Origin of the sequence: Robiginitalea myxolifaciens (assembly GCF_900115205.1) — a bacterium.
Taxonomy (GTDB): domain Bacteria; phylum Bacteroidota; class Bacteroidia; order Flavobacteriales; family Flavobacteriaceae; genus Robiginitalea; species Robiginitalea myxolifaciens.
Map to the genome: position 1 here is coordinate 691,925 of NZ_FOYQ01000001.1, position 57,671 is coordinate 749,595.

Consider the following 57,671-nt stretch of genomic DNA (forward strand, 5'->3'; position numbering starts at 1 on the left):
TCGCCATCATTGTTGCGTTTCTTGTAGGTGCCGACCACCAGGAAGTTCACCCCGGAAATCTTGATATAGGTGCCGACCACTTCTTCCCCGGCATCGTAAAGGTCGCTGACGACCCCTTCCCCGATAATCGCGATCTTGCGCTTGTCCTGGATGTCGTTATGGTTAATAAACCGGCCACTGGTAATCTGCATCGGGTCCTGATTGATGATTTCAGGATAATCCCCGTAAATATTATAGGCCCCGGTCTTGATCCCGCGGATTACGTTACTACCCCCGCGAAAACCTCCCAATTGGTTTCTTGGGGAAATAAAGCGCAACTCGGGAAAATTGTTTTCCAGCAGGGCCCGGTCCTCAATTTTAAAGCTGAAATCCCGGTCTTTCGGCAGGCCTTCATAGGCTTTGGTAGTGCGGCGGGTCCAGATAAACATGGTATTGGTGGCTATGTCTCCAAAATCGGCTTTGATCCCATTTTCCAGGCCTTTGCCCGCAGCCAGCAGGATTATCAGGATGAGTATTCCCCAGAAAACACCAAATGCCGTCAACAAGGTGCGGAACCAATTGCTGGTGAGCACTTCCAATATTTCTTTCCAACGATCGCGGTTAAACATAGCTCCTTGTTTTATTCGTCCCTGAGGGCATTAATCACTTGTATATTCGCCGCACGCCATGCGGGAAAGAATCCTGCCACAGTTCCGGCAAAAATCAATACCAGTACAGTTGCCACAGCAACATTGAGGTTAACCGATGGATTCATGATATAATCGACTTCTACATACGGGCCTACCAACTCCAGCAAGAGCATACTGAAGAACAGCCCCAAAAACCCGGAGATAGCCGTAACAAAAATGGCCTCGTGGAGGATCATTCCCACAATAGACCAGGGCTTGGCCCCAAGTGCCTTTCGCACCCCTATTTCTCGCGTCCTTTCCTTGACCACAATGAGCATGATATTGCTCACCCCTACAACCCCGGCGATTATTGTACAGATTCCGACAAACCAGAAGAAGAACTTGATATTCCCGGTAAGGCTGTAGTAGCGTTTGGCCTCTTCCATGGCGCTCCAGACCTGAATAGCACCCGTATCGTCCGGTGCTACGGTATGGGCTTGCTGCAAATACTGCCGCAGTTCGTCTTTGAAAGCTACGGCTTGAGCAACGGCCTGGTCAAAATTTTCTGCAGGGGGAAGGGTATACGCCAGGTTGTTTACGCGGTCTCCGCCATTGAATACCTTTTGTGCCGTACTAAGGGGAATATACAAGGTCTCTTCCTCCCGTTCGCGCAATTCTTTATATACTCCGATAATCTTAAAGGGGATCCCGGAAAACTCGATGTATTCCCCCAGAGGGCTTTCCAAATGGCCGAAAACGTCTTTCCGAATTTTATTTCCAATAACCACAACCTTGGCGGTTCCTTCGTGGTCCAAGAGGTTAATAAAGCGCCCATCGACCATTTTGGCGTTTTCGATAAACTGGAAATCGCCCTGCACCCCATGGATACCGTAAACCAAAGCCTCATTCCCGTAGTTTACGTTTACGTTGCGCACAAAAATCCGGGGGGATTCGTTTTCGATTTTTTCGGCATTGGCCTTGCTCCAGAAATCAAAATTGTCGTTGCGCAGCTGAATGCGGCGTCCGGGGTTCATCCCCTTGAATTCCTTGGTGGTCATTCCGGGCCAAACCCAGACCGAGGTAGAGGCGTCCTGCTCAAATTCGTGGGCAATACCGTTCTGCATGCCCTGCCCGAATCCCAGCAAAATAACAAGTATGAATATACCGGAGGCTACTGACAGCCCCGTAAGGAAAGTGCGGAGTTTGTTTTTTCGAAGGGTATCGAAAATCTCCTGCCATCGCTCGATATCGAACATGGGTTGGGTTTTTTGATTGATGAATGGCCAGGGATAGATCCTCTGTTACGAGGGTGATACACCAATGGCCTACTTATCAGACGATCAAAAAGAGGGATTGTTACAGTTTTGCCCCGAAAAATTCAGGCGCGCATTTTTCGGTAAACCACAAAGATCAGGACACCAACCACAACATATGGGATGGCCATCAGATAAACGATGCCGTCGTTTATTCCCTCGGCAATACCGGTATCGTCATTGCTTTCGAGTACCGCGCGACACATGGCGCACTGCGCCTGGCTGTATAATGGCAGGAGCATCACAAGGAGCAACCCGGCAATTCGCATTGGGGATGTTGGGCGGTATGAGCGGCTTCGGTTAGACATAGTAGGGGGATATCATCAGGTAAACCACGACTCCGGTAATCGCTACGTAAAGCCAAACCGGAAAAGTTATTCGCGCCCATTTACGATGTCCGGCAAAATCCTCCAGATAGGCCTTGGCATAGGTACGTAGGACCAGGGGAATCACAATTATGGAGAGGGCAATATGCGAAATCAGGATAAAGAAGTATACGATGCGCATGGCCCCTTCCCCACCATAAGGAGTGGAATCTGAGGTCATGTGATAAGCTACATACATGATCAGGAAGAGCAACGACAGGGCAATACAAGTGGTCGTCAGGCGGCTGTGCAGCACCCGGTTGCCATTCTTAATAGCCCAAAGCGCAATGATTAGCAGCACCGCCGTTAGCCCATTGATCCCGGCATAGATCGGAGGAAGAAAGGACAAGGGCTCCACCCCGGGCAATCGCACCGAAAAGAGCAAGGCCACTACCAGTGGAATTACAATGGAAATAATTGTAATCCAAAGATTGAAACGTTTTTCCTTTTTTGCACGTAGCTCGTCCATACCTGCTATTCCTTAAGTAATTTTCGAATATCCTCTTTGAGGATAGTGATCTGTTGTGTCTCGGTTTGCAGTTCCCCTTCTTCGGCAGTAGGTTGGTCTTCAGGGATAGAACCCCGGTAATAAACAATCGGATTTCCGTGGGCGTCCTTTCGACTACGGATAAACCCTTCCTTATCAATTAGGGCAAATAAGCCCGAATGCTCAAATCCGCCGGGGACTTCCGGCATCTCGGCAGCAAAAATATTGAAGCCCGCATTGGCCAGCTCGTAAATCTCCTCCCGGTCTCCTGTAAGCAGGTTCCAATCAAGGTCGGTGATTCCGTATTTTTCGCCGTATTGCTTTAATCGGGACGGCGTATCGTAATTTGGGTTGATAGTAATCGAAGCTATCCCAAAATCCTGCCGTGCTCCGAATTCCTCCTGCAGGGACACCAAATTTCGGGTCATGGTCGGGCAAATGGTCGGACAGGTCGTAAAAAAGAATTCCACTACAAAAACCTTTCCCCTGTAATCGGCTTCGGTTACCAACAGGCTATCCTGATTCCGCAGGGTAAAATCCGGCACTTTGCGACGCTCCCCATTCAGGGATATGTATTCCACAGGAGGGCCGCTTATCCTATCCTGGGCAACTACCTCACCATCGGCAATCCTACGGGAGATTTCTACGTAGGCAAATACCCCAAAGAGCAGGACAATTACACCTACCCCGATATAACCGTATTTACGCACACCAGCCATACTTACTCGGCGGATTCTTTGTACTTATTATTCTTTTTCAAGGCCCTTCTATATTCGGCAAGGATAATCTTGACGTCGTCCTTCATTTTGTTATTTAAATCAGCAACGGAGGTGGCATCAAAGCCGTATTTGGTTTGCCCGTCTTCGTCCTCGTCCCGGCCGCGCAACATGCGCTCTTTATCCAGGATAAAGACATAAGGGGAACTCAAATCCTCCCCGAGCTCCAGGTCGGTCTCAAGGGACTGAAAGAGCGACTTGATGTCTTCGGGTTCGCCATAGGCAAACTTCCACCCACTGGTATCGGTAAAGCCGGATAGCTCTTCCACCAAGGAAGCCACTTGCACTTCTGAGTTCTTGGGGACAATCATGATTACCTGGAAGTCCTTGAACTCGTAGTACGGCTTGTAAATCTTCTGATTCAGGTTAAAGGCAACACCCTTCTTATTCTCAATGTCGGTGCCAAGAAACCCGAGGATACTGATATTCCCTTCCAGTTTTTCTGACCCTTCAAAAGCGGATAATTCCTGAACCGGACCGGAGAGTGCCGGTAAAATCCCAAAGCGGGTAACCCCAGTGGCAAAAAAGAGGTATACCACCAACGGCAACACAAAAAGCACAACGAGTACAACGGTTTTTTTCATAGCTCTTACCGGGGTACAAAAATAAAAAAAGACGGTGGAGTCACCGTCTTTCAAATCGTTTAAATCCCGTTAAAAATTCCAGGTGACGAATCCGTCTTTAAAGACGTTGTAGATATAATCCGCCTCGAAAAGCAAAATCAGGATCAGATAGCTCACGAGGAATATTGGCGTCCATACAACGGCTCGGCGCAGATTGGATTTCTCATCGCGCATGTGCATGAAATCCCAGGTAATATAATAGGCCTTGACCAGGGTCAGGATTATGAAAATCCAATTGAGCAATTTCATCCCTATGAAATAAGTCCCGACCAGAAAATCAGGTTTGGTGATCCCCAGGGCAACTTCGATGGCCGTAACAATGGAAAGAAATATCAGCACGCCCCAGATTTTGGTAACGTTGGACTTGAATTTTACCAGTCCTCTGAATATTTCCAATTTGTGTTCGTGTCCCATGTTTTTATTCTTTATTAATCGAACAGATGCTTTTTACTAATTCGCTGCTGGCTAGACCAGGTAGAAGAAGGTAAATACAAATACCCACACCAAGTCTACAAAGTGCCAGTACAACCCAACTTTTTCCACCATTTCATAGTGCCCCCGGCGTTCGTAGGTACCCAGGATTACGTTGAAGAATATGATGATATTGAATACAACTCCCGAGAAAACGTGGAAGCCGTGGAATCCGGTGATAAAGAAAAAGAAGTCTGCGAACAAACGACTCCCGTATTCGTTCCGGATTAAGTTGGCCCCCTCTACTACGAGCTTGGCATCCTTGATACGCTCGAGGGATTGCTTGCGATCCAACAAGGTCTTTTCTCCATTTTCATTTATGGTCTCCGTACGGATCAGGATATTTGGATTGGAACGGAATCCTTCCACTACCTCGTTTACCGTGTATGTGGTCAGTGACCCTTCTTCCCGGAACCAAATTCCATTTTTTCTTTCATGTTCTGCTCGCTCATCCGGAATAGTCGCCGCAAATTCTGCTAAGGCAGCGCGCTCTCCGGTATCTGCATTGACAAATTGCAAGATACGACCCCCGCGGGTTTCGACGGCACCGTAATCACCACGGATAAAAGTTGCCCATTCCCAAGCCTGAGATCCTACGAAAATAGCCCCTCCGATGATGGTCAGAAATAGATAGATAATAACCTTGTTCTTCATCATCCGGTGTCCGGCATCAACCGCCAGTACCATCGTTACAGAAGACATAATCAGGACAAAAGTCATGAAGGCCACGTAGTACATCGGGAAATTCCCATGGAAAAAGGGTACGTGTGTAAATACTTCATCGGCTATAGGCCACGTCTCAATGAACTTGAACCGAGAAAATCCATAAGCACATAAAAAACCAGAAAAAGTCAGGGCATCCGATACGATAAAAAACCACATCATCAGTTTACCATAACTGGCACCGAGGGGTCGGTTACCGCCTCCCCATACACTTCCTTCCGTTTCGGTTGTTACCGCAGTATCCATAAAGTCGTTTTGGGTATTAAGAGAATTTTAGCAAAAATACATTTTTTTATCTGTTCCCAAAGGAAGATTCCGCACTTATATACTAACGATAAAAGGCGAAAAACAGTACGAGATACAACCATAGAAAATCAAGGAAATGCCAGAAGGTACTTCCCATTTCAATTCCGGTCATGTTTCCCGGTCCGTACGCCCCTTTGTGCTGTTGGTAAATCACCACTCCAAGGCTGATAAGGCCAACGGCCACGTGCAGCAAGTGGACCATGGCAATGAGATACACATAAGACAGTGTAATACTGCTTGTTGGCCCGGTAAAATAGTAGCCAGAAGCGATCATGGCAGAAAAGCCTTTAAACTGAAAAGCGACAAAGGCGAGTCCGAGGGCCAGGGTCAGGTAGAGCCAACCCCTGGTTTTGCCCTGAGCATCCTGCTTTGCACTGCGCACAGCCATCCAGTAGGTCAGGCTACTGATAATCAAAATGGTCGTACTGATCCAGAAGGCCTGAGGTAACTCAAAATCGGTAAGCCAATCTTCGCGCCGACTACTGACGATATAAGCACTGGTCCATCCGGCGAAGGTCATAAGCAGGGAGGCGATTCCGAACCAGAGCATCATTTTCCGGGCTCTGCTTTGTTTGCTTTCTTTCAATTGCGTCATTGCATAATAAATTTATCTAGGACATATATTATCTGGATCAGGCTAATGTAGGTAACACTGGAGAGCATCAGGCTGCGTGCCGATTTGCGATCCCGGCGCTCGTAAAGCCGGAGGGCAAACCACAGCATTACCAATCCCATCAGGAAAATCAGAACGGCCGCCGGTACCGAAAGGACCAGGCTACCGGTAATCCCAAAAACCGGAATTATGGAAATCACCAGCATCCACAAGGTGTACATAATGATTTGTACCGCGGTTCCGGTATCGCGCTTTCCTGTGGGTAACATTTTAAATCCCCCGCGCTTGTAGTCTTCATGCAACATCCAACCCAGCGCCCAGAAATGCGGGAATTGCCAGAAAAACTGGATCATGAAGAGGGTTCCGGGTTCAATGCCAAATTCACCCGTGGCGGCAACCCAACCCAACATAAATGGGATCGCACCCGGAAATGCCCCAACAAATACAGACAAAGGGGTAACGGTTTTTAAGGGCGTGTACACACAGACATAGAGAAAAATGGACAGCGCCCCAAAAAATGCCGTTTTGGGATTGAGCAAAAACAACAGGAACACCCCAACAAGGGTCATCACAATCGCTATGGTGAGGGCCAGCGCCACGCTCATTCGCCCCGAGGGAATCGGACGATTTTTGGTACGGTGCATCTTGGCATCGAGATGGCGTTCGATGATTTGGTTGTAAGCATTTGAGGCCCCAACCATACAAAAGCCACCAACAGATAACAGCGCCAGTGCTCCTATCTCGGGCGAATCAGCCCCCAGGAAATATCCGGCAATCGCAGAAAAAACCACACTCAGGGCGAGCCTGACTTTGGTGATCTCGCGAAAATCCGCAAGGCGAGAATGCCCGGTACCGGAAGTTGCCATTCCTGTAACTTGATCCATTGAATCCCTTTGTGATAAGGGCTGCAAAGATACGCACCAAACGCGGTCTTTCCAACGGATGGAAACCCTGTTTTTCAGGCATCAACATCCCCTTATTGCCCCAGCACAAAATTTATAGGGACTGCAAAGCGGACGGGTACAGGAATCCCCCTTACTTTCCCGGGTATCATCTGAGGCAAGCGGTTAATGATGCGAGATGCCTCCTTTTCGAGAACAGGCGCCGGTCCCCGGAGTTTTAACCCCCCGATTTCCCCCGTTTTAGAAATCACAAATTCCACATACACACGTCCCTGTTGTCCGGTGACCACAGCTGCATCGGGATAGCGGAAATTCCGCTTAATATGCTTCTTAAGCCCAGCCTGAAAACAGGCGAACCGTTCCTCTGAAGACACCTTTTCACAGCCCGGAAAAACCGGCAACTCCTGTACGTTTAACATGGTATAATACTGTTCTTCCTTAGGGGCCTCGGGGGTTATCCTGGGCCCGGGAGGAGCAGGTGGGGTCAAGGATAAACTAATGGGTATGTCCTCTTTCTCAATAGCCGGTGCCTCGGTTTTATCGACCACGATGCGTTGCAGGGGTTTGCGAACCGGTTCCGGGGTGGCCAGGGCCATGATTTTCGGGGGCTCTTCCTGTTGTTCCTGCAAGTAAAATACCTGTTCTTCGAGTAACTCCAATGGAGGAGGCGCCGGGTCTTCCTTCAGGGGGAAGATCCACTCCAACGCAATATAGGATACCGTCATGGCAAGTATCAATCCTATCTGAAATCGGATCGGACCATTTTTGGGAAGGTTCGCCCTTGCCTTCAACAGGTAGGACGGGATTCTCTTTGGAACAGTTTCTTCCTCCTTGTTGTGGTTTTTGTTCTCATTGTAGTCAGCTTCATTTTTCATCGTATTTCGGGTTTAAAGTTTACCCTGAAACCAGCACAAAAAATGTTCCTTACAGCGCTGAAAAGCCCGAATTTACGGTGTAAATGAGTGAAGTAGCCATTTGAGTGAGGGAAAGAAAATCCAAAGGCAAAGGCCAAAAAAAATCCCCGGCGAATGCAGGGGATTTTTTATGCTATGAATCGTTGTCGATTCTGAATCTTGTTATTGCAGCTTAAACATGATCGGGATACTGAAGGGTACACGTACCGCACGCCCTCGTTGTTTTCCTGGAGTCATTTTAGGCAGCTTTTCGATGATGCGACGTGCTTCGGCTTCGAGGTTCTTGTCCGGGCCTCGCATACGAATGTTTCCGATACTGCCGTCTTTCTGAATGGTGAACATCACCGCAACACGTCCCTGGATTCCCATTTCCTGAGCAATTTCCGGGTAGTGGAAGTTCTTACGGATGTGCTTCTGCATCATTTCGTTGAAGCAGGCCCGCTTATCGCTGGCGCCTTCGCAACCAGGGAAAATTGGCACGTCTTCAATTACAGAGAATGGTACGTCGATATCCTCTTCTACTTCCTCAACTTCAATATCGTCGATTTCGATAATTTCTTCTTCCTGGCTGGTCTCGGTAGACTCGATAACGGTCTCCTCAACATCTTCCTCATCTTCTACAACCTCGATCACTTCCGGTGCAGCAGGTGGCGGTGGAGGTGGAGGCGTTTTGATCTGCTCGGTCATCGGCACCTCTTCGTCCAGCAATTCTTCTACGTCCATGGAAATGTCGTAGTTAGCGGCATCATCATAGGTTTTCCATTCCAGGGCCAGGTATACCAGTCCCATTACCAGGGCCAGGCCAAGCACAAAATAAAGGCCGCTGTTCTTTCTCAAGTCAGCTTTAGCACTCTTCTTCAATTCCATGATTTCATTACTTTAATGTTTGCTAATTTAACCAAAGTTTTGCTAAAAATGCAATAGATACTTCCAAATTCAAAGCAGGAGTTCGTGAAAGCCCCTTTTGAGTGAGGCAAGTCCCGCAAACAGGCCCAGCCCGTTTGCCACCAGGTCTCCCCATTGGGCACTTCTGCCGGCAGGCAACACCAGTTGCAATCCTTCTATGGCCAAACCAAAGAGTAACAGGCCAAAAACTGCCCGGCGAACCCAGCGTCCGCGACTTGGATCTTCAAGGGTGTTCTCCTTTATCGTCAGGCCGGCGAGGATCATTGCACCAAAATAAAAAACGAAATGGGCCGCCTTGTCCATGTAGGGGATGTCCATGCCAACCTCAGAGAAGTCGTCTACGGGCATCAGGCAGGCTACAACAATACCTGCCAGCCAAAGGATAAGCCCAAGGGTAAAGATTCCGGGCTTAGGCCCCGATGAGTTCCTTGTACTGCGCATCGGAAAGCAGGTCGTCTGCCTGAGAAGGGTCGCTCATCTTGATTCGGATCATCCACCCGGCACCATAAGGATCTGTGTTTACGGTTTCAGGCTCCTGCTCCAGATCTTCATTAAAAGCAATGATTTCCCCACTTACGGGCAAAAACAAATCGGAAACGGTTTTAACGGCTTCCACCGTGCCAAAAACCTCCTCGGCGTCCAGGGTTTCATCCAGGGTCTCCACCTCAACATAGACAATATCGCCCAGCTCGCTCTGCGCGAAATCGGTAATGCCTACAGTTGCAGTGTCCCCTTCAATCCGGACCCATTCGTGGTCCTTGGTATACTTCAGATCAGACGGAATATTCATGTGTTGCTAAATTAGTCGTACGAGCAAATGTAGCGTATTCCTATGGTTTGACCCAAGCCCTAGTTACCGAAGTTATAGCGCAGGGTAAATCCGGCGTTGATGGTCGTTTGCGGGAAGGCCGTAGAGACCGCAAACTCAGAGAAATTGTGGTCGTAGAAGAAGAGGGCATTGAGGTTCTTGGTAAGCGCATAATCGGCTGTAAACTTCAGGGATAGCAGGTTTTGTCCTGAGGTAATCTGGTTGTTGTCCAGATCCAGGTTCCGGATAATGGTAATGTTGTCCCTGAGGCTCAGGTCGGCCTTCAGGTTGAGATCTCCTTTAAGGCGTTGGCGCTCACCACCGATACGGGTTACAAAGGTTACATCCGGGATACGGTATCCCAGACCAATAGTGTATTCCTTCCCGGTAATTTCCGTAAGCAGGTTGTTGTCAAAGCTCAACGAGAGGGCCCGATCCGTGCGTACCTCAGCGCGAACGCTTAAGGAATTTTGCATCTCAAAATCTACCAAAAGCAGTGGATTGAACGCATCGGCCAGAACCACATTATTGATGATATTTTCAGGCATCAGGTCGCCGGTTTCCGCTTCTATCGGCCGGGTATTCGGGTTGCCGTCATTAACCAGTTGATAGCGCTCCAGGTTGGTCTGGAAACTATTGATCGTATAGGCCGAGCGATACCCGTGGGAAAGCGAGAAACGCTTGAATTTCTTTTTGAACCACTTATTCTTCATAAGCCCGGTATACTTGATGTTCCAGTTGGGAATCGGGATTTCCCGGAAGGCATCCAGGTTTACCCGGTTAACATCCTGCCCGGTGTAGGCGGCAAAGAATGCTGGTAGGAGAACGTCCTGACTGGTTTTACCGTAACGCAGGGGGAAGCCGTCTGCATCCAGGCCTTCGTCGGATCCGCCGCGATCGGCAAGGATACGATTGGCAATTACCAGGCGGTTCTCTTTAAACTTTTCAAAGATGGCCGAGCTCTCCTCATCGCTTCGTGAGAACGCGGTACCCAGCATCATGGTGGAAATGCTGAAATTCCCAAAATTGTTCGGAGCCTGAGGTTCGTAGACCCCATTGTTGATCTCGAAATTCTCCTGCAGGCTTTCCACAAAGGTCCGGTCTGCAATCAGATCAATGGTCAACTCCGGTACCGGCTGCGCCGTTGCCGTTATGTTGAGCACCTTATTGGTACGCCGGATAAATTGCTCGTTGAATTCATTGAAATCGGTAAGCCATCCATTGCGGGCAGCGAGGAAACGCACATCGGCCTGGCTTCCGAATACAAAACCTACCGTTGGACGTGTGGTTCCGATAAATCCGATAGATGGGGTATAACCGGGCAATACTGTTCCGTTATTCTCACTGTAATTCACATTGATCCGCTTCACCATGGTGAGCACGTCGACCAGGGCGGTGCCAAAGCCTTTCTTTTTCCCCTTCGAAGCAGCATCCGGACCACCTTTATCCGAGCGTGGAGCGGCAATCCCTGAGGTGGGTTTACCCGCTTTTTTCCCCAGGCCGAGTTTATCGTAGAACCGCTGCATGGTCAGCGATGCCGTGAGGGTATGTGTATTGGAGTTCTGCACGGTATTGATCGACGGTAACTGCAATTCGGCCTCCGGGATACCCGGGTTCTGTGCCTTGGCCACAGCGAGGTTCAGGGCGTCTCCCCCGCGTTGCCATTCAAAGTTACTCGTGTAGGTATACTGGGCATTGATAAAGTCCAGGATAGGAATCTTGCTGAGCGGAATTTCATAATTCACCGTCATCTGCTGTGCATGGCGATTGGGCTCTCCGATATCGAAAAATCCATCCCAGACATTGCGATCCTCGAGGATCGTCGAAAACGGGTTCCCCAATTCTTCGTAATAGTTCCGGATAATGTTGTTATTGGAACCATTCAGCTGGATCCTCAGGGATTGGGTAAGGGCGTAGTTCAGGTTGTACTGCCAGTTGAACAGATAATTTCGCTGTTGCAGCACCGGCAATTCCAGACGATCCACCCCAGGTTCCAGAACATCGCGGAAGCGCTGCTGGTTAAACTGGCGGTTAATATCGGCTTGCAGGGAAAGACTGGTTGGCAGCAAGTTAAAATTCATGTCCTTGAGCCACTGCAAGTACTTCCCGGTAAAGAGCGAGTCTTTTTTGGCGAAAGGCGCCAGGGGAGCCGGTTTGAAATTGTGGTTGTACAGGAAGCCAGCCTGAACATTCTGGTCCCGTAATGCTGCTATCTCGAAATCCCTGTGGTCGGTTTCGTTGTAGGAATAATTGAAGGTAAAGTTCTCAACGTCAAAGAAATTCTCTTCCGCTTCCTCACCGCGGTTCTTACGGACCCCAATAAAGTTGATACTTGTCCGCTTGGTATAGTCTTCGGCCTGTTCCCTGATTTCTTCAGCCTCCTGAGGCGTATTTGCAGCGTCGATGCGATCCTGGAGATTCAAATCATCGTATACTGGATCAAATTCCGGGGTAATGAGCTGTTCTGAAATTCCGTAGTTAAACGGAATCTGCAGGTTCCATTTCGATGGGAATAATTGCCCCAACTCTACATTGGTAACCACATCGTAGGAAATTGCATCTTCCCGGGCCCGCTCATTAGGCATCTGATCAATAGCCCCGAAGCCGGAAGTACTGGTAGCCCCGGTTGCCGAAACGTTTGCAAAATCGGCCATATTGGCGTCGATAGCCGCTACAGCAGCCCAACCCCCTTTATTGTCGAGTCCTGCCAGGCGCAATTCGTTGAACCAGACCTCCCCGCGCAGTGGAATATTGTCGATGTTCTTGATCCCGATCATAACACTGCGAATACTCCCCAGGGAGGGATTTCCGCGTATTCCAATCCGGATCCGGCCCAGGTCCCTCGGCGCAAATTCGTCGACCACCACAACCTGACCATCCACTACTTCATAAAACGTGATTTCCCCCAGGGACTGATCGGCTATCCCCTGCGACTTGACCCTTTTCAGGTCGTCCAGGGCAACGTCTAATTCATTGACCGCCGGCCAGATTTCCGTATCCGAAGAAGCTCCGAAATCCGTAAACTGCAGGGGCACTTCGATCTGATAGAAGTTCTCAGAAAAGTCGGTACCCAGGCGCAGGAACCCAACCAGGGATTGTCCATCCAGGTATGGATCCGACTCGGCCACTTTTTCGGCGTGCATAAACATCTTGAGCCTTTCGTACTGCCGCATGTCGATGTTTACATTTTTAAAGACCCCCCGACTGTCTTCAGGCTCCAGGTTTTCGACAAGGAAGGAGAGCGATTGCTCATTGGAGCGGACGATAGTATTGTTGTTGTTCAACTGCTCGCGGAATACCCCGGGAGGCAGGACATAAGGAATAGGCAAACGGGCATTGTTTTCCTGGATATTGACGGCGTTTACATCAAGGCTGGTCCCGTCGTCTTCCGGGTTGTCGTTATCGGTCTGTAGGGTCCGGGTATAGGTTCGCCAATCTCCCCGAACCAAATCCAGGGTAGCAAATCGAAGCACTACAGGATCCGAAAAACCGGTCATGTACATCCGCATAAAGCTCACCGAACGGAAATCGGTTATTCCCCCTATCGCATTGGTGAAATCGGAGAGTGGAATTTTGTACTGAATCCAGCGCCGATTGAGCTGCGATCCGTTGGGCAGATCCGGGGTTACCCCCTCCTTGATATCCGTAACATAGCGATCATCCACGGAGATTCCCGGACGGATCGGAATGCGATATTCATAATAGCTGTTTACCGTGTTCATGGTAAGGTCACGGTCAATATCCTCCACATCGGGCAGGGTGGTGTTCCCGCGATCGGTGTTGGTCACCTGCACGGGGGAATTCCCCTGGGCATTGTTGAAATCCAGGTAACGTTCCAGAATATTCCCTTCCCGATTCAGGTAATAGACATAGTTGTCCAGGGCAGGGTCTCCGTCAGGTCCGTTATAACCCTGAGCGGCCTCTTCGGCATCGTCCAGACCGTCGTATCCGATATCTTGTAGGCCACGGTTAGCTTCTATAGCATCAAAGGCGTAAACCAGAGCCTGGGTGGCGGGTACTTTACCCCAAACTGTGGAGGTGGTAAGGTCATTGGAATTCTGACCGGGTAGTCCATTTTCGTATTGCTTACGGCCATCGTCGAGGATATCCTCACTGATATTCCCCAGGTTGATTACCAATTCTCCTGGTCCGGTGGCGTCCCCATCGACAAAGGGGTCCAGCACCCAGAATTGTATAAATTCCACGTTGGCCTGCTCAAAGTTTGTACTGGATAGCGACCGCATGATCCCTCCCCACTTCTCATTGGCCGTTTCGCCTGCAAAGTTTGGGTTGGCATTATAAGGCCCCTTCAGATTGGGATAATACACCATATCGAAGGTATTCTGAACCGTAGTTTGTCCCTGGGCAATGTCTACCTGGGGGAAGATCTCATCGATAAATACGCGGCGGGTGGCATTGGAGGAAATATCATTGTCGCTGATTCCTGCCGGGCGCTGGTTGGTATAAAATATCGGATCGATCGTATACCAGGCCATCTTGGCACGCTCATAACCGGTTTCCAGGTCGTCTTCCCCTTCGTCCAGGAATTCCAGCGGGGTACTGGCCAGGCTCCACCCCAGGGAAGAGCGGATATCGATCAGGGCCTGCGCCCCTTCAAAGTCGTCCAGGTAACTGGTGGTTTCCCCCAGGAAATCTGCATTCTTGGGAGCACCGGGACTCAGAAAAGCTACCTCCCCACGAACCGATACGTTAGAGGGCACATCCGTATCGATGTTGGGTAACATGTTCGCCAGGCGGGTAAGAAACGGGACTTCTGTGGAGAAGTTGGTATTCAGGCCAAAGATGGTATTGTTAACCGGCTCTACCCCGAAGTTTGCTTTCTGGGTAAGCGGTCGTTCGTTCAGGTTTAATAAGGTGGCCCCTACTACGAACTTTTCATTGATCTGGTGTTCCACATTTACACCGGAGAAGCGACGGGTCTGCTGTCCGAAAACCGCATTGTTTTCCACCGAAATATTGATGGGGGTATTGGAATTCTGTAAGCTGGGGTCGAGAATCTGAACCGTACCGGCAGCATAGTTCACCGTGTAATCCACGTTCTCCAGCAGCGTCCTTCCTCCTGCAGTTACCCGTACCGAGCCCTGGGGCGGGTTAAACGCCCCGATCGGAATACCATTGTTGCCTTCAGTCTTGTAACGTCCTTTAATCCGGAAGCGGTTTTTTTCAGCATCCTCCAGGGAAGCGGCCTTAGTCTGGGTATAGAGGTTTCGGAATACGAATTTTTGCTGGTTGGGATTATAGCCTTGATCGTTATCCACGTCATAATTCCCCCCGCCGAGCAATTCAAAAAGGTATTCCCCAAAGGGCTCCACCTTGGTGAAGATGATTTGTCCATTTTGGGGATTCACGGTTATCCCGGGGACGAAGTCAAAAAATCCGTCTCCTCCTGGCTGCACGTCGTTATACACATTGAGGCGGTCCAGGTTAAACACATCGATCAGGATACGCTCTTCCAGGGGTTTCGGGGTGGTAGGCCATCCGTCATTGGGGTCTACTGGAGTAATGTAGTTTCTGGGGGTCGGATCGTTATAAAGGATGTTCAGCCTGAAATCTTCCTCACTCAATTGAAAAGCACCTGTGGCATAGATATTTTTCATCATCAGGTCCCAGATCGGATCCCCGACATTGGTGATATTACTCTTGAGAAGTTTGAGCACCAGGGTATTGTTATTTACCTCAACTTCGACGCCGGGACTTATCGTGGTGGCATCGAGTCCACCATTGGCAAACTCCCCGACCTGGAATACCTCACCGGCAAAAGTGTATTGAAAGGCTACAGCCAGAACTTCGTCCGTACTCAGGCGCTGGTTCAGGGAAATGTACCCCAGTTGTGAATTGAAGGTATAATCCCGATTCTGATCCAGTTTCCGGGCATTTTCCAAAATCGCATAATCAAATCCTTCATTGGCGACATAGCCTCCGGGTATCTGAAATCCATCATTGACCGTCGCAATATCCCGAACGGCATCGGTGAGCACCCCGCCATTGCCAATCAGGGCAGGATCGTAGTCGTTGGCGGCATTTCGGGGTAGCAGGGGGTTTGAGGCTGCTGTATTGAAAAACCCACCAGGCGCTCCTCCATTCTGCCCAATACGGGTTTGCTCCAGAACGGCTTCCCCCAAATCCTGGATTCCCACAACATTCCGGACGTTGGTGGTTTGCTGGCTTCGGTTCGTTACCCAGACCTCCAAACGAGTTATCTGGACCTGGCTGCGGATATAGGGGTAGTCGGCAAGAGCATCGTCGTACTGGTCCCGGAAAAATTGCGCGAGGAAAAAGTGCCGGTCCTCATCGTAATCGATCGGGGTAAGCTCAAAATCCTCAACGGTGCCTCCACCTTGAGCCACAACAGTGTTGTTTTGAGAACGCTGTTCAGAGAATACAGCGGTAACCGTAGTTCGGCCGAACTGCAACTGGGTTTTCACCCCGAAAAGGCTCTGTGCCCCGGTAATCAGGGAGCTGTTCAGGGGCATGTTTACATTACCCACCTCGATCTTGCGAATGATATCGTCTTCAGTAGGCGTGTAATCCAGCTTAATCAGGTTCTGGAAATCAAAGGTAGCCTCGGTGTCGTATTGGGCAGTAACTTGCAGGCGTTCTCCTACCTGCCCCAACATACTCAGGGAGATTCGTTGATCGAAATCAAAGGCCAGGTTGGTCCGGTTACGCGGGGAAAGGGCCGGGTTGTCGTTCTTCTGCCAAATAATTCCAAGGTCCATGGCCACCGAACCCTGGGGGATTACCTCAATGGTATTTCCTCCAAAGATGGATTCGAAGAAGCCGCTATTGACATAGAAGTTCGGGAGCAGGTTTTTACGCGCTTCCTCACTTCCCGCTTTTTGGCCGGTAAATGCGTCAATTTTTTCCTTGAAATAGGACTTCATTCCGGATTTACGCACCATTTCGTAGTACTGATCCGGGGTTAAAATAATGGGATAAGAGATGTCGTAATCGCCGACCTTTTCGGAATAGATGTAGCGGTCGAGCTCAGGGTCGTAGGTGTACCTGGAGACTATGCTCTCCGGGTTTTCCAGTCGAATCCGGCCTAGCGCAACTCCGGTTTGTACGGAATCTGTCGTTGGAATAGTATCCTGGGAATAGCCTGCCCCCAGGCCCCCCAGCAATGAAACGATCAGAAAAACAAACGGTCGGCAGTCGCGAAAATAGAATGCTGACGCCCCTTTTTTCAAATTGGTTATAAGTTTTTAAGCGCGTGTTTGAGTATGCCCTCTACGCTTAGCGAAGGATCCTGGGCGACCACCGCGTCTACCACCTTTTCGGACTGCTTTCGGGCGAAGCCAAGAACCTCTAAAGCAGATAACGCTTCATCCTTAGTTGTATTGTCTGTTCGAGGGGAAACTTCCTCCAGATCATAAACTTTCAAAACCTTGTCCTTAAGGTCCAGGATCACACGTTGCGCTGTCTTGGCACCTATTCCCTTGACAGCCTGTATACTGGGGACGTCGCCCGAGGCAATAGCATCCCGAATTTGGGCCGGGGTCATGGAAGATAACATGGTACGCGCAGTAGAGGCACCTACCCCGGAAACCGAAAGTAAGAGGCGAAAAATCTCTCGCTCTCCCGGGGTGTAAAATCCGAATAGGGTGTGTGCGTCTTCCCGTACCTGGAGATGTGTGTAAATTTTGAGGGCTTCCTGGTCGGGGATGGCAGCATACGTATTCAGGGAAATATTCACGAAGTAGCCTACCCCGCCGCATTCAATAACAATGTGGGTTGGGTTCTTTTCAATGAGCCTGCCGCTGAGGTGTTCGATCATGGTATTTAGGTAGTACTTTGCTTGGCTTTACGGCGTTTTTCGCGTTCCTGGGCATCGATTACAGCCACCGCCGTCATATTCACAATTTCCTCTACGCTTGCGCCCATAGGGACGATGTGCACCGAACGCCGCAGCCCCAGAATAATTGGACCAATGATATCCGAAGCGTGTAGTTCCTTAATGAGTTTATAGGTGATGTTGGCCGAATCCAGGTTGGGGAAAATGAGGGTATTGACCTTTTGACCGTTGAGCTTGGAAAAGGGGAATTGACGTTGCCGGAGTTTGCGGTTCAGAGCAAAATCGGTCTGGATTTCCCCGTCTACGAGCAATTCGGGATTTTCCTTATGGAGGATTTCTATTGCTTTCCGCATCTTTCGCGCGCCAGGGTGGGAAGAAGAACCGTAGTTCGCATAAGACAAGAGCGCCATAATCGGTTCAAATCCGAACGCATTGGCAAGATTGGCCGTCATCCGTGTGATCTCCACGAGCTCCTCCGCCGTCGGATCGATATTCAGGGAAGTATCGGCAAGAAACAACGGGCCCAGGGAGGTAATCATAATATGGACCGTAGCCGCTTTGGACACCCCAGAGGCCCGTCCAACGACTTCGAAAATCGGTTTTACCACCGAGCTATACGCCCGGGAATACCCGGATATCATTCCATCGGCATCCCCTTCCATGACCATCATGGCTCCGAAGTAATTCCGGTCCCGCATCAGGCTCTGGGCGCTGTACATATTAGCCCCTTTACGTTGGCGCTGTTCCCAGTAGTTCCGGGCGTACTTCTCGCGCTTTTCCAGGGATCCCTCTTCGAACTGGTCAATGATTTCGACATCGGCGTCGAACTCCAGTTCCTGCATCAGGCCTTCAATGGTGGGGCGATTCCCTAGCAGCACCGGTGTCGCGATACCTTCTTCATAGGCGATCTGAGCAGCCTTCAGGACATCGAGCTGGTCGGCCTCGGCAAAGACAATTTTCTTGGGTGCCGCCTTAGCCCGGCTCATGAGCAGCCTGATTACTTTCTTATCGTCCCCGGAGCGCTGCAGCAGTTCGTCGCGATAGCGGTCCCAATCCTGTATCGGGGCTCGGGCAACACCGCTTTCCATAGCGGCCTTGGCCACTGCGGGCGGAATTTCCGCAATAAGCCGCGGATCAAAAGGTTTGGGAATGATGTATTCTTCGCCAAAGGTGAGGCGCATTTCCCCGTAGGCGATATTGACCTGTTCAGGGACAGGCTGCTTGGCCAATTGTGCCAGCGCAAGGACGGCGGCCATCTTCATTTCTTCATTGATCTTGGTGGCGCGAACATCCAGTGCACCTCGAAATATAAAGGGGAATCCCAGTACATTGTTTACCTGGTTGGGATGATCGGAGCGGCCCGTAGCCATAATGATGTCCTCCCGTGTTGCCATGGCGGTATCGTAGGCGATTTCGGGATCCGGGTTGGCCATCGCAAAAACGATGGGCTTGTCGGCCATACTCAGGAGCATCTCCGGGGAAACGATATCCGCTATGGAGAGGCCAATAAAGACATCGGCATCCTTCATGGCTTCCTCCAGGGTATCGATTTTCCGATCGGTGGCAAACTCCCTTTTCTCGTCCGTGAGGGTTTCTCGGTCGCTGCGAATAACACCTTTGCTGTCGAGCATTACCAGGTTTTCGGGTTTTGCACCAAAGGCGCGGTACAAGCGGCTGCAGGATATGGCCGCTGCGCCGGCTCCGCTAATGACGATCCGGACGTCTTCTATTTTTTTACCGCACAATTCCAGGGCATTTAACAGGGCTGCTGCAGAAATTATCGCCGTCCCGTGCTGGTCGTCGTGCATCACCGGGATATCCAGTTCCTCTTTGAGCCGTCTTTCGATTTCGAAGGCTTCTGGTGCTTTGATATCCTCCAGGTTAATTCCACCGAAAGTAGGCGCAAGGATCTTTACGGTCTCCACAAACTTATCGACGTCCTTGGTATCCAGTTCAATATCGAAGGCATCGATATCTGCAAATATCTTGAAGAGCAATGCCTTTCCTTCCATGACCGGCTTGGATGCCTCGGGACCGATATCACCCAGTCCTAGCACCGCCGTACCATTGGAAATGACGGCAACGATATTCCCCTTTGAAGTGTACTTGTAGACCGTTTCCTTGTCCCTTTTGATTTCCAGGCAGGGTTCGGCTACCCCGGGCGAGTAAGCCAGGGCGAGATCCCGCTGGGTGGAATAGGGTTTGGTGGGCACTACCTTAATTTTCCCGGGACGGGGTTTAGCGTGGTAAACCAGCGCTTCGCGCCTTTTCTTTTCCTTGCTCATGCGGTTGGATTAGTAATACAAAAGTAAGGGATTGGATGGGATTGAAATAGTTATTTCAGGGGGAATGGAAATTGGGGATGATCCAGTATTCCGGCAAATAGTGGATTCGCCCGAATCCGAGCAGCAGGCCCCATGCCAAGCTCTTTCGCCTTTTGCAAAGCATTGATGGCCTCGTTGGGAGCATCTTGAAGCATCCTGGCCTCTGCCAGTCGTATCCACGAATATCCGCTATCCGGAAAAAAGAGTGTTAGCAGCTCACTACAATAAGCATAAGCTTTCGCCAGTCCAGGCACCTTCCAGGGATCAGAGGTCTCCACGATCATGGCAAATAGCCTGTTCTCCAATCGCGCAGCCATATTCACCAGATATGGATCTCCGGATTCTTTGTAGCGCTGACGGAGCTGCTCGCGTTGTTTTTTCCACCATTTGGCATCTGGATTTGCTTTATCCGATTTGCGCGCATTTTGAAACTTTTCGCGGTAGGTAGCCCATATGGATTCCTCAATTTCGGTAACCTTCTCCCAAGTGCGCTGTTGCTTTATGTATTCCGTACTTGTCGCCAAGCTGTGTGTGCGACGCGCCAGATCCTCGGGCAGGCGAGCCGCAGGGTAGTCGGCCTGAACGCCTCTCAGGGTCCTGACCGCTCCCAGGTAATCATTGGCCGCCTCGAGGCTGTCGGCAAGGCTCAACTCCCGGTCGAGAGCGGCCTGCCGTTGCGTTGCCATAGCCGGGTCGGCCGAGGCATCCGTGGCATGTTTCAGGTAGCGCATGGCCCTGAGGATAGCATCCTGCGGCGGCCAGCGATGGCGCCCGTCGAAAAAGAACAATCGGTTCGGGACGGAAATCGAGTTTAACCAACCCTCGGCCTGAAGCAGTTCCTGATAATTCATGTCCTTGTTCCCCACAATTCCGGCCCAAACAAAATTGGCTCCCGGTGCGGGAAAATGACCGGTGTTCTGAGAAAAGGATGCCCCACAACCAATGACTCCACGAATACTCCCACTCAATACAGCGATTGCCCCGGCCAGCCGGGCGCCACCACTAAAACCAGCGGTATATATGTTCTCATTATCGAGGGGATATTTCCGGAAAGTCTCGTCGATCAGGCGCTGGGCAACTTCAAAATTCAGTTGATACGAACCATTGCGGCTCCCATAAGAGCAAAAAACAGCCCAACCATTTTCAGCGGCGGCCGCAGCAAACACCGCCACCCCAAGCCTGCCGCGGGCAGCCGGGTCAAAGACGTACAAAACGGGATAACCTTCAGGTCCTGGTGCCTGCTCGGGAAGGTAGAAGGCATAGCTTTCTGCCGGGTGCCCGGGAAGCGAAATACTATCGTTTATAACGCCCCGTCCAGGGTCCGTATTCGTTTGACTTAAGACGCTAGTAGAACCAGCACATAGAAGTACCAGGGAAACCCAGTATTTCCACTGCCGTACTATGACTCAGGATTTTTGTCTTTGAAGACGATGGCTTTCTGAAATTTCAATCGCAATGCCAGGACAGCGGCAATGGCAAAGAACGTTGCTGCAAATAGCATGGCATTCACCGCATTTCCTCCCAGGAAGGTCGAAAAAATAGGACCGAAGGTTACCGTTTCAATACCCATAGGGATCACAATCATCATGTTGAGAATTCCCATATAGACCCCCCGACGTTCTTGAGGAACCACCTTGGAGACCATACTATACGGGATCCCCATCATCGCAGCCCAGCCTATTCCGAATAGTACCATAGGAACCAAAACCATTACAGGATCCGTGATATAGGGTATTGCGAATATCGCTGCTGCCGTACCGAACAAGCTGAGCGCATATACTTTTTTGCCGCCAAAACGCATGGTGAGCGGCACTAGAATTAAAGCTACAACCGCAGTTACGATATTGTAAGTTGTACTCATTTTAGCGGCCTGTGCTGCCGCCTGAGAGGTATCATATCCCATTGTAGTCCGGAATAATGGGGTAATGAATTGCCAATAAATAAACAGGGCATACCACTGGAAGAAATAAACTATCGATAAGCTCCACATAAATTTGGGCATCTTCTTTACGGCTTCTGCGATTTCGATGAACGGGATCTTCAGCCGCTCCCCAAAAGGCAAAGCCTTATGCCGGTTTATTTCGGCCAGTTCTTCCTCCGAAGGCGGTATCTCAGGAGTCTTGGAAACCGACCACAATATGGTTGCCAGAGAAAGGAATGATCCAATAAAGAAGGAGTAGTACAGCCATTTTGGAACCTCTCCCGTAATTTCCTCTCCCCCTCCAAACCAATCCTGGAACAGGAAAATTGAGGCATTGGCCATCAGGATACCGGCACCTACAAAAAGACTCTGCATCTGGTAACCGAGGTTCATTTGCTGATCGGGTAATTTGTCCCCGACGAAGGCGCGGTACGGTTCCATAGCCATGTTATTTCCAACATCCAAAATCCATAAGAGACCCACGGCGAACCAAAGGGCCGGGCTTAGCGGAAACAGGAAAAGACAGATACTCCCCAGAATGGCACCGATCAGGAAGAACGGTTTACGACGCCCCCAGCGAGGCGACCAGGTTCGATCCGATACGGCTCCGATAATGGGTTGTACGATCAACCCGGTAATGGGTCCGGCGATATTCAGGATAGGGAGGATTTCCTCAGAGGCTCCCAAAAACAGGAAGATGGGATTGATTGCACTCTGCTGGAGACCGAAACTGTACTGGATACCCAAAAATCCAACATTCATGTTGAAGATTTGCCAGAAACTAAGGCGCGGCTTTGGAATGGTCATAGTCTGAATTGGTTATGGAAAGCAGGCAAAGCACCCGCTTGTTCGCTTGGTTTGAACCTTAAATATAGTAACTTATAGGTCTTTAGCAGGAGGAAGCCTTAGAAATTAGGCCAAACTCCCTCAAGTGCCCGGTTCCAGAAATTGAATGTTCCGTTGCAGACCGGAAAATTTCGTGCGTTTTACCGCTGATTTTGGAAAGACCTGTCGAAAGACTTCTTCGGTAAGTTCCTGCCAATCCTCCCTGCGCATCCCCTTCAACGCTTCAGATGGCTGGAATCGCGGTTCCCCGTGCGGTTTTGAAAAACGATTCCAGGGACAAACATCCTGGCAAACATCACACCCAAATATCCAATCGTCCCAGGCTCCGCTCATCTCCGGGGGAATCTCATTTTTCAGCTCAATAGTATAATAAGAAATGCATTTGCTGCCATCGACCACATAAGGGGCCACAATGGCTTGTGTCGGGCAGGCATCCAGGCAGGCCGTGCAACTACCGCAATGATCGGTAACCGGACTATCCTCGGGCAACTCCAGATCGAGTATGAGTTCGGCGATAAAATAAAAGGACCCTACCTGCTGGGTCAGGAGATTGCTGTGTTTGCCAATCCAACCCAGGCCACTGCGGGCTGCCCAGGCCTTATCGAGCACAGGTGCAGAATCCACAAAAATGCGCCCGCCCACTTCTCCAATTTCCTCCTGGATAATGACCATTAACTCCCTTAGCTTATCCTTGATCACCTTATGGTAGTCTTCCCCGTAGGCGTATTTGGAGATTTTATAACCCTCCGCCGAAAGTTCTTCCGATGGGTAGTAATTGTACAGTAGCGAAATTACTGACTGGGCGCCCGGGACCAGTTTTCGCGGGTCCAGGCGTTTGTCGAAATGGTTTTCCATATACGCCATTTCACCGTGCATCCCATGCTTGAGCCATTGTTCCAGGCGGGGGGCCTCCTCCTCGAGAAAATCGGCGCGGGAGATACCGCAAGACAAAAAGCCCAGGCGTTTTGCCTCGGCTTTTATCAATACTGCATATTTACCGCCATTGCTCACATTGGGAAGGTAGGCGGAATTCCCAGTTTATCCAAGTACCCGAAATTTCTGTAAGGAATTTGGAGCTTGGAATTTGGGATTTGGGATTTACAATTTACATCGAAGCGGTAGGCGGCTGAAAACCCGGGACTACATTCTCGATGGGTTTGAGGGATTTGAGGTAGGTGAAAATGGCTTCGACATCGTCGTCATTTAAGAAACGATACGCTTCAACCGGCATAGGTGGCATGATCGGACGGCTTTCATCGATACCCTTGAATTTCCCCTCGCGCAATGCTTTGGAAAACTGATCCAGGTCCCAGGTCCCGATCCCGGTAGCATCCGGGGTCAAATTCCCGGCATAGGAAGTCCCCCAGGGGCCAACCGCTGCCATCAAGTCTCCGGTAAATAGCACCCAGGGGCCTATAGGAACATTGTCCGGTACCGGAGGTAAAGACTGTGTACCATCAAATCCCATCATGTACTTGTCCATATCCAATACAGGTCCGCGTTCGGACATTTTCTTTGGGGTATGGCAATCGGCACAACCCATGATATTCACGAGGTATTCCCCCCTGGCTGCAAAATCCTCTTCCGAAGTTGGCTCAGCAATGTCTTCAACAACCGCCATGGTTCCATCGGGCGCACTGTCTTTAGTATCTGATTCTTTGCAGGCATCAATGGCTATTAAAGTTGGAATTAGTAGCCACAAAGCTTGTTTTGCGGAAAGTCTTGTGAGTTTCATTTGTAGTTGGTTATAAATTGTTCCTTCTAATCTAATCAAAATCAATAGACTACAGCTGAATGCTTGTATGGTTCGCCCAACAAACTGTACAACAAACAATTTCTATCTCCCGATTGGTCAGGATCTCTTCTCGAGTCGTACCCGTGCATTGGCCGGCTTGAGCGTGATCAAGGGCTTAATCTGTATTTCTCCGGAACCCGGAAAGAGCTGGTATTTGCCGAGGAGTTGTTGCAGTACCAGGGTCATTTCCATCATCGCAAAGTAAGCACCAATGCATTTGCGGGGTCCCGCTCCGAAAGGATAGAAATGCGGAGGTGCCTTCCCGGCTTCGGGCGCAAAGCGCTCCGGGCGGAAGGTGTCGGGATCTTCCCAAAAATCGGGGTGTCGGTGAATCTCATAGACTGAAAACAGCAGATCGGTTTGCTCGGGGATGTCAAAGCCCTGGGCGGTGTCGGCAGTGAGATTCTTGCGATCGATAAAATAGGCCGGTGGATAGAGCCGCATGGACTCGAGCAATACCTGTTCGGTAATGGATCCGGGACCCGGGTTGCGTCCTGCTTCGGATCGGATAGCCTCCTGCCAGGCTGGGTTTTCCGCCAGTAATTGGGCGGTAAAACTCAGGGCATTGGCTGTTGTCTCGTGCCCGGCTACAAAAAGGACCAGGATCTCATCGATCAACTGCTCTTCCTCGATGGCGCCCCCGTCTTCGTACCGTGCCTGCAGCAACATATCGAGCAGGTCCCCGTGATCTGAAGTTTCGGCCTGTCGCCTTCGGATAATCTCGCGCAGTACTTCACGGGACCGCTGGGTTTGATTTAACTGACGCCGGATTACCCCAAAGTTTTCAAAATACCATTGCAAATAAGGTTGCCTGAGCTGACGAACCAACATCTGTTGATTAGACTCGGTGCTTTCGCGCAACGCCTCAATTTCCGCCTCCCCGACTGCTCCACTGAACAGGGCCTCCACCACCACGCGGAAGGCCAACTTGCCGAATAAAGGATATACATCTACCTGACCTGCCTCCGGGAGATCCACTAATTCGCGGGCAATCGTGCTTGAAACAGTCTGGTAGAGTTTGTCGAGCTGTTTTTTGTGGAAACCCGGTTGGATCAATTTGCGCTGGCGGCGCCAAAGTTCTCCTTCAGAGGTGAGTAAGCCCTTGCCGAGATACCGGGCAACATCCTGGGTTTGAATACTCGTCTTGGTAAAGTTTTTCCAATTCTTTTGCAGGGCATATTCCAGCAAGATGGGATCCCTGGAAAAAATAACCGAGCGCTTGATCCCGACCTGTAAGCGGAATGAGTCGCCCAATTTTTCAAAGTTGTTTCGGTGGAACGGGAGCGGATTCTTCAGGATTTCAAGGGAGTGTTTCAGAAAGCGAAACAAGCCCACCCTGGGGAACGACCGGTTTGAATCTGCGGTAGCCAAAACTAGAATAAGCCAGGTTGATCTCCTCCGTGAAGCCTGCCCAGATGCTTATAGGCTAGCTCAGTAACCTCACGCCCCCTCGGGGTCCGCATGATAAATCCCTGTTGAATCAGGAAGGGTTCGTAAACCTCTTCAATAGTTTCTGCATTCTCGGATACTGCGGTTGCCAGGGTAGTCAGACCAACAGGTCCCCCTTTAAATTTATCGATAATGGTGGCGAGGATCTTGTTGTCCATCTCATCGAGCCCATGGGCATCTACGTTGAGTGCCTTCAAGCCAAATCGCGCGATGTTCATATCTATATTGCCATCTCCCTTGATCTGCGCAAAATCACGGACCCGGCGCAGCAAGGCATTGCTGATACGAGGCGTCCCCCGACTTCGGCCTGCAATCTCAATGGCAGCCTCCTCCGAGATCGGCACACGTAAAATATCTGCCGAACGCTGGACTATGGTTGAGAGCAACTCGGTATCGTAATACTGGAGCCGGCTGGAAATCCCGAATCGCGCACGCATGGGTGCTGTAAGTAATCCGGAACGGGTAGTAGCCCCTACCAGGGTAAAAGGTTCCAGGTGAATCTGAACTGAACGGGCATTGGGTCCGGATTCGATCATGATATCTATCTTATAATCCTCCATGGCCGAATAGAGATACTCCTCTACCACAGGGCTCAGTCTGTGAATCTCATCGATAAAGAGTACATCCCGGGGTTCCAGGTTGGTCAGCAGGCCCGCCAGGTCTCCCGGCTTGTCGAGGACGGGACCGGAACTCACCTTGAGACCAACACCAAGTTCATTGGCGAGGATGTGGGCGAGGGTTGTCTTCCCAAGCCCCGGGGGGCCGTGCAAAAGCGTATGGTCCAACGCTTCCTTTCTCAAGTTCGCAGCTTGCACAAATATCTTGAGGTTTTCCAGAACCTGTTGCTGTCCGGTAAAGTCCTCAAAGGATATTGGGCGCAACGCCCTTTCGATATCTATTTCCTCTGGGGAAAGGCCTTCTGCGGACGGATCGAGATATTCATTCATGGTAAACAAAGATAGCAAAAAGGCAGCGCGACTTTTCTGTGGATATGTTGTATTTTACAGTTATGAATTCATCGCAATATCCCTCCGGCACACACGCCTATCTCCCCTTCTTATACGTAATCTGGTCCGACGATTTGCTCTCCGCTTCGGAACTGGAGGTAATTCGGCTCGCGATTACTTCTGATAAGGAATTACCGGCGGCGGCCCGTAAATTACTCCTGGGTTGGATCAATCCGGATACCCCCCCGAGCGCAGCCACTCAAAAACACTGGCGGGAATTGATACGGGAGAGCGGAGCCAGCTACCGGGAAGAGACCGCATATCCCCTTTCTGAGTTAAGCAGTGCTGTTGGAAAGGCCCTGGATCCAGAGCGGGGGACACCTCCGGACCTGACGGTACTGGAACAAAACCTCGGGATTCAGCCCAATCACTATCGCCATGTATTTGAACAGTACAGTGCGCCCCGCAGTTTTTCGGAATATTACGATGGTACCCTCCTGGCACAACATCATTTGGGTAAGGCCTATTCGGTCTATCGCTCTCTGGATAGCCTTTGGGAGCAAAAGGATTTCCGTTGGGAAATACAGCGCAACAAAGAGCAGCATCGCCAGCGGGTGAGCCGGCAAGTAAAACATTTGGCCAATAAGGGCTACGGCGCCCTCGCCTATCCCGAAGGTTCAGGAGGAAAAAACGACATGCCCAGCTATGCGGCCGTTTTTGAAAACCTGGTATTCCTCGACGGCAGTCTTTGCGTCAAATTTGGTGTTCAATTCGGGCTCTTTGGAGGAAGTATAGAAAAACTGGGGAGTGAAAAACACCGCAAGGCCTATCTCGGAAAGGCCGGTACCCTGGAACTGCCCGGATGTTTCGCCATGACCGAAACCCGTCACGGTTCCAATGTTCGCGGGATTCATACTACAGCTACCTACCTTCATGAAAGCCGGGAACTGGTTATCAATACGCCTGGCCCCGATGATAACAAAGAATACATCGGCAATGCCCTGGAGGCACGGATGGCTACAGTATTTGCCCAATTGATTGTAGGCGGAAAACGCCACGGGGTCCATGCGGTCCTGGTTCCCCTGCGGGATGCGTCCGGGGAGGTCCTTCCGGGAATCCGGGTCGAGGACAATGGCTACAAATTGGGCTTGAATGGGGTAGACAACGGAAAGATCTGGTTTCGTGAGGTCCGGGTTCCTGTCGATAACTTATTAGACCGTTATGGGGGAATTAACGCTGAGGGCGAATACAGCTCAGAACTCAAGAATTCCAATAAACGGTTTTTTACGATGCTCGGCACCCTGGTAGGCGGACGAATCTGCGTCGGGAAGGGAGCGCTCGCCGGCGCGAAAATGGCGCTGGGAATTGCAGTGCGTTATGCCCTTCGGCGTCGGCAATTCAACGATTCCAAACGGATGCAGGAGGACTTGATCATGGACTATCCCTCCCACCAGCTTCGCCTGATCCCCAGGTTGGCCTCGTGTTACGTATACCAGGCCGCCCTCGACGAGCAAATGGAAAATTACCAGCAACTCACAGGAGGAGACACGCAAAAACTCGAAGCCCAGGTGGCGGGGCTTAAGGCCATCATCACGGACTTTGCTAATGACGCCATCCAGGAGAGCCGGGAAGCCTGCGGGGGCAAAGGCTATTTATTGGAAAACCGCATAGCGGATTTACGAAGCGATATCGACATCTTTACCACTTTTGAAGGAGACAATACCGTTTTGCTCCAATTGGCTGCCAAAGGTCGCCTTACCGACTTCAGGACGGCTTTTAATTCGGATGATTTTTTCGGGGTCCTGCGCTTGCTCCGAACACAGGCGGCCCGAAGGCTTGGGGCGATTAACCCGGTCTATGTCAACAAAACGGACCGCGAACATCTCTATAAGCCCGCCTTCCACCAACACGCTTTTGAATACCGTACCGCGCGACTTACATACACCCTGGCGCTCCGGATCCGGGATTACATCAAAAAAGGCCTGCCGGCGTACCAGGCCTACCTCAAGGTGCAGGCTCATTTCCTGGCCCTGGGCAGGGCATATAGCGAAGAGATTGCGTATCAGAGCTATCGCAGGGTTTGCGAGGGTATAACGGATGAGAAACACCAAGCCCTGTTCGATCGTCTGGGAGCGCTCCACGCCCTGGAACGTATCACCGCTGATATGGACTGGTATTTTGAGCAGGGTTATGTCGGGAAACGCAAATCCAAAGCGATCAAAAGGCGTGTGGAACGCCTGACCACGGAATTAAGGCCTCATGTAGCTTCCCTGGTCGAGGGGTTTGCGATTCCGGAAGAATTAATGCAGCAGGTTCCGATTGCTCGGGATCATTGATCCGGTTCCTTGTGGATTTCGGCCCGGTCGGCAAACTCCTGAACCGTTATGTTAGGATTACCGTAGATATAAGTGCGAGAGCCACCGGAGAGGCTCAGGGAACAAGAGTTAACCGCCCGCACCCGTGCAGTTGCGCTCTCCATAGCCTGCAGATCGAGATGATCGGCTTCCATTTTTTGTGCCTTGTACGTTACATTTCCATCCAGCACAGTACGCACTTCAGTACTTATGCCCTCCAGGGTAAGGCCGGAATTTCCGTTTAGCTTTATTTCCATTCCCTTGTTTACCGTATAAATAACAGCGTCGCTGCGATCCATTAAGGCTACAGAAACGGTATCAGCATCCAGGTTTAGGTCGGCTTTTCCATTGCCCTGAAGCAGAACCCTGCAAAAATCGGCACGCACCCGCATATTGAGCCTGCCCTCATCCCGCGCCTCCAGGTCAAGGCTTACCCCCGGAATGGGTTGTTCGCTGATCAACTCCCCGTCTGTTGCCGCCACGCCGGCCAACTCCGTGTAATAGACGGTAATATCCAATTTCTTGCTTCCTGTAATATTGTAGAAGGAGGAAATCTTAAGCGTACTGTCCCGAACTTCGAAGCGCAATACATCGACGAGGTTTTCATCCACTTCCAGACGATACCCTTCCGCCGCTGCTCGCTCCAGATTCACTTCCAGGTCATCGTTGAGATCCAGGTATCGGAATGCCGGCAGGGATTCATTTACCGAAGCAACGATCCGGTTCCCTTTTATTTTGGGTTTGCGCTGCGCCAGGAGGGCGACAGGTGACATAATAAAAAACGCGAAGGCAACGATAGACAGCCATGTAAAGGAGCTGCCGCTTGTAGAAGTTTTAAAGCACATAGTGAATTCTCTTGTATAAAGATATTATATAATAGCAAATACCGGGCCGGGATAAAAGAAAACCCGCTCGGGATGCGAGCGGGTTTTGACTTTTATTGACATAGGATTTACGGCTAATGCTCGTAATCCTCTTCACCTTCTTGCAGTGGAATATGTTGCGGAACAAAGTCCTGTCCTGGGATAATATACTCCCCATTCTCATCGACCTTGCTGTAATCATAACACCAGCGGTGTACTTCCGGGATAGCACCAGGCCAGTTCCCGTGAATGTGTTTTTGAGGTGTGGTCCATTCCAGGGTGGTGGCATTCCACGGATTCTGTGGTCCACGCTTACCGTAGAATATACTGCGCACAAAATTGTAAACGAAGATCAATTGTGCGGCTGCAGTAATCAAGGCAAATACCGTCATCAATTCCTGGATGTCTACTAGTTCGTCGAACATCGGGAAGGCGGTATTCTGGTAGTAACGCCGCGGCACCCCTGCCATCCCGACAAAGTGCATCGGGAAGAAGATTCCGTAAGAGCCTACAGCAGTAATCCAGAAGTGTACGTAACCCAGGTTCTTGTTCATCATACGTCCCTGGAACATTTTAGGGAACCAGTGGTATACCCCGGCAAATAAACCATAGAGCGCTGATATTCCCATTACCAGGTGGAAGTGCGCTACTACAAAATACGTATCGTGAACGTTGATGTCCAGCGTACTGTCCCCGAGAATAATTCCCGTGAGTCCCCCGGTAATAAAGGTGGAAACCATTCCGATGGAGAATAACATCCCCGCATTGAGCTGCAGATTACCTTTCCACAAGGTAGTGATCCAGTTAAAGGCCTTTACACCGGACGGTATAGCGATAAGCAATGTTGTAAATGTAAATACAGATCCGAGGAATGGATTCATCCCGGAGATAAACATGTGGTGCCCCCAAACGATAGTGGAAAGGAAGGCAATCGCCAGGATGGAGGCGATCATTGCGCGATACCCGAAAATAGGTTTCCGGGCACCTACAGCCATTACCTCCGAAACGATTCCCATCGCAGGAAGAATCACGATATAGACCTCAGGGTGACCCAGGAACCAAAACAGGTGTTCGTAGAGTACGGGCGAGCCTCCCTGGTAGTGCAGTACTTCTCCCTGAATAAAAATATCCGAAAGGAAAAATGAGGTGCCGAAACTACGGTCCATTAACAGCAGCAATCCTGCAGAAAGTAGTACCGGGAAAGAAATTACCCCGATCACCGCAGTTACAAAGAATGCCCAGATGGTAAGCGGTAAACGCGTCATGGACATTCCTTTAGTTCGCAGGTTAAGTACCGTTACGATATAATTCAGTGATCCCAAAAGGGAAGAGGCAATGAATATGGTCATAGATACTAGCCACAACGTCATCCCCATTCCCGAACCGGGTTGGGCCATAGGGAGGGCACTTAACGGCGGATAAATTGTCCATCCAGCAGCGGCAGGTCCGGCTTCCACAAACAAGGAGATAACCATAACAACGCTGGAAATAAAGAATAACCAGTACGAAATCATGTTCAGAAATCCCGAAGCCATATCACGTGCTCCGATCTGCAACGGAATCAAGAGGTTACTAAAGGTTCCACTTAATCCTGCTGTAAGAACGAAGAAAACCATGATCGTACCGTGGATGGTCACCAGGGCCAGGTAAATATCGGCGTCCATTACGCCATCCGGGGCCCATTTTCCGAGCACGGCTTCAAAAACCGGGAAGGATTCCCCCGGCCAGGCCAATTGCATGCGAAACAATAATGACATCGCAATCCCGATGAATCCCATAATCAGTCCTGTAATGAGGTACTGCTTGGAGATCATCTTGTGATCCTGGCTAAAGATGTATTTGGTTATAAAGGTTTCTTTGTGATGATGCCCGTGATCGTGAGCGTGATCGTCTGTAAGGGCCGGTGCATGTGCTGACATAAATCCCTAAATTTTAATTTTCTTTTCTAGCAATAATTATTCGTTCATGGCCATGGTCTGACCAAAGGTTTGTTGTTCGGCTATCCAGGCTTCATATTCCTCCTGAGTTTCGACGATGATCTTCATCTGCATGTTGTAATGCGATCTTCCGCAAATCTTATTACAGAGTAAGATAAAGTCGAATTCCCAAGGGTCAATATTTTCAGTTTCACCAGCCGCAGCACGCTCTGCCCGAAGGGCATTGGTTCGAGCTACTTTGTCAATTATCTCCGGCTTTAAGCGCATTTCTGCCGTTGTGATTGTCGGCGTAAAGGAGAATTCCGTGATCATTCCGGGAACGCAATTCATTTGCGCGCGGAAGTGAGGCATGTAGGCGGAATGCAAAACATCCTGCGCCCGCATTTTAAAGTTAACCTTTCGACCCACTGGCAGGTGTAATTCCTTAACGATTACATCGTCCGTTGCGTTTGGATCAGATTCGTCTAATCCCAGAACGTTAGCCCGGTTGATATCGATCATGCGGACGTTGGCACCGCCGAGGACATTGTCTTCCCCTCCGTAGCGTGCCGTCCAGTTGTACTGCTGCGCATAGAGTTCTACTATCAACGGATCGTCCTCCTCATTGACATCCATGATATCGGTCCAGGTAAATAATCCCCAAAGGATAAGTCCGGCAAGCACAATCACAGGGATAATAGTCCAGATAAACTCAAGACGATCATTATCCGCATAAAACAGTGCCTTTTTACCTTCCTTCCCTCGGTATTTATAAGCGAAGTAATGGAGCAGGAACTGGGTAATGGTTTGAGTAACAAAAATAACCACAAAACTCCAGAGCAATAAGGTATCATAGGTGTCTCCGTGAGCTGATGCAGCTTCTGGCAGGATAAACTTCCCGTACTTCCAGAAACTAAATATGGTTAACACATAGATGAAGACCAAAAAAGCGAACATCAGTATCCCATTGTTCTTGTTGTCTTCATCGGTAGCTACTTCTCCCCTGTCAGATTTCTTGGCGTGTAGTTGAGATAACTCGAATATCTTCGTCATCTGCCATATGGCTATGGCCACGAGAACCAGAACAGAGATGGTGAGTAATGCTGTCATTTTATTCGTTTAAAACGCGGTTGCTAATTAATAATGAAACTGTCTGCTTTCCTCCAGGAAAGGGTTCCTTTCCGGTTGCAAAGGCGCTTTGGTCAATGCGCGGAATACCCAGAAAATAAAGGCGCCTGCAAAGAACAGAACAGCTCCGATTTCCGGAATTCCGATATACCATTGATCTCCAACGGTTGCCGGGGTTATCATGATATACACATCGAGGTAGTGTCCGACAAGGACCACAATGCCCGTCATGACCACAAACCAGTTTACACGTTTGTAATCGCTATTCATCAGTACCAGAAGTGGGAATATAAAATTCATCACTACCATACCAAAGAACGGCAGTTTAAAGTCTTCAATACGGGTTACGAAATACGTAACCTCCTCGGGGATGTTGGCATACCAGATCAGCATGAATTGCCCGAACCAGAGGTAGGTCCAGAAGATGCTGATACCAAACATAAACTTGGCCAGATCATGGATGTGGCTATTGTTCACATCGGGAAGGTATCCACGGGATTTCAGGTAAATAGTTACCAGAGCAATGGTCGTGATTCCACTAACAAACATACTGGCGAAAACGTACCACCCAAAGAGGGTACTGAACCAGTGTGGATCTAAGCTCATGATCCAATCCCAGGACATCATTGATTCCGTTACGAGATAAAAGACCAGGAATCCTGCAGACCATTTGAAATTTTTGATAAAATTGCTGTTGTCGTCCGACTTATCCTGAGCCAGGGAAAGACGTCGCGATATTTCGCGATAGGCAATCCACCCTCCCAGGAAGAAAGCGGCGCGGATCAGGAAAAAGGTAGGATTCAGATATCCCGCTTTTCCTTGTAACAGCGCGTCTTCGGCAACAGTCTCAGCATCCATCCACACAAAGAGGTGGTTCATGTGCATTACCGAAAGTACGAGGATAACGAAGATCACGATACCCCCCGGAACAATATAGGAGGTAATCCCCTCCATAACCCGGAAAAGCAGAGGTGACCAACCGGCCTGTGCTGCGCGTTGGATGGCGTAAAATGCCAGTACCCCCAAAGCGAGCATAAAGAAGAAAAATGCTGCGATGTACACTGCAGACCAGGGACGGTTCTGTAACTGGTGAAGCAGGTGTTCGCCGTGATCTGTTCCATGCCCGGCTTCTTCGCCATGTGCATCTGCAGCCGCACCATGAGATGCGTCAGCAGCCTCATGTCCGCCACCGTGACCATCGTCGTGGGAAGTGGCAACCATTGCCTGCGCCTCTTCAACGGTACTTGGCGCTGAGATAAAGCCAATCCCCATACCCAGCAGGCCTAAGGCCATTAAGACCAGGGATCCTATTTTCAATCGGTTCGAAAAGGTATACATTGACTTCGTATTCTTATTGAGTTAGGTTTTCTTTTAAGACCATCACGTATTCGGATACCTGCCAACGCTCTGTTTCATTGAGCTGATTGGCATAGGATCCCATGGCGTTTTGCCCGTAATAGATTACGTGATAAGTACTTCCCAGGTTAATATTGCGGCCTACGTCATCGTAGGAAGGCACCCCAAGAATTTTCTCTCTTTTAACCAGCGTGCCCTGCCCGTCCCCTTTGGTTCCGTGGCAAATGGCACAATAGATATCGTATAATTCCTTCCCTACCGCGAGGTTCTCTTCGGACTGCAGGGAGTCCAGCGGGCTTGTCAGCGCACGGGAAAGTTCCTTCCCAGCCGGATTGTTCTCAATTCCATAAGGAATTTTACCGCGGGCTATGGTGTGTTCAGCCGGAAGCTGTGCCTCAGTTCCTGCAGGCAGCCATTCCACTTTTTCGTAAGTCTCATAACCCACCGATTCGTACATGTTGGGCATGTACTGGTAATTCGGCTCGCGTTCGTTCTGGCAGGAAGCCAGCAGCAAGAGCCCGGTGGCACAAATGAGGGATATGGATAGAAGTTGCTTCATCTTACTCGCTTACTTTTCTACAGTATTGATTTCTACGGCTCCGGTTTCCTGTAACAGGCTTGTTAATTCTGCCTCGTTGCCATGGACACCTATTTCCATAATAAAATGGTCGTCGGTGGAACGCGGATCCGGGTTCTCGGCTTTTTTAAATGGCCAGAGCTTGGAACGCAAATAAAAGGTGATCACCATAAGGTGCGCCGCAAAGAACACGGTCATTTCGAACATTACCGGCACAAAGGCAGGCATATTCTCGATATAACTAAAACTCGGTTTCCCACCGATGTCTTGAGGCCAGTCCTGTATCATGATAAAGTTCATCATCACGATAGCCACAGTTAACCCCAGGCATCCATATAAAAAAGACGTAATAGCGATACGTGTGGGCTCCAGGCCCATGGCCTTGTCCAATCCGTGCACTGGAAAGGGACAATACACCTCTTCGATATGGTGGTGGGCTGCCTTAACCTTCTTGACTGCGTGCATGAGCACGTCGTCATCATTATAATAGGCCTGTACTACTTTAGATGCCATACTATTGTTTCTTTGCATTCAATACCTGTGCCTGTCCTGCCCAATCGTCGCGTTGCGCCCGGCCAGGGAAAGATCCAGTTATCTCGTCTAACATATTGTATTCCTCCTCAGTCATACGACTGACCTGAGCAAAGGTGTAGATCCCCAACTGATTGAGCGCACGCTCCATCTGAGGCCCGATTCCCTTGATGCGTTTTAAATCATCTGCTTTATCGGTAATGGGGTCAAAAGTCCCCAGGCGATCCAGCAAGGTGTTTACCTGATTTTCACGACTGGCCGCGGCCCGTTCGGAATTTTCTTCAACGCTTCCTGCTGCAGAAATTTCAGCTAAAGTCTTAGGCATTTCATATAAGGGCTTTCCCGCTTCTCGTAGCTTCTTATAGCGCTCCCCGGAAGACTTCAAAATAGATTTCACTTCAGCCTGCGCAATTACCGGGAAGGTTCTGGAATACAAGAGGAAGAGCACAAAGAAGAATCCGATTGTTCCGATGAATATTCCGATATCCACGAATGATGGAGAGAACATTGTCCAGGAGGACGGCAGATAATCGCGGTGCAGCGAGGTAACGATGATTACGAAACGCTCGAACCACATCCCGATGTTTACAACGATAGATATGATAAATGAAATCAGGATACTGGTTCGGATTTTTTTGAACCACATTACCTGAGGACTTACCACATTACAGGTCATCATCAGGAGGTACGACCACCAGTAAGGTCCGGTTGCCCGGTTCAGGAAGGCATACTGCTCGTATTCTACGCCGGAATACCAGGCGATTACCAACTCGGTGATATAGGCACATCCCACAATCGAACCCGTGATCATGATTACGATATTCATAAGCTCGATGTGCTGCACCGTAATATAGGCTTCCAGGTTACAAACTTTCCGCATGATAATCAGCAGGGTCTGTACCATAGCAAATCCAGAGAAAATCGCCCCGGCCACAAAATACGGCGGGAAGATCGTGGTGTGCCATCCCGGGATTACCGAGGTGGCAAAGTCAAAGGATACGATGGTGTGAACGGAAAGTACAAGTGGTGTCGCCAAACCGGCAAGAACCAGGGAAACTTCCTCAAAGCGCTGCCAATCCTTGGCACGACCACTCCATCCAAAACTAACCAGGGAATAGATCTTTTTCTGAAACGGCTTTACAGCGCGATCCCGAATCATTGCGAAATCGGGTAACAAGCCCGTCCACCAGAATACCAGGGATACTGAAAGATAGGTGGATATCGCAAATACGTCCCATAGCAGGGGCGAGTTGAAATTCACCCAAAGCGAGCCGTAGGCATTGGGAATAGGCACTACCCAGTACGCCAGCCAGGGGCGTCCCATGTGAATGATCGGGAACAATCCAGCCTGGATAACTGAGAAAATTGTCATCGCTTCAGCAGAACGGTTAATCGCCATTCTCCACTTCTGGCGGAATAGCAGGAGTACGGCCGAAATCAGTGTGCCGGCGTGTCCGATACCTACCCACCAAACGAAGTTGGTGATATCCCAGGCCCAGTTAACCGTGCGGTTGAGTCCCCAGGTTCCAATTCCTGTAGATATGGTATAGATAATGCATCCTACCCCCCAAAGAAATGCTACCAACGCGATGGAAAATACTATCCACCACTGTTTGTTGGCGCGTCCTTCAACAGGAGCAGCGATATCCACGGAAACTTCGTGGTATCCTTTGTCTCCCAGGACTAGGGGTTTACGTATTGGTGCTTCGTAATGCGAGGCCATAAATGCTACTTTTCGTTTCGTAAAGAATTAAGCTTCGTTGGTATTGCGGACCTTAACCTGGTAGAACACATTTGGTTTTGTTCCTACGTGTTCAAGCAGGTGGTACATCCTGTCGTTTTTCGCCAGCTGACTTACCTCACTCTCGGGATCGTTGATATCCCCAAAGACGATGGCCCCAGAGCTACAAGCGTTAGAACAAGCGGTTTGGAACTCTTCGTCCGTAACCGGACGTCCTTCCCGCTTGGCATCCAGGATAGATTTCTGTGTCATTTGGATACACCAGGAGCATTTCTCCATCACCCCACGGGAACGTACATTCACATCGGGGTTCAGCACCATTTTGCCCAGGTCGTTATTCATATGGTAATCGAATTCCTCATTGTCACTGTAGAGGAACCAGTTAAATCGGCGAACCTTATACGGACAGTTATTCGCACAGTAGCGGGTTCCAACGCAACGGTTGTAAGCCATGTGGTTATGGCCCTGACGGCTATGCGCAGTAGCAGCAACCGGACACACCGTTTCACAGGGTGCATGGTTACAATGCTGGCACATAACTGGTTGGAAAGCTACCTGTGGATTAGCAGCCGGGTCTTCCATTTCCTCGAAACCTCGCTTGGATTCCAAAGGACCTGAAATCTCGTCCTTCTTAATATTGTCCCCTTCAAAGGTGTCCTCTGAGGAGTAGTATCGGTCGATACGCAGCCAATGCATATCGCGCGACTTGCGGATCTCTTGCTTCCCAACGACCGGAACATTGTTCTCCGCATGACAAGCAATGACACATGCCCCACAACCCGTACAGGCGTTCAGGTCAATAGACATATTAAAGTGGTGTCCAATGGAGCGGTCAAAACTATCCCAAAGATCAACGGTGGTTGCGGGAACTTCCTGGTGGTCCAGGCTAACCTGGGGAACGTGGTTCCAGTGGGAAGCGTCCTGGGTGTTGAAAATTTCCAGGGTAGTTTCCTTGATGATGTCTCCACGACCCATTAAGGTGTTGTGCAACTGGATACACGCGAACTCGTGCATGCCAGATGCTTTCTCGATTTGTACAGACTGGGTGCGACTAAAATTGTTGTAGAGTGCGAAGCCATTAACTCCTGTCTGCATCTCCGTCTTCAATCCGGTAGTTTTCCCGTAGCCCAGTGCAAGGCCTACGGTACCTTCAGCTTGACCAGGCTGTATGATAACCGGTACATTATTCAGGGTGGCTCCTTCTACGGTAAGGTTTACATAACTTCCGTTAAGACCTCCGTTAGCGACGTTTTCGTTTTCCAGACCCCATTTCGCGGCATCGGCCTTGCTTACGGTCAGGTAATTATCCCAACTGACGCGTGTTATCGGATCAGGGAATTCCTGCAACCATGGGTTTCCGGCCTGACGCCCGTCTCCCATACCCACTTTGGAGTATAATTGCAGACTGATTTCCCCATCCTGTGCACTGGCCAGGCGTCGCATGGCCGCAGCCATTTGCGTAACCGGACTCTCCGTGGTTGCACCCTCATCTTCCGAGGCTTCTTCCTTGTCGGCGTCAGCAGCCATCATCATTTCCGGGTCCGCAGCACCAGCCGGCTCAAAAATACCGTCGTGCAGCGCGGAATTCCAATCGGCGCCGGCGAGGATATCCGTTTCCCAGGTAGCTTTGATGTATTCATACCAGCTTTGCTCTGAACCCATCCATTCCAACAGGCATTGCTGGAACTGGCGGGTATCGAACAATTCGCGGATAACAGGCTGTGTCAGGCTGTAATGTCCTTTTTTAAGCTGGGCATCGCCCCAGGACTCCAGGAAATGGTTGGAGGCGGCAGCAATGGTGCTGACCGCAGTTGTTTCGTTAGGGTTGGTAGAGAAACAAACGGATAAATCCACCTGGCCCAGGGCTTCTGCAAATGCAGCACCGTTGGGGAGGGAATAAACCGGATTAACACCATCCATGATCAGGGCACCGACGCGGCCAGCTTGCATTTCGCTGAGGAGACGCGCTACTTCCCGGTTATTCCCCTGGCGAATGTATCGCGGGGAGTCCGGTTGGAAGGCTTCGCTACCCAATAATTCGTTTATAGCCAGGGTTACGGCCTGGGCATCTACGTCGTCCAGTCCGCAAAGTACCACCCCGCGGCTGCGGTTGGCACTCAGTCCGGCAACAACGCTGTCCAGCGTACGGCCTACTGCCTCTGGCAAATCTCCCGAAATGGAGCTACCGTTCAGGCGGGCGTATAAATGGGCAAGCGCGAGTTTCTGAACCGCAGGTTTCAGGGGAACGCGCTTATCGGCGTTGGCACCGCTGAGGCTCATATTGGATTCGAACTGCACGTGGCGGGACATCTTGCCCTCAGAGGGTATGCGTCCTTTGGCATAACCACTATCGTAGCCACCTCCCTGCCAGTCACCGAGAAAGTCGGCTCCGAAGGAAACGATGAGATCGGCTTTGGACAGATCGTAATCCGCCAGGGCGCGTTCTCCGTATTTGGCCTCGTAGGCGTCGAGCGCAGCGTCTTCGCCTATCGTATCGTAAGTAATGTGTTCTGCATTCGGATTGGCCGCGAGGAATTCTGCAACCAGTTTCGAAGTGGACGGGCTGGCGTAACTCTGAGTTAAGAAGACCGCCTTCTTACCGCCGTTTGCCAAAGCTCCCATACGAGATTTGACCGCGGCGTTCACATATTCCCAGGTAACGTCCCCATCGGCATTGACAGGTCCCTGCAGGCGCTTACTGTCGTAAAGCGAAAGCACTGATGCGTGAACCCGGGCGTTTCCGTGACCGAGCACAGATGCCATCTTATTATTTTCAATCTTAATCGGACGGCCTTCACGGGTCTTCACCAGGATACTGGCAAAGTCGAATCCATCGGCGATTGTCGTAGCGTAGTAATTGGCAACCCCGGGGATAATCCGTTCGGGCTGTACCACGTAAGGGATGGACTTGTGAACCGGGCCCTCACAGGCAGCCAGGGAGGCCGCAGCCGTACTAAAGCCCACATACTTCAGGAAATCACGTCGGGAAGTCTGGCTTTCGGCAAGTTGCTCTTTGTCGCCCAGAAATTCGTCTACCGGAATCTCCTCCTGGAATTCGTTGTTGCGGAGCTTCTCTACCAGCGCATTGCCGGGGGTCAGTTCCGCTTCACTCTTCCAGTACTTTTTAGTTGATGCCATATAAAGTTGGTCTTATATAACGCTTACAATTATCGAATTAATAGTGGCATTTTCCGCACTCCAGGCCACCCATTTGTGCAGCTGTCACCTTTTCCACACCGTATTTCTTAGCCAGCTCTTTGTGGATTTGATCGTAGTATTCGTTGCCTTCCATTTTTACTTCGGTTTCCCGGTGACAGTTGATACACCATCCCATGGTAAGCGATGAATACTGATACATGATCTCCATTTCCTCTACAGGCCCGTGACAGGTCTGGCATTCTATCTGGCCAACTGTTACGTGCTGTGCGTGGTTGAAATAGGCAAAATCCGGCAGGTTGTGGATGCGTACCCACTCAACCGGTTGTGGCTCGTTGGCGTAACTCTGGGTTTCTTCGTCCCAGCCTACCGCCTTGTATAATTTCTTGATCTCCCCGGTATAGAATTCGTTGGTGTACCCTTTGGCCAGATCTTCGGCAGAGGGGCCTTCAGGATTCCCCTTGTATTCGTAAATGGACTTGTGACAGTTCATACAAATATTGAGGGAAGGAATACCGGAGTGCTTGGATACCCGGGCAGAGGAGTGGCAATACTTACACTCGATCTGGTTGTCCCCGGCGTGAATCTTGTGGCTGTAGTGGATCGGTTGGATGGGCGCATACCCCTGGTCTACCCCTACCTGCATCATCCAGCCGTAAGCGAAGTAAGCCGACGCTAAAAGGAGGAAAACAACGCTAACCAAAACCAGGAACTGGTTCTGCGCAAAGGCTTTCCAAATTGGTGTGCGTTGTTCTGCTTGTTCTTTCTCCAATACCACGCCATTGGCTTCGGCAATACGACGCAGGGTTTTATTGACCAGGATCAGCATCACAACAAGCAATCCAAACACCAGGGCCAGCGCCCCGAGGATTACCTGGTTGGAGATTCCTGAACCAGTAACCTGGCCTCCGCCGGTTGTATCCAAAATAGCCTCGGCCTGGACAGGTGCCGGTGGCGGCGCCTCGGTATAGGCCAGGATATCGTTGATGTCCTGGGTGCTCAGCGTAGGGAATGCCGTCATCTGCGCCTGGTTGTATTCGGCGTAGATGGCGTTGGCATAAGAATCCCCTGAGGAAATCATTCCGGCCGGGTTTGCGATCCAGTTGTAGATCCAATCGCAATCCAGTCCCTCCTCCTCGATAAGACGAGCAGCGACATTGGCCAGCGCAGGACCGGTCATTTTTCGATTCAGGTTGTGACAGGCCGCACAGTTCGTGTTAAACAACTGCTTACCCTTTACCGGGTCGCCCGGACCACAAGGCCCTTCCGATGCGGCGGCTTCGGCAGCAGGTTCTGCAGCAGCCGTATCGGCAGCAGCATCCTGTGCGCTAAGCGAAGCAGAAAAAAGGAAGGAAAGGACTAAACAAAAACCAAAAAACGCAGAAAACCCGTGGCGGTTGGAAACCTTTTTCATGTGTTGTTCTTCAATATATTTTGAACCTGAACTTGCTGATCCTGAGCGAGGCACGTTTTTCAGCGACCTGAAGGATTCGCAAGGAATTGCAGGTTTTTCGTTCAATCTGTCCGATAAAAGCCCAAAATTTCGGTGAATTTTAGGGGGTTTTTAACCGGTTCAAATTGACAGCAAATTTAAGACATAGACTTTGTTTTTGGAAATCTTAACGGTTTTATAATTTCTAATTTATAACCGTTCTAAATAGAGTAAATTTAAATCCAAAAAAGCCTCGAAAAACGTATTTTTGAAGACCGCCATGCGGACAAAATTATCCAGAATGAAGCGATCCGGAATACTCCTTATTACCCTCCTAAGCCTGCCCTTGATGGCTACCGCTCAGCAAGGTCAGATTACCCTGGATCAGGACCCGGGAATCGAGAAACTCCTGGAAATTTACAAGAAAAACCTCAGTGAGGCCGGCTATTTTACGATTCAGGTCGGCTTTGGAAACTCCTCGTTTGCCCAGGAACTTAAAACAGAAGCTGAGGTGGATTTTCCACAATGGCGGGCCCGGATCGTATTCGATTCTCCCACATACAGAGTGCAACTGGGCCGGTTTAAAACCCGCCTGGAAGCCGAACGGGAATTCCTTACCGTCCGAAAGAAATATCCCGGAGCTATTTTGCTGCGGCCGGAGTAGAAAAGTTCCAATTCCCAAGGAGCTTTTCCCTATCATTTCCCAGACCTTAAGCAATAAAAAAGGCCCGCTGTTGAGCGGGCCTTTTTCTTTGGTTTAAGTAAATTACAGCGTCTTCTTGACGGCAACTTCCTGGAAGGCTTCGATAATGTCGCTTTCCTTGATGTCGTTGTAATTCTTTATTTGTATACCGCAATCGTAACCCTTGGATACTTCCTTCACATCGTCCTTGAAACGCTTGAGGGAAGCCAACTCGCCCGTGTAAATCACTACCCCGTCGCGAATCAGGCGTATCTGAGAGCTGCGGAAAATCTTTCCACCGGTAACCATACATCCTGCGATGGTTCCGATCTTGGAAATTTTAAAGGTCTCACGGATTTCGGCTGTACCGGTAACTTCCTCCTTGATTTCCGGAGAAAGCATCCCTTCCATCGCATCCTTGACGTCGTTAATGGCGTCATAGATAATGGAATACTGACGGATATCGATTTCCTCCTTATCGGCAACATCCCGTGCATTCCCCATGGGTCGCACGTTAAATCCGATGATGATTGCATCAGAGGCGGAGGCCAGGAGCACGTCGGACTCGGTAATCGCACCAACACCCTTGTGAATGATATTCACCTGGATCTCATCTGTCGATAATTTCTGGAAGGAATCCGAGAGGGCTTCTACAGAACCATCCACATCACCTTTAAGGATGATATTGAGTTCCTGGAAGTCGCCCAGTGCAATGCGGCGTCCGATTTCGTCCAGGGTAATGTGCCGCTGCGTACGTACATTTTGCTCACGGAGCAATTGAGAACGCTTGGAAGCGATTTGCTTGGCTTCCCGCTCGTCCTCCAGTACATTGAACTTATCCCCGGCCTGAGGCGCTCCGTCCAGTCCTAAAATGGATATTGGCGTAGAAGGTCCGGCCTTCTTTACATTTTTACCGCGTTCGTCCTGCATGGCCTTTACTTTACCACTACAGGTTCCCGCCAATACGTAATCCCCGATTTCCAGGGTTCCCGCCTGGACCAGGATGGTCGACACGTAGCCCCGCCCTTTATCCAGGAAGGCTTCGACAACGGTACCCGTGGCCAGCTTGTCCGGATTTGCCTGAAGTTCAAGCAATTCGGCCTCCAGCAATACTTTCTCTAAAAGCTCCTTTACGCCCTGACCTGTCTTAGCCGAAATATCATGGGATTGGATTTTTCCTCCCCAATCTTCGACCAGTAAGTTCATTCCGGCCAGACCTTCTTTGATCTTGTCGGGATTTGCTGTGGGCTTATCGACTTTGTTGATCGCAAAGACGATTGGGACACCGGCTGCTTGCGCGTGGCTGATCGCCTCTTTGGTCTGCGGCATGATGTCGTCGTCTGCAGCAATCACGATAATCGCGATATCGGTTACCTGGGCACCACGAGCACGCATTGCCGTAAAGGCCTCGTGACCCGGAGTATCCAGGAAGGTTATCTTCTGACCGCTGTCCAGGCTCACCCCGTAGGCACCAATGTGCTGGGTAATTCCTCCACTCTCCCCGGCAATAACATTCTCCTCGCGGATATAATCCAGGAGGGAGGTTTTACCGTGATCCACGTGACCCATTACCGTAACAATAGGAGCACGGGGTTTGAGGTCTTCCGGAGCATCTACTTCCTCCTCAATGGATTCTTCGATTTCAGCGGTTACGAATTCTACTTCGTAACCAAACTCCTCGGCCACAATGGACAGGGTTTCCGCATCGAGTCGCTGGTTCATGGTAACCATGATTCCCAGGGACATACAGGCGGAAATAATATCGGTGGTCGGAACATTCATCATGGTAGCTACTTCCTGGGCGGTAACAAATTCCGTTACCTTCAGGGTTTTGCTTTCCAATTCCTGTTGCTCCAGATCTTTCTCGGTCTGCTGGCGGTGCTGATCCCGCTTGTCGCGGCGATACTTGGCACCCTTGCCCCGCTTGGATTTCCCCTGCAGTTTCTCGAGGGTTTCCCGAACCTGCTTTTGCACTTCCTCCTCCGTTGGCTCAACTTTAGGAGCACCGAAACGAGATTTCTTATTCCCTCCGCGGCCTCGGCTGTCGGAGTCGTTCTTACTGACAATGCGGCGACGGCGGCGTTTTTTGTCCTTATCGTCGGCCTTATCTTCTTTTTTCTTCTTAGGCTTGTCGAATTTGGAGAGGTCGATCTTGTCTTTGATCTTAGGACCGGATAACTTCTTGTATTCCGTCTCGATCTTTTCGGGCTTCTCCTCCTCGGCAGGCTTAGCTGGCTCAGCTTTCGCAACTTCGGCTTTAGGTGCTTCCTTTGCAGGAGCTTCGGCCTTGGGTGCTTCCGGCTCCGGAACTACTTCCGGTTCCTCCTTTTTAGCAGGTGCTGCAGGAGCGTCCAGGTCAATTTTTCCGACTTGCTTTGGTCCGGAAAGTTCTACCTTGGCCTTGACTACTTCAGGTTCTGCCTTGCGCTCGCGAGCCATTCGCTTTTCTTCCTGCTCCTGTTCGCGTTGCTGGCGGATGGCTTCAATCTCCTTGCGCTTCTCCTCCCCTACTTCCTTGGAGGCAACCTTTTTGCTTTTGTCCGATTGGAATTCATCCAGGAGTACCTGATATACCTCGCCGGAAATTTTGGTAGTCGGGCGTGCGTCGACATCGTGGCCTTGAGTAGCCAGGTAGTCCACTGCCCGATCCAGCGAAATATTAAGTTCCCGGAGGACTTTATTAAGCCTTATGGTTGCGTTTTCTGCCATAAAAATTACCTACGTTCTTTATTATAATGTGCTAATATAGCTTAATCTTCAAATTCTTCCTTGAGGATACGGACCACATCCAGGATGGTCTCTTCTTCCAGATCGGTACGCTTCACAAGGTCTTCGACATCCTGTTCGAGAACCGCTCGTGCAGTATCCAATCCAATCTTGCGGAACTCCGCAATAATCCACTCCTCAATCTCATCGCGGAACTCGGTGAGTTCCACATCTTCCTCGACTCCTTCGCGATAGACATCGATCTCGTAGCCAGTCAGCTGACCTGCCAGACGGATGTTGTGTCCTCCGCGACCGATGGCCTTACTCACCTCTTCGGGTTTCAGATATACCTGTGCGGTCATCTCCTCATCGTTTAGTTTAACCTGCGTTACACGAGCAGGGCTCAGGGCGCGGGTCACCATTAATTGAGGATTGTTGGTCCAGTTCAGGACATCGATATTTTCATTCCCCAGTTCGCGAACGATCCCGTGGATCCGGGATCCTTTCATCCCCACACAGGCCCCAACCGGGTCAATACGGTCATCGTAAGAATCCACAGCGACCTTAGCTTTTTCACCAGGGATGCGGACTACCTTTTTCACGGTGATCAATCCGTCAAACACCTCAGGGATTTCCTGGTGGAATAATTGCTCCAGGAACTTGGGCGAAGTCCGTGAAAAGATAATCAGTGGCTTGTTCCCCTTGAGTTCAACACTCTCAATGATTCCCCGAACATTGTCCCCCTTGCGGAAGAAGTCAGAAGGGATTTGCTTTTCCTTAGGCATGATCAGTTCATTGCCCTCGTCGTCGAGCAGGATAATGGCACGGTGGCGAATGTGGTGCACTTCAGCGGTGTAAATCTCACCTTCCAGGTCCTTGAACTGCTTGTAGATCGTGGTATTGTCGTGCTCGTGGATACGGGCGATCAGATTCTGGCGCAGGGCCAGGATCGAACGACGTCCGAGGTCTTTGAGTTTTACCTCTTCCGACACATCTTCCCCAACTTCAAAGTCAGGCTCAATTTTACGGGCCTCGGTCAGTGAAATCTCCTCGTTCGGTTCTTCTACCTCCCCGTCGGGAACCACAACGCGGTTCCTCCAGATTTCGAGGTCACCCTTATCCGGGTTAATAATGATATCGAAGTTGTCGTCCGAGCCAAATTTGCGCTTTAGCGCAGCCCGGAATACTTCCTCCAATATGGCCATTAAGGTTACCCGGTCAATGAACTTATCGTCCTTGAACTCGGAAAATGATTCGATCAATGCAAGATTTTCCATCTCCTGATTTGACGTTAAAATGTTAAGATAACTTTTGCTTCTTCAATCTCGGAATACGGGATTACCGCTTCCTTCTGTACTGTATGTTTTCCTTTCCCCACTGGCTTGGGCTCCCTGACTTTCCAGTTCAGGGTGATTTTTTCATCATCGGCCCCGGCCAATTTACCTTCCGTTTCCCCGCCCTGGTGTTTTACCTTGAGCTTGCGTCCCAAATGTTTCGCGAATTGCCTCGGCAGTACCAGGGGCGCAGTGGCTCCAGCGGAACTCACCTCCAGGGAAAAATCAAATTCCTCCCGATCCAGGGAATGTTCAATGGCCCGGCTAACATCCATACAATCCTGGAGGTTTATCCCCTTATCCCCGTCGAGGGTAATTCGGATAGACTGATCCGGATTTACCTTAAGATCGATTAAAAACAAATCGGGACGGGCTTTCAGTGCCTGTTCCAGGAGAACGTCTACGTGCTCTTGCAGCGATTTTCGGGCCATATTATTACTTCGGATTACCGGCAATAAAAGAGGGGACCTGTCGTCCCCCCATGAATTCCGTGTTCCATAAGTGGCGCAAATATACAATAATTTCAGGATTAAACTACCATAGCAATCAGAATTGAATTTCCTCAGGATCAGGGAATGGCGCTGCTGTAATTTTCTTAGATTTAATCCGCACTAACCCAACCTACCCATCCATGGAATTATTCTCTTCCTATAACCTCATTATCGAAGGAGCGCTGGTCCTGATCCTCTCGTTTTGGTTCAATGGACTCTCCAAAAAAACCAACATCCCCTCGGTACTCATGCTCATTGTGCTGGGGGTTGTACTGCAGTATGTTGCGAAGGCATTTGTACCCGCCCTGCCTGACTTTTTCCCAATCCTGGAGATATTGGGAATCGTGGGGCTGATCATGATTGTGCTGGAGGCTGCACTGGAACTGGAGTTACGCCGGGATAAATTCTGGCCCATTGTAAAATCCCTGACCATAGCCATAGGGGGCTTGATGGCCTCTACCTGGGTGGCCGCCCTGATCCTGGAGAACCTTATCCCCGGGATGAGTACCGCTTCGGCCTGGCTCTATGCCACCCCGCTCTCCATTCTCTCCAGCGCCATTATTATCCCCAGCGTCGGGGGGCTGAGCGAGGCCAAAAAAGAATTCCACGTGTACGAGAGTACCTTCTCTGATATTGCGGGGATCATCCTGTTTTATTTCCTGGCAGGACAGTTGAATCCGGCGGAGGCTGTAGGCCCAGCTGGCTTTGCCGGGACCCTGGCCCTGACCCTGGTCATTGCCCTGGTGGCGAGCTATGTGCTAATCCTGATCTTTCAAAGTATCAAGACCCAGGCCAAGCAGTTCCTGCTTATCGCAGTCTTATTGCTGCTTTATGCCCTGGGTAAAAAACTCCACCTGAGTTCCCTGATCATTATCCTGGTCTTTGGCCTGGTGATCGCCAATATGAAATTGTTCTTCGCGGGACCCCTGCGGAAATACCTGAAGGAAGACCGCGCTAAACAGATTTATCACGAACTGCACATCATTACCCTGGAATCGGCTTTTGTGGTACGCACCTTTTTCTTTGTGGTCTTTGGGCTTACCATTGTCCTATCCTCCCTGTTAAGTGTAAAAGTGCTTCTGATCAGTGTGCTGATCCTGGCGTCCATTTACCTGATCCGGTTTATTTTCCTGCGGGTGTTTTTTGGCAGCGATATCCGGCCACAACTGTTTATTGCTCCGCGGGGCTTGATAACCGTGCTGTTGTTTTACGGCATCCCTATGGAAGCGCGGGTGGAAGCTTTCGAGCCTGGGATCCTGCTCTTCATTATAATAGGTACCAGCCTCATCATGACCTGGGCCATGATTCGCGACAAGCAAAAAATGGTGACCGCCCTGGACGAAATCGAAGAGGAATACGACAAGCTGGACGAGGCCTATGATGCTGAGCAGGAATTGGAGCTCAGTCAAAAGCCGACTCCGGAAACAGGCCTGACCCCACCCGTGGAACCGGACAATCTACAGGAGGAAGAATGATTAACTGGAAACGCTTTATCGCTGTTTGGCCGTTGACCGCATTGGGTGGAACCATACTGCTGTTTGTATTGATGAATATCCATTTATTGATTACCGGGGATGAGCCCCTATACACCATGGAAGACCTGGAAATCGTGCCTTACTTTTTGGGAGTAACAGCTGCCTGCTCCGCTCCTGCCTGGATAATCCTTATTGTACTTGGAATCGTTTCCAACAGAAAAGCCGCGTTCGATAAAACACGAAAGAACCTTTTGCTGGCTCATTTATTCCTGGGAGGCCTGACCTTTGTTGTTCTAATGTCTTTGGGGTACGGGGTGATTGCTTTCTTTTTAATCCTGGGTGCCGTCTTTATCGGATTAGGGCAATTATTACTGTATCACTGGGGCCTCAAACCCAAGACCTTGCCATAAGTCCTTAACTGCTATATCTTTGCAGTCGAATATGTTAGCTTTAAACCGACCCTTCCTCCTGAAAAACTGCAGTAGCCTAATGGCTTGCCTTGCCCTATTGCTGGCATTGACGGTGCCGGGACAGGTATGGGCACAGCCCGCCGCCCCGGGGTTTGCGACCACAGGGGTCGGCCAGGCCGATGAAGCAAAAAGCACTCAGGAGGCACTTCCTATTGAATTACAGGTACTGACCGATTCCATTGCTGAAGTAAACCAGATTCACGGGCCCTATATCGGGTTCGACAATACCCAACCCGAGCAATACCTCCGTTTTGTACGCCTGGTGGAGCGTGCCGATTGCCAGGAACTCCTGGCTTGTACTTCCCATGATAATGCCACAGTCCGCGCTTATGCTTTTTGGGGTTTGGCCCGAAAGCAGTATCCCGACCTTGAAAAGGTTTTGCTGGATCACGCCAAAGACGAAGAATACGTCAGTGAGATCCAGGGGGGCGTGCTCACCCAAATCCCGCTGATCGAATTCATGCAGTGGGTAGTGGATCCGGACATGCTCGATGGGGACGAAAGTAAAAAGCTCGATCCCGCAGTGCACCGCAAAGTAGCCGAACTCCGGTTTTCAGAATAATCACTAACCCTTGTTGCTACCGTTTTTTAAAAGCTCGCACGGCCGTGAAGAAGTCGGCGTAGATGGCTTCGGCGTCAATCCAATCATAGACCTGAATGACCCGGTTGCCGCTATCCCGCGAGGTTGTGAATTCCACCTGCCGGGCCCGCTCCGGATGGGCATAAGCGGCCACTAAAGCCAAATCCCATAGGATGCGCTTTTCGCGAGAACCATCCAAGTGCTGTTCCCAGCGTGCAATTAAGTATTCGCCCAACTCGGTTGAACCGATCTCCTGGTCCAGCCGTTCCCGGGATATTTCCATAGCAACGGCAACGTTGAGGGGGATAATATGTAAATCGGCACGGGACTCCAGGAGATAATCCAGGGCGAAAGGATCCATCAGTGGATTGAAATCGTTGCGCTTCATGACACCGGTTTCAAAATCCATCGTAGTCCCCAACCAGTAGATCTTCAATTTCGGCGCTATCTCCGGAGCAATAAATACGGCCGATGCCAGGTTAGTCAAGGCTCCCATAGCGATGATCTCCAGGGAATCTCCTTGCCTTGCCTGACGGATTATCTCATAGGCGGCAGCGGAATGCTGGGCGCGGTCTCCCCAATCGTACATGCGTGCCGGGGCCCCTCGCAAGGTGGGTACATCCATACCCATTTCCCCCAATAGTTGCTGGTTGAGCCGGTGGCTGTTTTCCATAGAATTTGCCACGGCCCAATGACTGGTTTGCCAGTGTGCGGCATTGAGGGCGGTAACCTCCAGGTCGTCGGACAGGAGGATATGGGCAAGCGCAAAGAGATCATCGACCTCGTTTCCCGTGTCGGCATCGACAATAAGCGGACGTTGGGCAAAGGCAAAGCTTGCAAAACACAGGAGCGGAAGGAAACTTACCCTTCTGATAAATTGTATTGGTCTTTTAGCAGTTGCCTTCATACGGTTAGCAATTCAAATGATTAAGATAAAGGAAAAAGCCTACTCCCCCAGACTATCGGTCAAAGCCATGACTTTAGTCGTAAGGGATTCGATTGCCGCTGCATAGCGCTGATCCCATTCTTCCAGGCGTTCGGTGGATTTAAGGGAAAGCTCATATTCTATTCCCGGCAAAATCCAGGAGGCATATCCGCTGAATGGGTCGGTAGAGGCGTACAGGGACCTGTACCAGGACCCGTAATACATGCCTTTGTTATCTATAAAGCTCTTTTCCAGCGCAAGCAGTTGCTCGTTAATACTTCTGATCTCCTTTCCGGAAAGCTCGCCACTGCCCAGAGCAACAGTGAGCGCGTCGTTAAAAATCTGGGAATTTTTTTCCAGCTCAATCAAAGCAGCATTCACCTGGTCAAATTCCACAAAATCAGGCTGGAGTTCTTTTACTTTTTTTACCGCATTCTCGAAATGCCCTTTTAAATCACTGGCATACCTGTTCACATCGTAGGGGATGACCTCCGCATTGGCCAGGCGCAAGGCCATAAGCCCTGCCCATTGTTGTACCGTGCCTCCCATTTGAAACTCCGGGTCCACGTAATTTTTATAAAAATCGAAACTGTCGTAATTCGTATGATACAGGGTCGGGCCTCCCGCTCCGCCACTCATGGAAGGTACCCCAACATGCATGTAAAAACCAATATGATCGGACCCTCCTCCGAGATTGCCAATCGCAGGTTCTTCGCGATCCCCCCGCCAATGATCGTAAAGCGATTCCTCAGAATAGGGATAGGCTACTTCTTTTGCCGCGTCGGTCATTAATTGTTTCAGCGTCGGGGAGGAAGCCCCGCCGACATTTCTTCCGGAAACACCCCCGTCAAAATTCATGTAGGCTACTGCTTTTGCCCCGAGTTCCTCCTTGAGCTGCTCTACCCATTCGCTTGAGCCTAAAACCCCGTGTTCTTCCCCGTCCCAATGCGCAATGAGAATGGACCGCTTCGGAGCCATTCCTTGTTTTGCCAACTTGCCCAGGGTTTCACTTAAGGAGATTAACATTGCTGTGCCGCTATTGGGATCTGTCGCACCAAAAGCCCAGGCATCGTAGTGGCAACCCAGAATAATCCACTCGTCCGGATGGGTGGTCCCCCGGAAGGTTCCAATGATATTATTCACCCGGACAAAATCCCTTTTTTGATCCACCGCAATCCGTACCAGCAATTCATCTCCACCTTCCAATCGATAGGTAAAGGGCAACCCTCCCTGCCAGCCCGAAGGCACGACCTGTCCTGACATCCGGCCCAGGATTTCTTTAGCAGAACCATAGGGCAATGGCAATACTGGGATTCTCGGCAGACTCGCCTCGGCCGGATCCATCCGGTTAATCTTTTTCTTTCCATCTAAAGGGAGCGCAGGTTCAAAAGGAGTTAGGGGATCGCCTGTAAAATCGCCAGTGAGAATAGACCCGCGCTGTATTGCGCTTTCGTTGTAGTACACCCCCTCCGGATAGACCAGCCCCCGGGTAAATCCGCTATCTGCTGGATCGGTATAAATGATTAGCCCGGCCGCTCCGTACTGTTCTGCAAATCGGGCTTTGTAACCCCTGAAATTTCCGCCATAACGGGCAATTACAATTTTCCCTGCAATATCAACACCCATTGCAACCAATTTCTCAAAGTCTTCCTTGGTGCCGTAGTTGGCGTATACGACCTGAGCAGTCACGTCCCCGCTACCGGAATAGGCATTCCATCCTTTCTTCAGGTTGGGGTCGGCGGAAAACGAATCTTCTTCCAGGATATATTCCTGTTGGTTAAGGGGAAGGCGTAAGGGCTGCACCAGTTCCACCGCGGAATTACCACCATCAGTAGACATGTAGATATCATAAGGGTAGCGCTCAACCCGCATCCCGGCCATTTCCATCACTTGCGCAATATAGTTGGCAACTTCATCATTGGCAGGGGTCCCGGCCACATGCGGTTGTAAGGTCAATTGCTTTAGGTGTTCCCGGAAAATCGAAAAGTCTACCGCCTCGAGAAATGCAGTTTCGACCGCTTTTTGATTTTCGGTAGATTCCTGGCTGTATCCGCGATAATTCTGGGCATGAACGGCGTGTTTCGTACCGCTAATCAGGAGTAAAACCAGCAGGAGTAAATTCTTAAGAATGTCGTATTTACGCATAGTTTGAGCATTTTGAGAAGCCCTAATATAAGGACTCTGAAGATTTACCCCACACGCAGGAAATAATAGCCCGCTCAAACTGACGGTTGTCATATTTTTTAAAGGGGAACAGTAGTAGCTTTAATCTAATATTTAAAGCAAACGCCATGCGTGTTCTATCCGACAATCAATGCCTCCGGGTGCTGGAAGATAATTACATCGGAAGGCTCGGTTTTATATCAGGTGGAGGTCCGACAATTCTGCCCGTGACTTATTTCTACGATGCAGATGGGCACTGCATTATTTCCTATTCCGGGGAGGGCACCAAGATTGAAGCAATGCGGGAAAATGGAACCGTTGCCCTGCAGGTCGATACCATTATCTCCCTGGATCATTGGGAATCCGTGCTGGTCCATGGCACCTATGAAGAACTCAGCGGGATAGACGCTCGGCACCTGCTGCATAAGTTTGCAGAAGGCGTTCGAAAAATTCTGCTGGCTGAGGATGCCAGGCCCGGGACACACCTCAGTGATATTTCAAGTAAGGTGTCTACGGATAAAGCCCCAGTAGTCTATCGCATCACCATCGACGAAATCACAGGGCGGAAACGACCCTGAGGCTTATTATAACTCAAACACCAAGGGACATGAAAAAGATATTATTACCCACCGATTTCTCAGAGGTTGCACTCAATGCCATCCACTACGCCCTTGAATTTTATAAGGATCAGGAATGCTTGTTTTTCCTCCTCCACACCTATACCCCACCGGTATACCATCCCGAATATATTTTGGGTAGTCCGGGTCAGATAGGCCTGGGGGACGTGATGCAGGAGGCTGCGGAAACCCGCCTAAAAAAGCTAAAACACAGTCTGGAGGAAAAATTTCCGAATCCAAATCACTCGCTGCGTATCCACGCCGCTTTTAGCACCCTCGTACATGAGATCCACGACCGGGCAGCCCAGGAAGGAGTGGACCTGGTAATCATGGGAACCAAAGGAGCTACAGGAGCCCGGGAAATCCTCTTCGGCAGCAACGCAGTGCATGTTATCAAAAATAGCAACTGTCCGGTTTTGGTGATTCCCCCCGGCTACAGCTATCAGGAACCGAACATAATCCTGTTTCCCACCGATTATGAAATCGAATACACCGGGGAGTTACTGGGGCCTCTTACGGAAATTCAAAAGAATCATAAAAGCACCGTCCATGTGCTCCATGTATCCGCCGGTCCTGAATTGAGCGCCAGGCAAGCTGCCTTGCGCAAATTGCTGAAGGCCAAACTCGGAGATACTGCTCATTTCCACGATATAGCGGATACCCCGTTGATTAGCGCTATTAATGAGTTTAAAAGCGAAAAACCCGTAAACCTGCTCGCTATGGTGCGCAACAAGCACACGTTTGTCGAGCGATTATTTATAGAACCTGTGATTAAGAATATAGGGTTTCATGTAAATGTTCCCTTTTTGATTCTGCCACCGGATAAATCCTTTGAATTATGAGAAAAGTTGGTATTTGGATTGATCGAAAAAATGCCCACCTGGTCTTCCTGACCCCGAAGGGCGAAGTAATGCACACTGTTGAATCCGAATTGGAATTCTTTCGGCCCAAAGGTGGATCGGGAACTCCGAATGCCCGTTGGGGTCCACAGGATGTAGTGCAGGATAGTAAATATCTGGAGCGTCATAAACACCAGATGAAGCAGTATTTCAGTGAAGTCGTGAAGCATCTCAAGGCCGGGGACAGCATTGTATTGTTCGGACCTGCCGATACGGCTGCCCTACTGCGTACCGAACTGGAGACAAATCACCACGACCTGGCAGCCGGGATTACCTCGGTACATAAGGCCGATTCCATGACCGATAACCAGGTCAAAGCCTGGGTTCGGGATTATTTTGCCACCTCCGATGTGGAATGACCCTATGCCCTGATCAGTAGGGGAAAAGCAAAGTTTGTGACTTGGATTGGGGGTCGGATGTTATAAAAGCGGGCTAAGCACGCGTCCGATCCCCTCTTTTAATCGGGCTCCCCAGGAGCGATCCCGAAATTCGTGGTAGGCCAGCATCCTGCTGATATTTATTTCTTTCAGGAAATCTTCCTTTAGTTTTTGTGCCACCGCTTCGTCATATACTAAGGCATTGACCTCGAAATTGTGCTCCAGGCTTCGGCTGTCGAGGTTAGCCGTACCCACCATTGCAAAATTGTCGTCGGCTACTACCATCTTGCTGTGCAGGAATCCTTCCGGATAGAGATAAATCTTAATTCCCGCCTTCAAAAATCCTTCGAAGTAAGACCGGACACTCCAGCCAACGATTCGACTGTCTGAACTTTCCGAAAGCAAAACACGGACGTCTATTCCACTGCGGGAAGCGGCTACCATGGCTTTTTGAAGGGCAGGCCCCGGAATAATATAAGGATTGATGATATAGACATAGTGCTGGGCGTTGAGCAGGGCAGCTAAGTACACCCATTCCAGTGAAGCAAAGTCATCGTCGGGCCCGCCGTGTAGAATCTGAATAGCCACCTTCCCCGGAGCAGGAGTAATCCTCGCTTGCTCCCATTGCGGATCAAAAATATCTTGTCCGCTAACCATGTACCAATCCTCAACGAAGATGCGGTTCAAATGCCAGGCAGCGCGGCCACTTATCCTGAGGTACAAGTCGTGCCAATTTCCGAGCACAGGGTCTCCCTTGAGGTACTTATCCGACATATTGATTCCCCCTGTAAAGGCGACACGATTATCTACCACGATAATTTTACGGTGATTTCTGTGGTTCAGGGACTCGAGGAAACGTCCGAAACGAAATGGCAGGAAGGGAAATACTTCAACTCCGGCCTTTTCCAGCTTCCTGCGGTACGCGGCGCTTAGGGTTAAACTGCCGATAACATCATAGATCAGGCGCACCCGGACACCCTGGGTTATTTTCAGCTTAAACAGTTCCAGCAGGCGTTGGGTCAGTTCCCCTTCCTCAAAGATGTAGTACTGCAAGTGTATGTGATCCCTTGCCCCTTCCAGGGCCTGAAAAATGGCTTCAAAGGTACTTTTACCATCAGTTAGTAAGCGCAACGCATTGTCCTGAGAAGGAGCCAGCTGGTTATGGTTATATGCGATTCGGACTACTTTTTGAATCAGCAGACTATCCACAGGCAGGGATGCCGAAGTCGGTTCCGGTTCGCCCGGAAGTGTTAATTTGTCGATGGAGAGTTTTTTCCGCCTTCGATTGCGACCCAGCACCCAATAAAAAAGGATTCCCCCAACCGGGACGGTTAGGATGGCCAGAATCCAGGCAAGCGTTTTAGATGGTTTGGCCCCATGAACCAGCAAACCCAAGATGAGGATGAGGGCAACCAGGGCGTACAGCACCAGAGCGATTATGATTCCGGGGTTTTCGATACCTGCAGGTTTACAATCCGCTACCTCTTAAAGGTAGTACCTGTATCGCCAATAAAAAAACCCCCGGAAATACTTCCAGGGGTTTCTTCTTGTTGGCCTACTAGGACTCGAACCTAGAATGACTGAACCAAAATCAGTAGTGTTGCCAATTACACCATAGGCCAATCAGCCGTTAAGCGGATGCAAATTTAAAACAAAGTTCGGGAAGGGCAAACTATTTTTTTGGCTGTTAAAGCTTTCCTCAAATTAGGCAGGGAATGTGGGTTATTTACTAAATTCGCCTCGTACTGGTAAAACCCATCCGCGCATGCTTGCGAAAAACTTCAAGAAGTGGGACACCCTTTGCGGGTGGTTCGTTTTTGCTTTCAGCTTTATCATCTATTTCATTACGACCGAACCCACTGGCAGCTTTTGGGATGCCGGGGAATACATCGCTACCTCTGCCAAACTGCAGGTAGCCCACCCCCCCGGGGCTCCGTTCTTTCAGATGATGGGTGCCTTTTTTGCCATGTTTGCTCCAGATCCCACGGATGTAGCCTTCATGGTTAACCTCATGTCGGGGGTTTCTGCCGCTTTTGCCTTGCTATTCATGTTCTGGACCCTGACCAACCTCAGCCGCAAACTCACCGGGTTTTCTGCAGAAAGTACCAACGGGAAAGCGATTGCCATACTAGGTGGAGCCCTTGTTGGCACACTTAGCCTCTGTTTTTCGGATAGTTTCTGGTTTAACGCCGTCGAGACCGAGGTGTATGCGATGGCCAGTTTAATTATGTCCCTCCTGCTCTGGCTGGGCCTGAAGTGGACAGACAACCTGGATAATCCAAGGGGAAATCGCTATCTCGTTTTGATTGCCTTTGTGGTAGGACTCACCTTCGGGATCCAGTTTATGGGCTTTTTGGCCATACCCTCCATAGGGTTGATGTACTATTTCAAGCGATACAAGACCGTAACGCCATTGAACTTTATCCTGGCCAATATTGCAGTGATTGGGGTCTTGTTCCTGGTCTTTAAATTTTCGCTGACCTATGTGCTGATGTTATTCGGGTGGAGTGAAGTTTTCTTTATCAATGATGTAGGCCTGCCCTTTAATTCGGGAACAATTATCATGGGGCTGCTCTTTGCCGGGGTTTTCTTTTGGGGTCTTCGCTATACCCGAAAGAATGAAATGTACCGGATCAATACGATAATTCTCTGTGGCCTGTTCATGTTCCTGGGCTTTTCCTCCTGGCTCATGCTCCCCATACGGGCCAATGCCAAGGTGGTGATCAACGAAAATAACCCGGCCGATGCGCGTGCCTTATTGGCCTATTATAACCGGGAACAGTATCCCGGGGTAGACAGCCCAGTATATGGGGCCTATTACTCTGACCGCTTCGCTGAGGCTGGTCCCAGCCGGGACGATAGCCCCAAGTACGAAAAGGACGAAGCTCTGGGTAAATATGTTATTGTAAACCAGTACGAAGATGCCCTGCCGGGTCCAAATCCGGATCATGTAGGCCTGCTCCCCCGGATGTGGAGTGATCAGCA

The 57,671-nt window shown here is 50.2% G+C and carries 47 protein-coding genes and 1 tRNA gene (2 of these 48 running past the window's edge); 9 read left to right on the forward strand and 39 right to left on the reverse strand.

Going from position 1 to position 57,671, the window contains the following annotated elements; translation table 11 throughout:
* From BM318_RS03050 to ruvB, 23 genes are all read right to left on the reverse strand, one after another.
* Positions 1–608: the beginning of an ABC transporter permease gene (locus BM318_RS03050; RefSeq protein WP_092980583.1), read on the reverse strand. 652 nt of this gene lie to the left of the window's left edge; the window shows 608 of its 1,260 coding nt (coding positions 1–608); it begins with the start codon at positions 606–608; its stop codon lies beyond the left edge, outside the window.
* Positions 609–619: 11 nt separating this feature from the next.
* Positions 620–1,864 carry an ABC transporter permease gene (locus tag BM318_RS03055; RefSeq protein WP_092980585.1) on the reverse strand — a complete coding sequence of 415 codons (1,245 nt, stop codon included), beginning with the start codon at positions 1,862–1,864 and terminating at the stop codon, positions 620–622.
* Between the two features lie 122 nt (positions 1,865–1,986).
* Entirely contained in the window at positions 1,987–2,229 is a 243-nt protein-coding gene (locus BM318_RS03060) for a hypothetical protein (RefSeq protein WP_394333322.1), read from the reverse strand.
* Positions 2,222–2,755 carry a DUF420 domain-containing protein gene (locus tag BM318_RS03065; RefSeq protein ID WP_092980590.1) on the reverse strand — a complete coding sequence of 178 codons (534 nt, stop codon included), beginning with the start codon at positions 2,753–2,755 and terminating at the stop codon, positions 2,222–2,224. Before BM318_RS03065 ends, BM318_RS03060 begins: the two co-directional genes overlap by 8 nt.
* A 5-nt stretch (positions 2,756–2,760) precedes the next feature.
* Entirely contained in the window at positions 2,761–3,492 is a 732-nt protein-coding gene (locus BM318_RS03070; RefSeq protein WP_177218244.1) for an SCO family protein, read from the reverse strand.
* 2 nt (positions 3,493–3,494) lie between these two features.
* Positions 3,495–4,133: a hypothetical protein gene (locus BM318_RS03075; RefSeq protein ID WP_092980592.1), complete on the reverse strand. Its 639-nt coding sequence runs from the start codon at positions 4,131–4,133 to the stop codon at positions 3,495–3,497.
* Positions 4,134–4,202: 69 nt separating this feature from the next.
* Positions 4,203–4,586 (reverse strand): cytochrome C oxidase subunit IV family protein, encoded by a 384-nt coding sequence (locus BM318_RS03080; RefSeq protein WP_092980593.1) that lies wholly within the window; start codon positions 4,584–4,586, stop codon positions 4,203–4,205.
* Positions 4,587–4,637: 51 nt separating this feature from the next.
* Positions 4,638–5,612 carry a cytochrome c oxidase subunit 3 gene (locus BM318_RS03085; RefSeq protein ID WP_092980594.1) on the reverse strand — a complete coding sequence of 325 codons (975 nt, stop codon included), beginning with the start codon at positions 5,610–5,612 and terminating at the stop codon, positions 4,638–4,640.
* An 82-nt stretch (positions 5,613–5,694) separates the two neighbouring features.
* Complete coding sequence (locus BM318_RS03090) at positions 5,695–6,267, reverse strand: cytochrome c oxidase subunit 3 (RefSeq protein ID WP_092980596.1); 573 nt, start codon at positions 6,265–6,267, stop codon at positions 5,695–5,697.
* Positions 6,264–7,169: a heme o synthase gene (gene cyoE / locus BM318_RS03095; RefSeq protein WP_177218245.1), complete on the reverse strand. Its 906-nt coding sequence runs from the start codon at positions 7,167–7,169 to the stop codon at positions 6,264–6,266. Before cyoE ends, BM318_RS03090 begins: the two co-directional genes overlap by 4 nt.
* Positions 7,170–7,261: 92 nt before the next feature.
* Complete coding sequence (locus tag BM318_RS03100) at positions 7,262–8,062, reverse strand: energy transducer TonB (protein WP_092980597.1); 801 nt, start codon at positions 8,060–8,062, stop codon at positions 7,262–7,264.
* Between the two features lie 201 nt (positions 8,063–8,263).
* Positions 8,264–8,968 (reverse strand): energy transducer TonB, encoded by a 705-nt coding sequence (locus BM318_RS03105; protein WP_092980598.1) that lies wholly within the window; start codon positions 8,966–8,968, stop codon positions 8,264–8,266.
* A gap of 69 nt (positions 8,969–9,037) precedes the next feature.
* The gene (locus tag BM318_RS03110; protein ID WP_143099902.1) at positions 9,038–9,448 is read right to left on the reverse strand and encodes a VanZ family protein; all 411 of its coding nucleotides are present in this window, start codon (positions 9,446–9,448) and stop codon (positions 9,038–9,040) included.
* Positions 9,417–9,797: a glycine cleavage system protein GcvH gene (gene gcvH / locus BM318_RS03115; protein ID WP_092980601.1), complete on the reverse strand. Its 381-nt coding sequence runs from the start codon at positions 9,795–9,797 to the stop codon at positions 9,417–9,419. The genes BM318_RS03110 and gcvH overlap by 32 nt, the downstream gene beginning before the upstream one ends.
* Positions 9,798–9,856: 59 nt before the next feature.
* Complete coding sequence (gene sov, locus BM318_RS03120; RefSeq protein WP_092980602.1) at positions 9,857–17,026, reverse strand: T9SS outer membrane translocon Sov/SprA; 7,170 nt, start codon at positions 17,024–17,026, stop codon at positions 9,857–9,859.
* 5 nt (positions 17,027–17,031) lie between these two features.
* Positions 17,032–17,613: a Holliday junction branch migration protein RuvA gene (ruvA, locus tag BM318_RS03125; RefSeq protein ID WP_092980603.1), complete on the reverse strand. Its 582-nt coding sequence runs from the start codon at positions 17,611–17,613 to the stop codon at positions 17,032–17,034.
* Between the two features lie 5 nt (positions 17,614–17,618).
* The gene (locus tag BM318_RS03130; protein ID WP_092980604.1) at positions 17,619–19,916 is read right to left on the reverse strand and encodes an NADP-dependent malic enzyme; all 2,298 of its coding nucleotides are present in this window, start codon (positions 19,914–19,916) and stop codon (positions 17,619–17,621) included.
* A gap of 50 nt (positions 19,917–19,966) precedes the next feature.
* Complete coding sequence (locus BM318_RS03135; RefSeq protein ID WP_143099903.1) at positions 19,967–21,166, reverse strand: alpha/beta hydrolase; 1,200 nt, start codon at positions 21,164–21,166, stop codon at positions 19,967–19,969.
* 188 nt (positions 21,167–21,354) lie between these two features.
* Positions 21,355–22,683, reverse strand: a complete 1,329-nt coding sequence (locus BM318_RS03140; RefSeq protein WP_092980607.1) for an MFS transporter — start codon at positions 22,681–22,683, stop codon at positions 21,355–21,357.
* Between the two features lie 120 nt (positions 22,684–22,803).
* Positions 22,804–23,706 carry a tRNA epoxyqueuosine(34) reductase QueG gene (gene queG / locus BM318_RS03145; protein WP_394333323.1) on the reverse strand — a complete coding sequence of 301 codons (903 nt, stop codon included), beginning with the start codon at positions 23,704–23,706 and terminating at the stop codon, positions 22,804–22,806.
* 121 nt (positions 23,707–23,827) lie between these two features.
* Complete coding sequence (locus BM318_RS03150) at positions 23,828–24,457, reverse strand: c-type cytochrome (protein ID WP_092980610.1); 630 nt, start codon at positions 24,455–24,457, stop codon at positions 23,828–23,830.
* A gap of 117 nt (positions 24,458–24,574) precedes the next feature.
* Complete coding sequence (locus tag BM318_RS03155; protein ID WP_177218246.1) at positions 24,575–25,888, reverse strand: cytochrome P450; 1,314 nt, start codon at positions 25,886–25,888, stop codon at positions 24,575–24,577.
* A 2-nt stretch (positions 25,889–25,890) separates the two neighbouring features.
* Positions 25,891–26,913 carry a Holliday junction branch migration DNA helicase RuvB gene (gene ruvB / locus BM318_RS03160; RefSeq protein WP_092980613.1) on the reverse strand — a complete coding sequence of 341 codons (1,023 nt, stop codon included), beginning with the start codon at positions 26,911–26,913 and terminating at the stop codon, positions 25,891–25,893.
* Between the two features lie 62 nt (positions 26,914–26,975).
* On the opposite strand from ruvB, the gene BM318_RS03165 reads away from it, so the two are divergent.
* Positions 26,976–29,249 carry an acyl-CoA dehydrogenase family protein gene (locus tag BM318_RS03165; protein WP_092980615.1) on the forward strand — a complete coding sequence of 758 codons (2,274 nt, stop codon included), beginning with the start codon at positions 26,976–26,978 and terminating at the stop codon, positions 29,247–29,249.
* Here BM318_RS03165 and BM318_RS03170 read toward each other — a convergent pair.
* The 9 genes from BM318_RS03170 to BM318_RS03210 all read right to left on the reverse strand — a co-directional run bounded on the left by BM318_RS03170 (position 29,243) and on the right by BM318_RS03210 (position 41,949).
* Positions 29,243–30,040, reverse strand: a complete 798-nt coding sequence (locus BM318_RS03170) for a GIN domain-containing protein (RefSeq protein ID WP_177218247.1) — start codon at positions 30,038–30,040, stop codon at positions 29,243–29,245. The genes BM318_RS03165 and BM318_RS03170 overlap by 7 nt on opposite strands.
* Positions 30,041–30,225: 185 nt before the next feature.
* Positions 30,226–32,049: a cytochrome c oxidase subunit I gene (locus BM318_RS03175; RefSeq protein ID WP_092980617.1), complete on the reverse strand. Its 1,824-nt coding sequence runs from the start codon at positions 32,047–32,049 to the stop codon at positions 30,226–30,228.
* 36 nt (positions 32,050–32,085) lie between these two features.
* Positions 32,086–33,156: a cytochrome c oxidase subunit II gene (locus tag BM318_RS03180; protein WP_092980619.1), complete on the reverse strand. Its 1,071-nt coding sequence runs from the start codon at positions 33,154–33,156 to the stop codon at positions 32,086–32,088.
* A gap of 27 nt (positions 33,157–33,183) precedes the next feature.
* Positions 33,184–34,512 (reverse strand): quinol:cytochrome C oxidoreductase, encoded by a 1,329-nt coding sequence (locus tag BM318_RS03185; RefSeq protein ID WP_092980620.1) that lies wholly within the window; start codon positions 34,510–34,512, stop codon positions 33,184–33,186.
* Positions 34,513–34,525: 13 nt separating this feature from the next.
* A complete protein-coding gene (locus tag BM318_RS03190) occupies positions 34,526–35,089 on the reverse strand; it encodes a c-type cytochrome (protein ID WP_092980621.1) in 564 nt (187 codons plus the stop codon).
* 9 nt (positions 35,090–35,098) lie between these two features.
* Positions 35,099–35,620: a DUF3341 domain-containing protein gene (locus tag BM318_RS03195; RefSeq protein WP_092980622.1), complete on the reverse strand. Its 522-nt coding sequence runs from the start codon at positions 35,618–35,620 to the stop codon at positions 35,099–35,101.
* Between the two features lies 1 nt (position 35,621).
* Entirely contained in the window at positions 35,622–37,361 is a 1,740-nt protein-coding gene (gene nrfD, locus BM318_RS03200) for an NrfD/PsrC family molybdoenzyme membrane anchor subunit (protein ID WP_092980624.1), read from the reverse strand.
* A gap of 27 nt (positions 37,362–37,388) precedes the next feature.
* Complete coding sequence (locus tag BM318_RS03205; protein WP_092980626.1) at positions 37,389–40,517, reverse strand: TAT-variant-translocated molybdopterin oxidoreductase; 3,129 nt, start codon at positions 40,515–40,517, stop codon at positions 37,389–37,391.
* A gap of 37 nt (positions 40,518–40,554) precedes the next feature.
* Complete coding sequence (locus BM318_RS03210) at positions 40,555–41,949, reverse strand: c-type cytochrome (protein ID WP_092982048.1); 1,395 nt, start codon at positions 41,947–41,949, stop codon at positions 40,555–40,557.
* Between the two features lie 319 nt (positions 41,950–42,268).
* Here BM318_RS03210 and BM318_RS03215 point away from each other — a divergent pair, with 319 nt between their 5' ends.
* Positions 42,269–42,631 carry an SPOR domain-containing protein gene (locus BM318_RS03215; RefSeq protein ID WP_092980628.1) on the forward strand — a complete coding sequence of 121 codons (363 nt, stop codon included), beginning with the start codon at positions 42,269–42,271 and terminating at the stop codon, positions 42,629–42,631.
* Between the two features lie 102 nt (positions 42,632–42,733).
* Here BM318_RS03215 and infB read toward each other — a convergent pair whose 3' ends face one another.
* From infB to rimP, 3 genes are read right to left on the reverse strand one after another with little or no spacing between them, the layout of a single operon-like run.
* Positions 42,734–45,358: a translation initiation factor IF-2 gene (gene infB, locus BM318_RS03220; protein WP_092980630.1), complete on the reverse strand. Its 2,625-nt coding sequence runs from the start codon at positions 45,356–45,358 to the stop codon at positions 42,734–42,736.
* 41 nt (positions 45,359–45,399) lie between these two features.
* Positions 45,400–46,632, reverse strand: a complete 1,233-nt coding sequence (gene nusA / locus BM318_RS03225) for a transcription termination factor NusA (protein WP_092980632.1) — start codon at positions 46,630–46,632, stop codon at positions 45,400–45,402.
* A 14-nt stretch (positions 46,633–46,646) separates the two neighbouring features.
* Positions 46,647–47,120 (reverse strand): ribosome assembly cofactor RimP, encoded by a 474-nt coding sequence (gene rimP, locus BM318_RS03230; protein WP_092980634.1) that lies wholly within the window; start codon positions 47,118–47,120, stop codon positions 46,647–46,649.
* Positions 47,121–47,320: 200 nt separating this feature from the next.
* On the opposite strand from rimP, the gene BM318_RS03235 reads away from it, so the two are divergent.
* The 3 genes from BM318_RS03235 (at position 47,321) to BM318_RS03245 (ending at position 49,687) form a co-directional block, all read left to right on the forward strand.
* Positions 47,321–48,655 (forward strand): cation:proton antiporter domain-containing protein, encoded by a 1,335-nt coding sequence (locus BM318_RS03235; protein WP_092980635.1) that lies wholly within the window; start codon positions 47,321–47,323, stop codon positions 48,653–48,655.
* Positions 48,652–49,065, forward strand: coding sequence for a hypothetical protein (locus BM318_RS03240; RefSeq protein WP_143099904.1), 414 nt, complete (start codon positions 48,652–48,654; stop codon positions 49,063–49,065). Before BM318_RS03235 ends, BM318_RS03240 begins: the two co-directional genes overlap by 4 nt.
* Before the next feature lie 79 nt (positions 49,066–49,144).
* Positions 49,145–49,687, forward strand: coding sequence for a hypothetical protein (locus tag BM318_RS03245; protein ID WP_143099905.1), 543 nt, complete (start codon positions 49,145–49,147; stop codon positions 49,685–49,687).
* Between the two features lie 16 nt (positions 49,688–49,703).
* Here the strand turns inward: BM318_RS03245 and BM318_RS03250 are convergent, their stop codons facing one another.
* Both BM318_RS03250 and BM318_RS03255 read right to left on the reverse strand, forming a co-directional pair.
* The gene (locus BM318_RS03250) at positions 49,704–50,612 is read right to left on the reverse strand and encodes a nucleoside hydrolase (RefSeq protein ID WP_092980640.1); all 909 of its coding nucleotides are present in this window, start codon (positions 50,610–50,612) and stop codon (positions 49,704–49,706) included.
* 39 nt (positions 50,613–50,651) lie between these two features.
* Positions 50,652–52,775 (reverse strand): M28 family peptidase, encoded by a 2,124-nt coding sequence (locus tag BM318_RS03255; RefSeq protein WP_092980642.1) that lies wholly within the window; start codon positions 52,773–52,775, stop codon positions 50,652–50,654.
* Positions 52,776–52,921: 146 nt separating this feature from the next.
* Here BM318_RS03255 and BM318_RS03260 point away from each other — a divergent pair, with 146 nt between their 5' ends.
* From BM318_RS03260 to BM318_RS03270, 3 genes are read left to right on the forward strand one after another with little or no spacing between them, the layout of a single operon-like run.
* Positions 52,922–53,371, forward strand: coding sequence for a pyridoxamine 5'-phosphate oxidase family protein (locus BM318_RS03260; protein ID WP_092980644.1), 450 nt, complete (start codon positions 52,922–52,924; stop codon positions 53,369–53,371).
* A gap of 29 nt (positions 53,372–53,400) precedes the next feature.
* Positions 53,401–54,252 (forward strand): universal stress protein, encoded by an 852-nt coding sequence (locus tag BM318_RS03265; protein WP_092980645.1) that lies wholly within the window; start codon positions 53,401–53,403, stop codon positions 54,250–54,252.
* A complete protein-coding gene (locus BM318_RS03270; protein ID WP_092980647.1) occupies positions 54,249–54,668 on the forward strand; it encodes a hypothetical protein in 420 nt (139 codons plus the stop codon). Before BM318_RS03265 ends, BM318_RS03270 begins: the two co-directional genes overlap by 4 nt.
* A 60-nt stretch (positions 54,669–54,728) precedes the next feature.
* Here BM318_RS03270 and cls read toward each other — a convergent pair whose 3' ends face one another.
* Together cls and BM318_RS03280 are read right to left on the reverse strand one after the other, a co-directional pair.
* Positions 54,729–56,114, reverse strand: a complete 1,386-nt coding sequence (cls, locus tag BM318_RS03275) for a cardiolipin synthase (protein WP_245759725.1) — start codon at positions 56,112–56,114, stop codon at positions 54,729–54,731.
* Positions 56,115–56,236: 122 nt separating this feature from the next.
* Positions 56,237–56,308, reverse strand: a tRNA-Gln gene (locus BM318_RS03280).
* A gap of 143 nt (positions 56,309–56,451) precedes the next feature.
* Here BM318_RS03280 and BM318_RS03285 point away from each other — a divergent pair.
* A protein-coding gene (locus tag BM318_RS03285) for a glycosyltransferase family 117 protein (protein WP_092980650.1) crosses the window boundary here: on the forward strand, positions 56,452–57,671 show its start. The gene runs 2,146 nt beyond the window's last position; the window shows 1,220 of its 3,366 coding nt (coding positions 1–1,220); the start codon lies at positions 56,452–56,454; the stop codon falls past the right edge of the window.

Coding starts and splice junctions, on each gene's coding strand:
- BM318_RS03150 (WP_092980610.1), bottom strand. CDS start 24,457: ATGAAACTCACAAGACTTTCCGCAAAACAAGCTTTGTGGCTACTAATT.
- BM318_RS03175 (WP_092980617.1), bottom strand. CDS start 32,049: ATGTCAGCACATGCACCGGCCCTTACAGACGATCACGCTCACGATCAC.
- BM318_RS03235 (WP_092980635.1), top strand. CDS start 47,321: ATGGAATTATTCTCTTCCTATAACCTCATTATCGAAGGAGCGCTGGTC.
- BM318_RS03210 (WP_092982048.1), bottom strand. CDS start 41,949: ATGAAAAAGGTTTCCAACCGCCACGGGTTTTCTGCGTTTTTTGGTTTT.
- BM318_RS03075 (WP_092980592.1), bottom strand. CDS start 4,133: ATGAAAAAAACCGTTGTACTCGTTGTGCTTTTTGTGTTGCCGTTGGTG.
- infB (WP_092980630.1), bottom strand. CDS start 45,358: ATGGCAGAAAACGCAACCATAAGGCTTAATAAAGTCCTCCGGGAACTT.
- BM318_RS03195 (WP_092980622.1), bottom strand. CDS start 35,620: ATGGCATCTAAAGTAGTACAGGCCTATTATAATGATGACGACGTGCTC.
- BM318_RS03070 (WP_177218244.1), bottom strand. CDS start 3,492: ATGGCTGGTGTGCGTAAATACGGTTATATCGGGGTAGGTGTAATTGTC.
- BM318_RS03085 (WP_092980594.1), bottom strand. CDS start 5,612: ATGGATACTGCGGTAACAACCGAAACGGAAGGAAGTGTATGGGGAGGC.
- cyoE (WP_177218245.1), bottom strand. CDS start 7,169: ATGGATCAAGTTACAGGAATGGCAACTTCCGGTACCGGGCATTCTCGC.
- nrfD (WP_092980624.1), bottom strand. CDS start 37,361: ATGGCCTCGCATTACGAAGCACCAATACGTAAACCCCTAGTCCTGGGA.
- BM318_RS03065 (WP_092980590.1), bottom strand. CDS start 2,755: ATGGACGAGCTACGTGCAAAAAAGGAAAAACGTTTCAATCTTTGGATT.
- ruvA (WP_092980603.1), bottom strand. CDS start 17,613: ATGATCGAACACCTCAGCGGCAGGCTCATTGAAAAGAACCCAACCCAC.
- BM318_RS03165 (WP_092980615.1), top strand. CDS start 26,976: ATGAATTCATCGCAATATCCCTCCGGCACACACGCCTATCTCCCCTTC.
- BM318_RS03060 (WP_394333322.1), bottom strand. CDS start 2,229: ATGTCTAACCGAAGCCGCTCATACCGCCCAACATCCCCAATGCGAATT.
- BM318_RS03105 (WP_092980598.1), bottom strand. CDS start 8,968: ATGGAATTGAAGAAGAGTGCTAAAGCTGACTTGAGAAAGAACAGCGGC.
- BM318_RS03110 (WP_143099902.1), bottom strand. CDS start 9,448: ATGCGCAGTACAAGGAACTCATCGGGGCCTAAGCCCGGAATCTTTACC.
- BM318_RS03140 (WP_092980607.1), bottom strand. CDS start 22,683: ATGACCATTCCAAAGCCGCGCCTTAGTTTCTGGCAAATCTTCAACATG.
- BM318_RS03205 (WP_092980626.1), bottom strand. CDS start 40,517: ATGGCATCAACTAAAAAGTACTGGAAGAGTGAAGCGGAACTGACCCCC.
- BM318_RS03270 (WP_092980647.1), top strand. CDS start 54,249: ATGAGAAAAGTTGGTATTTGGATTGATCGAAAAAATGCCCACCTGGTC.
- BM318_RS03255 (WP_092980642.1), bottom strand. CDS start 52,775: ATGCGTAAATACGACATTCTTAAGAATTTACTCCTGCTGGTTTTACTC.
- BM318_RS03170 (WP_177218247.1), bottom strand. CDS start 30,040: ATGTCACCTGTCGCCCTCCTGGCGCAGCGCAAACCCAAAATAAAAGGG.
- BM318_RS03130 (WP_092980604.1), bottom strand. CDS start 19,916: ATGAGCAAGGAAAAGAAAAGGCGCGAAGCGCTGGTTTACCACGCTAAA.
- BM318_RS03185 (WP_092980620.1), bottom strand. CDS start 34,512: ATGTATACCTTTTCGAACCGATTGAAAATAGGATCCCTGGTCTTAATG.
- BM318_RS03215 (WP_092980628.1), top strand. CDS start 42,269: ATGAAGCGATCCGGAATACTCCTTATTACCCTCCTAAGCCTGCCCTTG.
- ruvB (WP_092980613.1), bottom strand. CDS start 26,913: ATGAATGAATATCTCGATCCGTCCGCAGAAGGCCTTTCCCCAGAGGAA.
- BM318_RS03265 (WP_092980645.1), top strand. CDS start 53,401: ATGAAAAAGATATTATTACCCACCGATTTCTCAGAGGTTGCACTCAAT.
- nusA (WP_092980632.1), bottom strand. CDS start 46,632: ATGGAAAATCTTGCATTGATCGAATCATTTTCCGAGTTCAAGGACGAT.
- BM318_RS03250 (WP_092980640.1), bottom strand. CDS start 50,612: ATGAAGGCAACTGCTAAAAGACCAATACAATTTATCAGAAGGGTAAGT.
- BM318_RS03260 (WP_092980644.1), top strand. CDS start 52,922: ATGCGTGTTCTATCCGACAATCAATGCCTCCGGGTGCTGGAAGATAAT.
- BM318_RS03190 (WP_092980621.1), bottom strand. CDS start 35,089: ATGAAGCAACTTCTATCCATATCCCTCATTTGTGCCACCGGGCTCTTG.
- rimP (WP_092980634.1), bottom strand. CDS start 47,120: ATGGCCCGAAAATCGCTGCAAGAGCACGTAGACGTTCTCCTGGAACAG.
- BM318_RS03080 (WP_092980593.1), bottom strand. CDS start 4,586: ATGGGACACGAACACAAATTGGAAATATTCAGAGGACTGGTAAAATTC.
- BM318_RS03055 (WP_092980585.1), bottom strand. CDS start 1,864: ATGTTCGATATCGAGCGATGGCAGGAGATTTTCGATACCCTTCGAAAA.
- BM318_RS03180 (WP_092980619.1), bottom strand. CDS start 33,156: ATGACAGCATTACTCACCATCTCTGTTCTGGTTCTCGTGGCCATAGCC.
- BM318_RS03090 (WP_092980596.1), bottom strand. CDS start 6,267: ATGACGCAATTGAAAGAAAGCAAACAAAGCAGAGCCCGGAAAATGATG.
- gcvH (WP_092980601.1), bottom strand. CDS start 9,797: ATGAATATTCCGTCTGATCTGAAGTATACCAAGGACCACGAATGGGTC.
- BM318_RS03100 (WP_092980597.1), bottom strand. CDS start 8,062: ATGAAAAATGAAGCTGACTACAATGAGAACAAAAACCACAACAAGGAG.
- BM318_RS03245 (WP_143099905.1), top strand. CDS start 49,145: ATGGCTTGCCTTGCCCTATTGCTGGCATTGACGGTGCCGGGACAGGTA.
- BM318_RS03240 (WP_143099904.1), top strand. CDS start 48,652: ATGATTAACTGGAAACGCTTTATCGCTGTTTGGCCGTTGACCGCATTG.